The sequence below is a fragment of the Brevibacillus centrosporus genome, assembly GCF_046622605.1.
GTDB classification, from domain to species: Bacteria; Bacillota; Bacilli; order Brevibacillales; family Brevibacillaceae; genus Brevibacillus; species Brevibacillus centrosporus.
The window spans coordinates 2,449,485-2,507,155 of record NZ_CP176856.1 but is presented as its reverse complement, the minus strand read 5'-3'; the positions used below and the strand labels follow the sequence as shown (position 1 = coordinate 2,507,155).

General features: G+C 49.6%; 56 protein-coding genes and 1 pseudogene (2 of these 57 cut by a window edge). 9 read left to right on the top strand and 48 right to left on the bottom strand.

The genetic code is table 11. From position 1 onward, the window contains the following. From ACLIN2_RS12875 to ACLIN2_RS12865, 3 genes are all read left to right on the top strand, one after another. A protein-coding gene (locus tag ACLIN2_RS12875; protein ID WP_411504214.1) for a phosphotransferase family protein crosses the window boundary here: on the top strand, nt 1–215 show its 3' portion. The gene continues 697 nt to the left of window position 1, outside the view; the window shows 215 of its 912 coding nt (coding positions 698–912); its start codon lies beyond the left edge, outside the window; its stop codon occupies nt 213–215. Between the two features lie 93 nt (nt 216–308). After that, nucleotides 309–1,694, top strand: coding sequence for a CgeB family protein (locus ACLIN2_RS12870; protein WP_411504213.1), 1,386 nt, complete (start codon nt 309–311; stop codon nt 1,692–1,694). Continuing rightward, entirely contained in the window at nt 1,694–2,314 is a 621-nt protein-coding gene (locus ACLIN2_RS12865) for a polysaccharide deacetylase family protein (protein WP_400582057.1), read from the top strand. The genes ACLIN2_RS12870 and ACLIN2_RS12865 overlap by 1 nt, the downstream gene beginning before the upstream one ends. Nucleotides 2,315–2,405: 91 nt before the next feature. Here ACLIN2_RS12865 and sigF read toward each other — a convergent pair whose 3' ends face one another. From sigF to ACLIN2_RS12760, 21 genes are all read right to left on the bottom strand, one after another. Then, nucleotides 2,406–3,161 (bottom strand): RNA polymerase sporulation sigma factor SigF, encoded by a 756-nt coding sequence (gene sigF, locus ACLIN2_RS12860; RefSeq protein WP_092268185.1) that lies wholly within the window; start codon nt 3,159–3,161, stop codon nt 2,406–2,408. A gap of 12 nt (nt 3,162–3,173) precedes the next feature. Continuing rightward, complete coding sequence (gene spoIIAB, locus ACLIN2_RS12855) at nt 3,174–3,623, bottom strand: anti-sigma F factor (RefSeq protein WP_092268184.1); 450 nt, start codon at nt 3,621–3,623, stop codon at nt 3,174–3,176. Beyond that, nucleotides 3,624–3,974 (bottom strand): anti-sigma F factor antagonist, encoded by a 351-nt coding sequence (gene spoIIAA / locus ACLIN2_RS12850; RefSeq protein ID WP_122960884.1) that lies wholly within the window; start codon nt 3,972–3,974, stop codon nt 3,624–3,626. A 148-nt stretch (nt 3,975–4,122) separates the two neighbouring features. After that, nucleotides 4,123–5,310, bottom strand: coding sequence for a D-alanyl-D-alanine carboxypeptidase family protein (locus tag ACLIN2_RS12845; protein ID WP_092268182.1), 1,188 nt, complete (start codon nt 5,308–5,310; stop codon nt 4,123–4,125). A 154-nt stretch (nt 5,311–5,464) separates the two neighbouring features. Beyond that, complete coding sequence (locus ACLIN2_RS12840) at nt 5,465–7,555, bottom strand: methyl-accepting chemotaxis protein (RefSeq protein WP_400582059.1); 2,091 nt, start codon at nt 7,553–7,555, stop codon at nt 5,465–5,467. 173 nt (nt 7,556–7,728) lie between these two features. Then, nucleotides 7,729–8,688: an ABC transporter ATP-binding protein gene (locus ACLIN2_RS12835; RefSeq protein ID WP_122923120.1), complete on the bottom strand. Its 960-nt coding sequence runs from the start codon at nt 8,686–8,688 to the stop codon at nt 7,729–7,731. A 14-nt stretch (nt 8,689–8,702) separates the two neighbouring features. After that, nucleotides 8,703–9,698 carry an ABC transporter ATP-binding protein gene (locus ACLIN2_RS12830; RefSeq protein ID WP_411504212.1) on the bottom strand — a complete coding sequence of 332 codons (996 nt, stop codon included), beginning with the start codon at nt 9,696–9,698 and terminating at the stop codon, nt 8,703–8,705. A gap of 14 nt (nt 9,699–9,712) precedes the next feature. Continuing rightward, entirely contained in the window at nt 9,713–10,630 is a 918-nt protein-coding gene (locus ACLIN2_RS12825) for an ABC transporter permease (protein ID WP_092268178.1), read from the bottom strand. Between the two features lie 7 nt (nt 10,631–10,637). Beyond that, entirely contained in the window at nt 10,638–11,570 is a 933-nt protein-coding gene (locus ACLIN2_RS12820) for an ABC transporter permease (RefSeq protein ID WP_092268177.1), read from the bottom strand. Between the two features lie 277 nt (nt 11,571–11,847). Further along, nucleotides 11,848–13,506, bottom strand: coding sequence for a peptide ABC transporter substrate-binding protein (locus tag ACLIN2_RS12815; protein ID WP_400582060.1), 1,659 nt, complete (start codon nt 13,504–13,506; stop codon nt 11,848–11,850). 113 nt (nt 13,507–13,619) lie between these two features. Continuing rightward, entirely contained in the window at nt 13,620–14,090 is a 471-nt protein-coding gene (locus ACLIN2_RS12810) for an Lrp/AsnC family transcriptional regulator (protein WP_092268176.1), read from the bottom strand. A gap of 325 nt (nt 14,091–14,415) precedes the next feature. Beyond that, nucleotides 14,416–15,720, bottom strand: a complete 1,305-nt coding sequence (locus ACLIN2_RS12805) for a pyrimidine-nucleoside phosphorylase (RefSeq protein ID WP_411504211.1) — start codon at nt 15,718–15,720, stop codon at nt 14,416–14,418. A gap of 25 nt (nt 15,721–15,745) precedes the next feature. Then, complete coding sequence (locus ACLIN2_RS12800; protein ID WP_092268174.1) at nt 15,746–16,555, bottom strand: purine-nucleoside phosphorylase; 810 nt, start codon at nt 16,553–16,555, stop codon at nt 15,746–15,748. 57 nt (nt 16,556–16,612) lie between these two features. Further along, on the bottom strand, nt 16,613–17,785 hold the full coding sequence (gene deoB / locus ACLIN2_RS12795) for a phosphopentomutase (protein ID WP_411504210.1): 1,173 nt from the start codon (nt 17,783–17,785) through the stop codon (nt 16,613–16,615). A 147-nt stretch (nt 17,786–17,932) separates the two neighbouring features. Further along, nucleotides 17,933–18,820, bottom strand: coding sequence for a site-specific tyrosine recombinase XerD (gene xerD / locus ACLIN2_RS12790; protein ID WP_092268218.1), 888 nt, complete (start codon nt 18,818–18,820; stop codon nt 17,933–17,935). 107 nt (nt 18,821–18,927) lie between these two features. Then, nucleotides 18,928–19,167, bottom strand: a complete 240-nt coding sequence (locus ACLIN2_RS12785) for a YqzK family protein (protein WP_122923126.1) — start codon at nt 19,165–19,167, stop codon at nt 18,928–18,930. Nucleotides 19,168–19,227: 60 nt separating this feature from the next. Then, nucleotides 19,228–20,358 (bottom strand): alanine dehydrogenase, encoded by a 1,131-nt coding sequence (gene ald / locus ACLIN2_RS12780; RefSeq protein ID WP_411504209.1) that lies wholly within the window; start codon nt 20,356–20,358, stop codon nt 19,228–19,230. A 152-nt stretch (nt 20,359–20,510) separates the two neighbouring features. Beyond that, entirely contained in the window at nt 20,511–20,975 is a 465-nt protein-coding gene (locus tag ACLIN2_RS12775) for a Fur family transcriptional regulator (RefSeq protein ID WP_055743511.1), read from the bottom strand. A gap of 94 nt (nt 20,976–21,069) precedes the next feature. Further along, nucleotides 21,070–21,696: a stage II sporulation protein M gene (spoIIM, locus tag ACLIN2_RS12770; protein WP_411504208.1), complete on the bottom strand. Its 627-nt coding sequence runs from the start codon at nt 21,694–21,696 to the stop codon at nt 21,070–21,072. Between the two features lie 67 nt (nt 21,697–21,763). Continuing rightward, nucleotides 21,764–22,912, bottom strand: a complete 1,149-nt coding sequence (locus tag ACLIN2_RS12765; protein ID WP_411504542.1) for an endonuclease Q family protein — start codon at nt 22,910–22,912, stop codon at nt 21,764–21,766. A 28-nt stretch (nt 22,913–22,940) separates the two neighbouring features. Further along, on the bottom strand, nt 22,941–23,498 hold the full coding sequence (locus ACLIN2_RS12760; RefSeq protein WP_092268169.1) for an NUDIX domain-containing protein: 558 nt from the start codon (nt 23,496–23,498) through the stop codon (nt 22,941–22,943). A 105-nt stretch (nt 23,499–23,603) separates the two neighbouring features. On the opposite strand from ACLIN2_RS12760, the pseudogene ACLIN2_RS12755 reads away from it, so the two are divergent. Then, nucleotides 23,604–23,651, top strand: a pseudogene (locus tag ACLIN2_RS12755) (hypothetical protein); the annotation flags it as partial. Nucleotides 23,652–23,658: 7 nt separating this feature from the next. On the opposite strand, the gene ACLIN2_RS12750 reads toward ACLIN2_RS12755, so the two are convergent. The 3 genes from ACLIN2_RS12750 to mce form a co-directional block, all read right to left on the bottom strand. Next, nucleotides 23,659–24,852: a DUF3866 family protein gene (locus tag ACLIN2_RS12750; RefSeq protein WP_411504207.1), complete on the bottom strand. Its 1,194-nt coding sequence runs from the start codon at nt 24,850–24,852 to the stop codon at nt 23,659–23,661. 118 nt (nt 24,853–24,970) lie between these two features. Next, nucleotides 24,971–26,086 (bottom strand): M20/M25/M40 family metallo-hydrolase, encoded by a 1,116-nt coding sequence (locus tag ACLIN2_RS12745; RefSeq protein ID WP_411504206.1) that lies wholly within the window; start codon nt 26,084–26,086, stop codon nt 24,971–24,973. A 119-nt stretch (nt 26,087–26,205) separates the two neighbouring features. Then, nucleotides 26,206–26,628: a methylmalonyl-CoA epimerase gene (gene mce, locus ACLIN2_RS12740; RefSeq protein ID WP_092268165.1), complete on the bottom strand. Its 423-nt coding sequence runs from the start codon at nt 26,626–26,628 to the stop codon at nt 26,206–26,208. A gap of 420 nt (nt 26,629–27,048) precedes the next feature. Between mce and ACLIN2_RS12735 the strand changes: the two genes are divergently transcribed. Further along, nucleotides 27,049–27,366, top strand: coding sequence for a helix-turn-helix domain-containing protein (locus ACLIN2_RS12735; protein ID WP_122923884.1), 318 nt, complete (start codon nt 27,049–27,051; stop codon nt 27,364–27,366). Further along, on the top strand, nt 27,327–28,199 hold the full coding sequence (locus tag ACLIN2_RS12730) for an IS3 family transposase (protein ID WP_411501818.1): 873 nt from the start codon (nt 27,327–27,329) through the stop codon (nt 28,197–28,199). The genes ACLIN2_RS12735 and ACLIN2_RS12730 overlap by 40 nt, the downstream gene beginning before the upstream one ends. 77 nt (nt 28,200–28,276) lie before the next feature. On the opposite strand, the gene ACLIN2_RS12725 is transcribed toward ACLIN2_RS12730, so the two are convergent. The 7 genes from ACLIN2_RS12725 to ACLIN2_RS12695 form a co-directional block, all read right to left on the bottom strand. Further along, a complete protein-coding gene (locus tag ACLIN2_RS12725) occupies nt 28,277–30,448 on the bottom strand; it encodes a copper amine oxidase N-terminal domain-containing protein (protein WP_411504205.1) in 2,172 nt (723 codons plus the stop codon). A gap of 247 nt (nt 30,449–30,695) precedes the next feature. After that, nucleotides 30,696–32,015, bottom strand: coding sequence for a dihydrolipoamide acetyltransferase family protein (locus ACLIN2_RS12720; RefSeq protein WP_411504204.1), 1,320 nt, complete (start codon nt 32,013–32,015; stop codon nt 30,696–30,698). 20 nt (nt 32,016–32,035) lie between these two features. Then, nucleotides 32,036–33,019, bottom strand: coding sequence for an alpha-ketoacid dehydrogenase subunit beta (locus ACLIN2_RS12715; RefSeq protein ID WP_092268162.1), 984 nt, complete (start codon nt 33,017–33,019; stop codon nt 32,036–32,038). A 12-nt stretch (nt 33,020–33,031) separates the two neighbouring features. After that, a complete protein-coding gene (locus ACLIN2_RS12710) occupies nt 33,032–34,024 on the bottom strand; it encodes a thiamine pyrophosphate-dependent dehydrogenase E1 component subunit alpha (protein ID WP_092268161.1) in 993 nt (330 codons plus the stop codon). 18 nt (nt 34,025–34,042) lie between these two features. Next, nucleotides 34,043–35,464 carry a dihydrolipoyl dehydrogenase gene (gene lpdA / locus ACLIN2_RS12705; protein ID WP_092268160.1) on the bottom strand — a complete coding sequence of 474 codons (1,422 nt, stop codon included), beginning with the start codon at nt 35,462–35,464 and terminating at the stop codon, nt 34,043–34,045. A 178-nt stretch (nt 35,465–35,642) separates the two neighbouring features. Then, a complete protein-coding gene (locus ACLIN2_RS12700) occupies nt 35,643–36,734 on the bottom strand; it encodes a Glu/Leu/Phe/Val dehydrogenase dimerization domain-containing protein (protein ID WP_092268159.1) in 1,092 nt (363 codons plus the stop codon). 233 nt (nt 36,735–36,967) lie between these two features. After that, a complete protein-coding gene (locus tag ACLIN2_RS12695) occupies nt 36,968–39,043 on the bottom strand; it encodes a sigma 54-interacting transcriptional regulator (protein ID WP_411504203.1) in 2,076 nt (691 codons plus the stop codon). Between the two features lie 171 nt (nt 39,044–39,214). On the opposite strand from ACLIN2_RS12695, the gene ACLIN2_RS12690 reads away from it, so the two are divergent. Then, a complete protein-coding gene (locus ACLIN2_RS12690) occupies nt 39,215–39,475 on the top strand; it encodes a DUF2627 domain-containing protein (protein WP_092268157.1) in 261 nt (86 codons plus the stop codon). Between the two features lie 33 nt (nt 39,476–39,508). Here the strand turns inward: ACLIN2_RS12690 and ACLIN2_RS12685 are convergent, their stop codons facing one another. The 8 genes from ACLIN2_RS12685 to ACLIN2_RS12650 all read right to left on the bottom strand — a co-directional run bounded on the left by ACLIN2_RS12685 (nt 39,509) and on the right by ACLIN2_RS12650 (nt 45,186). Beyond that, nucleotides 39,509–40,393 carry a UDP-N-acetylmuramyl pentapeptide phosphotransferase gene (locus tag ACLIN2_RS12685; protein ID WP_411504202.1) on the bottom strand — a complete coding sequence of 295 codons (885 nt, stop codon included), beginning with the start codon at nt 40,391–40,393 and terminating at the stop codon, nt 39,509–39,511. Next, a complete protein-coding gene (locus ACLIN2_RS12680) occupies nt 40,375–41,067 on the bottom strand; it encodes a glycosyltransferase family 2 protein (protein ID WP_092268155.1) in 693 nt (230 codons plus the stop codon). Before ACLIN2_RS12680 ends, ACLIN2_RS12685 begins: the two co-directional genes overlap by 19 nt. Then, on the bottom strand, nt 41,054–41,611 hold the full coding sequence (locus tag ACLIN2_RS12675; protein WP_092268154.1) for a copper transporter: 558 nt from the start codon (nt 41,609–41,611) through the stop codon (nt 41,054–41,056). The genes ACLIN2_RS12680 and ACLIN2_RS12675 overlap by 14 nt, the downstream gene beginning before the upstream one ends. An 11-nt stretch (nt 41,612–41,622) precedes the next feature. After that, the gene (steA, locus tag ACLIN2_RS12670) at nt 41,623–42,789 is read right to left on the bottom strand and encodes a putative cytokinetic ring protein SteA (RefSeq protein ID WP_400582077.1); all 1,167 of its coding nucleotides are present in this window, start codon (nt 42,787–42,789) and stop codon (nt 41,623–41,625) included. A gap of 127 nt (nt 42,790–42,916) precedes the next feature. Next, complete coding sequence (locus ACLIN2_RS12665; protein ID WP_411504201.1) at nt 42,917–43,093, bottom strand: DUF2759 family protein; 177 nt, start codon at nt 43,091–43,093, stop codon at nt 42,917–42,919. A gap of 146 nt (nt 43,094–43,239) precedes the next feature. Beyond that, a complete protein-coding gene (locus tag ACLIN2_RS12660) occupies nt 43,240–44,016 on the bottom strand; it encodes a class I SAM-dependent methyltransferase (protein WP_411504200.1) in 777 nt (258 codons plus the stop codon). A gap of 1 nt (nt 44,017) precedes the next feature. After that, nucleotides 44,018–44,392, bottom strand: a complete 375-nt coding sequence (locus ACLIN2_RS12655) for a VOC family protein (RefSeq protein ID WP_411504199.1) — start codon at nt 44,390–44,392, stop codon at nt 44,018–44,020. A 2-nt stretch (nt 44,393–44,394) separates the two neighbouring features. Continuing rightward, a complete protein-coding gene (locus ACLIN2_RS12650; RefSeq protein WP_411504541.1) occupies nt 44,395–45,186 on the bottom strand; it encodes a class I SAM-dependent methyltransferase in 792 nt (263 codons plus the stop codon). 105 nt (nt 45,187–45,291) lie between these two features. On the opposite strand from ACLIN2_RS12650, the gene ACLIN2_RS12645 reads away from it, so the two are divergent. Then, nucleotides 45,292–46,158: a LysR family transcriptional regulator gene (locus tag ACLIN2_RS12645; RefSeq protein ID WP_411504198.1), complete on the top strand. Its 867-nt coding sequence runs from the start codon at nt 45,292–45,294 to the stop codon at nt 46,156–46,158. On the opposite strand, the gene ACLIN2_RS12640 is transcribed toward ACLIN2_RS12645, so the two are convergent. From ACLIN2_RS12640 to dxs, 9 genes are all read right to left on the bottom strand, one after another. Beyond that, entirely contained in the window at nt 46,155–47,018 is an 864-nt protein-coding gene (locus ACLIN2_RS12640) for a metallophosphoesterase (RefSeq protein ID WP_411504197.1), read from the bottom strand. The genes ACLIN2_RS12645 and ACLIN2_RS12640 overlap by 4 nt on opposite strands. A 3-nt stretch (nt 47,019–47,021) precedes the next feature. Continuing rightward, nucleotides 47,022–47,588 (bottom strand): beta-class carbonic anhydrase, encoded by a 567-nt coding sequence (locus tag ACLIN2_RS12635; RefSeq protein WP_411504196.1) that lies wholly within the window; start codon nt 47,586–47,588, stop codon nt 47,022–47,024. Nucleotides 47,589–47,966: 378 nt separating this feature from the next. After that, nucleotides 47,967–48,752 carry a sporulation transcription factor Spo0A gene (gene spo0A / locus ACLIN2_RS12630; RefSeq protein ID WP_411504195.1) on the bottom strand — a complete coding sequence of 262 codons (786 nt, stop codon included), beginning with the start codon at nt 48,750–48,752 and terminating at the stop codon, nt 47,967–47,969. A gap of 264 nt (nt 48,753–49,016) precedes the next feature. Continuing rightward, complete coding sequence (gene spoIVB, locus ACLIN2_RS12625; protein ID WP_122923148.1) at nt 49,017–50,357, bottom strand: SpoIVB peptidase; 1,341 nt, start codon at nt 50,355–50,357, stop codon at nt 49,017–49,019. Nucleotides 50,358–50,475: 118 nt separating this feature from the next. Then, nucleotides 50,476–52,200 carry a DNA repair protein RecN gene (gene recN, locus ACLIN2_RS12620; RefSeq protein ID WP_411504194.1) on the bottom strand — a complete coding sequence of 575 codons (1,725 nt, stop codon included), beginning with the start codon at nt 52,198–52,200 and terminating at the stop codon, nt 50,476–50,478. A gap of 14 nt (nt 52,201–52,214) precedes the next feature. Continuing rightward, nucleotides 52,215–52,664, bottom strand: coding sequence for a transcriptional regulator AhrC/ArgR (ahrC, locus tag ACLIN2_RS12615; protein WP_092268142.1), 450 nt, complete (start codon nt 52,662–52,664; stop codon nt 52,215–52,217). A gap of 4 nt (nt 52,665–52,668) precedes the next feature. Beyond that, entirely contained in the window at nt 52,669–53,526 is an 858-nt protein-coding gene (locus tag ACLIN2_RS12610) for an NAD(+)/NADH kinase (RefSeq protein WP_092268141.1), read from the bottom strand. A gap of 111 nt (nt 53,527–53,637) precedes the next feature. Next, nucleotides 53,638–54,456 (bottom strand): TlyA family RNA methyltransferase, encoded by an 819-nt coding sequence (locus tag ACLIN2_RS12605; protein ID WP_411504193.1) that lies wholly within the window; start codon nt 54,454–54,456, stop codon nt 53,638–53,640. Further along, nucleotides 54,453–56,339, bottom strand: a complete 1,887-nt coding sequence (gene dxs, locus ACLIN2_RS12600) for a 1-deoxy-D-xylulose-5-phosphate synthase (RefSeq protein WP_411504192.1) — start codon at nt 56,337–56,339, stop codon at nt 54,453–54,455. The genes ACLIN2_RS12605 and dxs overlap by 4 nt, the downstream gene beginning before the upstream one ends. 354 nt (nt 56,340–56,693) lie before the next feature. On the opposite strand from dxs, the gene ACLIN2_RS12595 reads away from it, so the two are divergent. Then, nucleotides 56,694–57,671 carry the 5' portion of a M3 family oligoendopeptidase gene (locus ACLIN2_RS12595; protein ID WP_411504191.1) on the top strand. The gene runs 717 nt beyond the window's last position, so only the first 978 of its 1,695 coding nucleotides appear in the window; the start codon lies at nt 56,694–56,696; its stop codon lies off the right edge, out of view.

Sequence of the window (57,671 nt, the reverse complement as noted above, 5' to 3'; positions counted from 1 at the left end):
GACTGCACTCAGCATATGGAAAGGAATTTGCGGCAGAGGTCATAAGGCACTACGGTGCACCCATTGATCACGCATTCTTCAAACGTATTAACGAGTTTTACTTAAAAGTGATGAGTTTTTGGAAGCTCCTTTATGGAATCGAAGCAAACGATCCAAGAATGATCCAGAGCGCCTTAGAAAAGCTCAGGTTTATAGCTAAGAAAGATAGGGCCTAAATTACGATAGCCCATCTAGTACAGTCGTCTCCAGTCCGCAAGTCAGTGCATATGGTATTGAGAAAAATGCACTCCATCATCTGAGGTGAAAACATGCGTGTTTTGTTTTTGGAAAGCCACCCGATGTGGATCCACGGATTACCAAACGGATTTCGTGATGCTGGACACCAAGTCAAGATCTCAGGTCCATTAACCGAAGAAAACATTCCGAAGATGATTGCTGAATTCCGGCCTCATTTGATCCTCATGATGGGTTGGGGACCGGAGCACACTTTTCAACGACAAAATTGGATCCAAAAATACGTTCATGCCACCGACATTCCACTTGTTTACTGGGCTACGGAAGACCCCACCTTTGCTGTGAGCTTTACTTTGCCATTGATTCGGATGGTCATGCCTCATTTTGTATTTACGATTTCTAAGGACTGGGTGAAGCATTACAACAGCTTAGGAATTAAGGCAGCCCACATGGATTTCGGGCATCATAGCAGTGTCCATTATCCCGTCGAGAGTCAGCCTCGCTATCGAAGTACTATTTCTGTAGTTGCAAATGCCTATCCCCATGTATTCGAAAAATATCCCGATCATTATCGACTTACTTCTCTCCATACACTGATTCGTCCACTGCTTCAGGAGCAGATACGAATCAATTTTTATGGTCGTGATTGGGATAAAATGAAGCCGTATCTGGGAGTTGATATCCCTCGAGAGTGGCAGTATGGGTATTTGCCTTATATAGAAGCGAATAAAGTCTACAGCTCTTCTGATATCATCATCGGCTTGCAGAATTATCAGAGCCAGGTTACTCAAAGAACCTACGAAATACTAGGGTCAGGTGGATTTCTCCTCACTCAAAACACGCCTGAAATTCGGCGTTTGTTCACTCCAGGTATTGACCTCGTGGCTTCTTCTTCACCTGAAGAAACATTACGATTCATACATCACTACTTGGATCACCCAGAAGAGTGTAAACCTATTCGTGAGCAAGGTAGAATTGCTGTAAGTAATGCCACCTATCGTCATCGAGCTGAGTATATGATTACCGTCTTGCTGGAGGATGGAATCTTGCAAAGGGAAGAGCGGATTGAGCTCTCCGGTAAAGAGAGAAATGCGAATATCGATGATAAAAAAGAGAAAATGGCAAAGCACCACGTAATAAAGGGAGATACGCTTTGGAAGATCGCCCAAAAATATGGAGTCACTGTCGAGCAAATTAAAAGCTGGAATAAACTTGCATCAGATATGATTTATGTCGATGATTGCCTATTCGTCAGTGAGAAAGCAGCAGAAGACCATGAACGCGGAAATGGTCGAAAGGTTCAAACTCATCTCGTAAAACGAGGAGACACTCTTTGGAATCTTTCCAAGAAGTACGGAATTTCAGTCGAACACATAAAAAGCTGGAATCATCTTACTTCTGATACCATCTATGAAAACCAGCTTCTCAAAATTGAGGATGATGGATCGGGGAGAACGTAATGGAACGTGGTGACCCAATCTTACGAAGGCCAAAAGAAGTGGCTCTTACCTTTGATGATGGTCCTGATCATATATGGACACCGCGCATTCTCGATGTTTTGGATAATTATCGAGTTCACGCAACATTCATGTGTGTTGGCAAAGCAGTGCAGAGAAATCCTCAGATTCTGAGGCGTATTAAGGATGAAGGGCATATCATCGGTAATCACACCTGGGATCATCCGTATTTGACACAATTGCCCGTGTCCGAAGTGCAGACTCAAGTTTTGCGTACGACTGAAGAAATCATTCGTGTGGCTGGTGTGAAAACTCGGTTATTTCGGCCACCATACGGCGATTTGAATGATGAAGTCGTCAGGAAAATTGCTTCGCTTGATCATGAAGTCCTCCTCTGGGATATCGATAGTTGGGACTGGAAAGGACTTACTGGTCCCCAGGTTGCGAAAAATATACTTGGTCATGTACGGGATGGATCCATCGTACTTCAGCATTGCTCCGGCCCCGCCGAGACGGTGCAAGGAACGTTAGAAGCACTCCCTTATATTATCGAAGTACTAAGGGAAAGAGGTTTTACTTTTTCCACCATTCCCCAATTACTCCACCTTCAAGCCTATGGTTAATATCTTCTAAAATAAGAAACGGCCGTTCCCGTAAGCGTACTGGGATCTGGCCGTTTCTTATGTTCATCATTTTTACGTGCTACTTCGCTGCCTAGTGTTCAATTTGGTCCTTGATTGTAAGTAGGATGCGCTTCTCCAAACGCGATACCTGAACTTGCGATATTCCAAGCCTCTCTGCCACTTCTGACTGCGTCTGATCTTTGTAATAGCGCAGATAGACAATGAGCTGCTCGCGCTCACTCAAGCGGCTGATCGCATCCTTTAGGGCAATTTTCTCAAACCACTTGTTTACGCCTTCATCCGCAATCTGATCGATCAAGGTGATCGGATCTCCGTCGTTTTCAAAGACAGTTTCGTGAATGGAAGACGGGGCTCTGCTCGCTTCCTGAGCAAAGACCACTTCCTCCGGCGTAATTCCCACAGCGTCCGCTACCTCGGCGATCGTGGGGGCACGGCCAAACTCTTTGTACAGCTCATCTTTTGCTCGTCTTACCTTGTTCGCTGTTTCCTTCAACGATCGACTCACCTTGACAGTTCCGTCATCGCGTAAAAACCGTTGGATCTCCCCAATGATCATGGGAACAGCATACGTCGAGAAACGCACGTCATAGGAAAGATCAAACTTGTCGACGGCTTTGAGCAAACCGATACAACCGATCTGAAACAGGTCATCTGCTTCATAGCCACGGTTTATAAAACGTTGGACGACGGACCAGACCAGCCGGATGTTACTGTTTACAAGAAGCTCACGTGCGTCAGCATCACCGTCTTGGCTCTTGGCGATTAACTCTTTCACTTGGTCATTGGTCAGAAATGGTTGACTCGCATTTTTGATATCAGCACCCATTTGGCACTACCCCTAATTTTGCAAGGCTTTGGCAAACGACAGGCGTTTGGTTAGGCGAACTGTCGTCCCTTTACCGACGGAAGTCGCCACTTCCAAAGAATCCATGAAATTCTCCATAATGGTGAAACCCATTCCAGAACGCTCCAGCTCCGGTTTGGTTGTATACAATGGCTGCATGGCTTGCTCCACGTCTTCGATCCCTTTTCCCTTGTCTTCCACGACGATGTCGATGGTTCCCTCGTCAATTTGCACGGAGATATGTACCACACCCTCTGGATTTTCGTCGTACCCGTGGATAATCGCATTGGTCACCGCCTCAGAAATCACCGTCTTGATTTCCTCCAGCTCGTCCATCGTAATGTCCAGCTGAGAAATGAACGAGGCGACCGCTACACGGGCAAACGCTTCATTTTGACTTAACGCTGCGAACGACACGGACATAAAATTTCGTTGTGCCATCATTTACGCCACCCCCAGGACGAGCAGAGCATCTGCTTCGTTTTCACGAAACTTAATCACTTTGAATAAGCCAGACATCTCAAAAATCCGGTAAATCGTAGGATTGATGGAGGTCACGTACATGTCCCCCGAGCGTGCGGATATTTGCTTGTATCTGCCTAAAATGACTCCGATGCCTGAACTGTCCATGAACGTTAATTCAGCCAAGCTCAATACAATATGGCGAATATGGGGGGTGCGCAAAATTTCATCCACCTTACCGCGCAGCTCTTCTGCCGTATGATGGTCCAGCTCTCCCTGCAAACGGATTACCAGCACATCCTGCTTGGTCTCCATCGCGATGCGCAAACTCATAGCTGACTCACTCCTTCATCCCGTAATGAAAGTCTCTTTCTTCTTCGTCTTAACCAATTCCTGCCAGTCGACAAAAGAACAAAAAAATCGAGCAGCCACAGTATTCCATTCGAGGCAACTCGATTCTTTTCGCGTTCATGGTGTCTGCCTAGTAGCTGATAAATACATTCTTGGTGGTCCGCTTAAGAATCTCCCACATACCTGCTTTTGCCACTGCTTGCTCGGGATACAGATCGATCCGGTTCACTTCTTTCCCATCCTTCGCTCGGATAAAGATATGACCAATGACCTGATCCTGCTTCACCGGTGCATTGACGCGTTGATCCAGAACGATTTCCTTCGTGTATTGGTCAGCCGATTCTCCTTTTTTCATCAGCATACTGACGGAATGTGGAGTAATCGCATTAATTTGTGGCTGCTGGCCTTTGTCCACCGTGATTGGCTGGACAGCTTCCCCTTTTTTGTACATCGGCATGACCTGGAAATGGGTAAACGCGTAATTAAACATCGTAGCCACTTCGTTATTGCGCGTTTTTACATCCGGTTCCCCCATGACGACAGCGATGACTCGCATATTATTGCGCTTAGCCGTTGCGGTCAAGCAATACTTGGCTTCCCCTGTGTAGCCTGTTTTCAAGCCGTCTACGCCTTCGTAAAAACGCACCAATCGGTTTGTATTTACTAGCCAGAACGGATTTGCACTATCCTTGCGCAGGTAGTCCTGATAGGTACCTGTAAACCGTGTAATTCCTTCGTGCTTCAATAGCTCTCTTGACATGATGGCAATGTCTTGTGCAGAGGAATAATGGTTTTCAGCAGGCAGCCCATTCGAGTTCACAAAATGGGTGTTTTTCATGCCTAGCTGCTTCGCACGTTCATTCATACGGTTGACAAAGCCTTCCTCTGTCCCTCCCAGATGTTCCGCCATCGCGACAGAGGCATCGTTCCCGGAGGCAATCGCAATGCCTTTAATCATATCCTCCACCGTCATTTCTTCACCCGGCTGGAGAAAAATTTGCGATCCGCCCATGGAAGCAGCCCGTTCGCTTGCTCTCACTTTATCCGTAAGTTTTAATTCTCCTCGTTCCACTGCCTCCATAATGAGGAGCATCGTCATCACTTTGGTGATACTGGCAGGCGGCATTTTTTCATTCGCATTCTTGTCGTACAGAACCGTGCCCGTATCCGCTTCGATCATGACAGCTGATCGCGCGTGCGGTGCAAAATTCATCTCTCCAGTCTGCGGTCCAGACTTCTCAGCAGCCCTTACAGCCATCGGAGAAAAGAAGGTGAAACACATGATGAAGCATAGAGCGAGATATCCATTCCGTTTCATAGCAGTCTCTTCCCTCCATTCATGGTTTTATTCTCACCAATGGCATAGGAAAATATTCACTTGAAAACGTGGATTTGCCAAGCTCTACTTCCAGCGAAATTTGGCTGGCAGCAAACAAAAAATCCCCCTGCCAAAAGCAGAAGGGATTCTTGTATTAGATAACGAAGCGGCGCACATTCTCGGTAAGCTCGTCCGCCATTTTTTTCAGCTGTTCTACATTCTCATTGATGCGAGCAATCGAATTCAGCTGTTCGTCTACCGTTTCGACTACACCGGTAATGGAGTCGCTGATCTCATCCGACATCACCGCAAGTCGCTGCATCGAGTTGGTCACAACCTGGTTGCCTGCTGCCATTTCCTCGGATGTGGCCGTCATCGATTCACTTTGCTCCGCGGCCGATTGAATATCCGCTACGATATTTTGGAAAGCGGTGCCAACTGACTCAACTGATTTCAAGCCGCCGCTGACCATCGTCACGATTTCGTCCATATGCTGCGTCATATCCATGGCTTCATCGTTGATGGAGTGGGCGATGGAAGCGATCCGTTCGGAGAAAGAGCTGCTCTCCTCAGCCAGCTTGCGAACTTCACTCGCAACAACCGAGAAGCCTCTACCGGCATCTCCTGCACGGGCTGCTTCAATCGCAGCGTTTAGCGCCAACAGGTTCGTCTGCGATGCGATGCCACTGATCATTTCTACGATGCTCGTAATCTGACGAGCTCTCTCACGAAGGCTGTGCATTTGTACTGCCGTACGCTCGACCTCTGTGGTGGCCTGACGTACGGTACTGATAACATCCTCTACCAGCTGCAAGCCGCCCTGTGCGCGCTCAAAGGTACGTGTCGTCGCAACGGAAGTGGACTCTGCCGAAACAGCCACCTGTTCCACGCCCTGCGATATCTCAGAAACAGTATGGGCAGTCGCTTGTACTTCATTCGTTTGTGTAGAAACGCGGTCGGCAATGGACGAGATGTTATTCGTAATAACCTGAATAGCTCCCTTGTTTTCCTCTGCAAACAAGGTCAGCTCGTCCGTTGCGATGTTCAGCTGATTGGCTTGACCTTGCACCAAGGCAATCAGGTTACGCAGCTCTGCAGCCATTTCGTTCATTTTGCGCCCTACCATGGCCAGCTCGTCGTTGCCTTTTACGTCAACATGGACGTCGAACTGTCCTGCGCCGATCCGGTCCATATCCTTGGCAATTGCGTACAGAGACGAACGGATGCGCTTGGCAAACCACCAGATCAGCCATACAGATATCCCGATGACAGGAATGCTGATGAGTGCAAAGTACCAACCCATGCTGTTAACCTCACCATACACCTCATCGACCCCCGTCGAAAGAACGACATGCCAGTGCAAAATGGGAATCGGTGCAAATGCGGCAAAGCTAGCCACTCCATGGTCTTTGTACTGCAGGCTGTTGCTTGCGTCATTTTTCAGCATTTCCAGCATATCGCTATACTCGCTTTTTCCAGCCAGTGTAAGCTTGTTGTTTTGCTCCGCATCTTTATGCGCGACAACCAAACCATCCGGTCGAACCACAAAGGCATAGCCATTTTGCATGAACGGAATCTCTTGTGTTTTCTCCACGATTTGGTCAATTGTGAATCCCACAACAAATACGCGCGACGCATCTTTGTTTTGCTCGCCAACAGGTGTCGAAATATAAAGAAAACTCTTGTTAATTCCTTCGACAATTTCTTCATCCGAAACAACTGTCGCCTTTGAGCTGATTACATCATTAAAGTATTTCTTTTCTTTGAAATTGATCTCGTTTTTCCCGGTAAGGGAGTAAATGGATTTCCCGGTCGCACTGTCGATCAGGTAGATCTTGGAGATCTCTTTGTGGCTTTGCCGCAGCAAACTGAACTGTTCCATAATAAGCGGTTCTAGCTCTGTCGTCATCACTCGCTTGGAAGCGGCGGTCTCTGTAGAATCAACAATTCCTTGTAGCCAGTCATTCATGCTGGTAGCATGCTGCTCGGCTAACATTTTAGCTTGATTGGAAGTAATGTTAATTAAAGTTGACTTTGAAAAGGAAAGCGCTATGTATTGCAAGGAACCGATAATGATAAGTACGAGTATAAGACCGAATACAATCATCTTTGTCGCGAGGGAGCCCTGGAGCTGTCCTGTTGATTTTTCTGTTAGGGATTGGATTTTCTGAAACAGCTTCGAGGAGTTTCCGATTCCAGAACCCGATCCCTTCGTCTTCCTACGAGGAAGTGAGAATTTTTTCATTAATACTTACCCCCTTTTACTAAATACTCTACATTTTACCAGATCAAATGCAGAAAAAAATACCTCTGATAAGTATGCTCCTGGGTATCATACCCGTTTTTATCAGAGGTAAAACCACTTTCTGAAAAGGAAGCGAGTTCCCTGCCGGATGGCTTGAGAACCCGCTAAAAGTCTTAGTTATACAAATGGCAAGCAGCAAAGTGGCCTGGCTCGATTTCTTTCCATTGTGGCACGGAAGCAGCGCACTCTGGCATTGCTTTCGGGCATCTGGTGCGGAAATGGCAGCCGCTTGGCGGATTCATCGGGCTCGGTACGTCCCCTTGGAGTACAATGCGCTCCCGGTTACGCTCGATTTCCGGATCCGGAATCGGAATCGCAGACAGCAATGCTTGCGTGTATGGGTGAAGTGGCTTTTCATACAAGGCATCACTTTCAGCCAGCTCCACCATCTTGCCCAAGTACATAACAGCTACGCGGTCGGAGATATATTTCACCATGGACAGGTCATGGGCAATGAACATGTACGTCAGACCCATTTTTTCCTGCAACTGTTCGAGCAGGTTGACTACCTGCGCTTGTACGGAAACGTCCAGCGCAGAGATCGGCTCGTCACAAACAATGAACTTCGGTTCTACTGCCAGTGCACGAGCGATCCCGATCCGTTGACGCTGACCACCGGAGAATTCATGCGGGAAGCGGTTCATATGCTCTGGGTTCAAGCTCACCAAGGACAGCAGCTCTTGGATGCGCTCTTTTCGTTTTTGACCGGAAGCCAGATTATGAATATCCAGCGCCTCACCGATGATATCCCCTACTGTCATACGCGGGTTCAACGAAGCGTATGGGTCTTGGAAGATCATTTGCATGTTGCGGCGCATCGCCTTCATCTCTTGATTGTTCAGGTTCATGATGCTCTTGCCTTCAAACAGTACATCGCCTTCAGTCGCATCGTACAGACGGAGCAGGGTACGGCCAGCTGTGGACTTCCCACAGCCAGATTCCCCTACGACACCAAGCGTTTCACCGCGTTTAATTTCAAAAGAGATATCATTAACAGCTTTCAGTGTATTATCACCAATGGTAAAAAACTTCTTCAAATTGCGGACTTCAATCAGCGTATCACGGTTATCCACTGTTTACCCTCCTCCTACGATCCTGCGCGGTTCTGAGCAAGCGGATGCTGGAGCCAGCAAGCTGCTCGTTGGGACGTGCTGACTTCTGTTAAGTCAGGATCGATTTCTTGGCACACACGCATCGCAGACTCACAACGTGCTGTAAAGCCACAGCCAACTGGTGGACGCAACAGGTCCGGCGGCGTTCCGAAGATCGGTGTCAATGGCTCGTCGCGATTCAGGTCAAGACGCGGAACAGAACGCAGCAAACCTTTTGTGTATGGGTGTTGTGGGTTGTAGAAAATATCATCTACGGTTCCCGTTTCAATCACTTTCCCTGCGTACATCACGATGACGCGATCGCACATTTCCGCTACAACGCCCAGGTCATGCGTAATCAGGATAATGGAAGTACCTGTTTTCTTTTGCAGGTCTTTCATCAGATCGAGAATTTGCGCTTGAATGGTAACGTCGAGTGCTGTTGTTGGCTCGTCGGCGATCAGAAGCTTTGGAGAGCATGCCAGTGCGATGGCGATCATCGCACGTTGACGCATCCCGCCGGAAAATTCATGCGGATATTGCTCAATGCGTTTTTCCGGTTGTGGGATTCCTACCATCGTCAGAAGCTCGATAGCACGATCACGAGCAGCTGTGCGACTCATATTTTGGTGTTTGACCAAGCCCTCTGTAATTTGGCTCCCAATCGTCATGGTTGGGTTCAGAGAGGTCATTGGATCCTGGAAGATCATTCCGATTTCTTTACCGCGAATGCCTTCCATTTCTTTATTCGACTTTTTGACGATGTCCTCGCCATTAAAGAGGATTTCTCCCTTTTTAATATCACCAGGAGGCATTGGAATCAGTTTCATCAGAGTTTGAGCGGTTACGGACTTCCCACAGCCGGACTCCCCTACGATAGCAACTGCTTCCCCGCGGTTCACGTGGAAATTTACACCGCGCACTGCCTTTACTTCCCCTGCATACGTATGGAAGGAGACATGCAGGTCTTTTACATCAAGAATGCGTTCCATAACGATGATCCCTCCTATTTCCGCAGGCGTGGGTCTACTGCGTCGCGCAGACCGTCACCGAACAAGTTAAATGCCAAGATGGTCACGGAGATAAACAATGCCGGGAACATCAAACGCCATGGATAGTACTTCATGGCCGGCAGACCTTCGGACGACATCGTGCCCCAAGATGCAACTGGTGCTGCTACCCCAAGTCCGATAAAGGACAGGAAAGACTCTGCAAAGATAGCAGATGGTACAGTCAAGCTCAGCGTTACGATGATTGGACCCAGAGCGTTTGGAATCAAGTGCTTGAAGATCAGACGATTTGCGTCAGCACCCAAAGAACGCGCTGCAAGTACAAACTCCTGAGATTTCAGCTGGAGCATCTGACCACGTACAATTCGGGCCATCCCGATCCATCCAGTTATCGTTAAGGCGATAATGATTGTCCCTACTCCTGGTTCTAACACAACCATGAGCAAAATAACAACGAGAAGATATGGAATTGCAAACAATATATCGGCAATACGCATCATGATCTCATCCACTTTGCCACCGTAGAAACCTGCGAGACCGCCCCAGATTACGCCGATGACCAAGTCGATAAACGCTGCTGCAAGACCTACTTCAAGCGAGATACGTGCGCCGTACCAAATACGAACGAACATGTCGCGTCCAAGATCGTCTGTACCAAACCAGTGTTCAACAGATGGTTTTTTGTTCTTTCCTGCCAGATCAGTCGTAAAATAGTCATTATTGGTTACAAAAGGAATGACAATCGCGGCAACGATCAGCACTACGATAAAGATCAGGGATGCCATTGCCACTTTATTCATTTTCAAACGGCGCCACACGTCAGCCCAGAATGACAGGCTGGGACGTTTGATAGCTTCCGATTGGCGAAGGTCAACAGAAATTGGCTCAAAATGCTCTTTCGTCAATTGTTGCATCTTATCATTACTCCCTTCCTGCATCTGCCAGCTTAATCCGCGGGTCAACCAATGTGTACGCTACGTCAACGATCAGGATCATTACGACCAGGATGATGGAGTAGAATACAGTTGTACCCATAATTACGGTATAGTCACGGTTTGTAATAGAAAGAACAAACTCACGACCAAGACCAGGAACACCAAAGATACGCTCGATAACGAATGCCCCTGTCAAAATGTTGGCAATCAATGGACCCAGGTAAGTAATGACTGGCAGCAATGCATTACGGATTGCGTGTTTGATCGTGATGGTCATGGTGTGCAACCCTTTTGCTCTCGCTGTCTTGATGTAATCTTGACCCAATACCTCAATCATGTTGGAACGAGTCAGACGAGCGATAAACGCCATTGGAGAAGCAGCAAGTGCCAGGGATGGAAGAATGGTATATTCAAAACCTTCCCACTTCGCAATTGGCAGCAAGCCCCATTTAATGGAGAAGAAGTACTGATAGAAGGATGCCAGGATGAACCCCGGTACCGATAGTCCCAAAACCGCTATGACCATCGCTGAGTAGTCCTGCCACTTGTTATGCTTTAGCGCTGCAATGACACCCAGTATAATACCTCCGAAAATAGCCAGTAAAAGCGCTTGCGCACCCAAGTGTGCAGAGACAGGGAAACCGCGACTGATCATTTCATTGACCGTCGAAGATTTTTCCGTGAAGGAAGGACCCAAATCCCAAGTCACAACACCTTTCAAGTAGTTGAAGTACTGCTCATGCATCGGCAAGTTGAGTTTGTATTTGGCCTCCAGAGCCGCTTTGATCTCATCCGGAACATTTTTCTCTGACGTGAACGGTCCACCAGGGACTGCCTTCATGATGAAGAAGGTCGCCGTTACGATCAAGAAGAGTGAGATGAGCATGAAGATGATGCGCTTACCAAGATAACGGATCAACTAACTTACCCCCTTGACAAAAATTATGAATGAATGCTTTCACTGCCCATCTTTACACTGCGTAAAGCAAGCCGACACACAGTGCAAAAATCGGCTGTGTAAATAACCCAAAAATTATGATCTCTTGCAATCATATATTTTCTCTACTGGCTTTTCGCCATCTAATTTATATGGGAAGGGTCGGAATACGAGAGGGTATATGGTCCACCATACACCCTCTCGCTACCAAGCCCGATTCCTTCAAGCAGAATCTTTATACGTGGTATAGAAAACGGTACTACTCGATGTAAGCGCCTTTCCAATCTACGTCGCCCAAACCTGTCATTTGAACGCCTTTTACGCTTGGATTTTGTACCCAAGATTGTGTATAGAAGTAGATTGGCATGATTGGCATATCATCCATCAGTACTTGTTCAGCATCAGCCAGGATCTGTTTACGTTTGTCCAGATCAGATTCCAATGCGGATTGGTTCAAGAGCTCTTTGTACTTCGGATTTTCCCAACGAGTATCGTTGTTTCCACCCATCTTGTCTTTGTACAGCTCCAGGAAGTTGATTGGGTCATTGAAGTCGCCCAGCCAGCCCATACGTCCGACTTGGAAGTTACCATTGTGTAGATCTTCGAGGTATACTTTCCACTCTTTGTTTTCGAGTTTTACATCGACGCCAAGGTTTTTCTTCCATTGGTCTTGGATTGCTTCTGCAATCTTTTTGTGAGCTTCAGAAGTATTATACGACAGTGTGATGGCAGGCAGTTTGGAAATCCCTAGCTCTTTCATACCTTCTTCCAGCATCTTCTTCGCTGCTTCCAGGTCGTTGTCCTTGAAGTATCCATTTGGATTCAACACCATGGACGGTGGTACTGCACCTGTTGCAGGGATCTGACCCGTTTGCAGAATGTTGTCGATCAGGCCTTGACGGTCAACTGCAAATGCAAATGCTTTACGGATCTTCACGTTGTTAAATGGTGGCTTTTCTGTGTTGAACTTGTACCAGTAAGTACCGGCGATTGGCTTGGTAGTGATTTTGTTCTGCTCTTTCAAAGCAGGGATTGCATCGGTAGGCAATGCGCTCATTGGTGCGCCGGCCCAGTCGAGCTCACCATTTTCAAACATGGACAATTCAGTATTTTCATCCTCTACCATGGAGAACTCGATTTTGTCGAGCTTCACATTGTCCTTGTCCCAATAGTTGTCGTTTTTCACGAGCACCATTTTGCTCTTATGTTCCCAGGACTCCATTTTGAACGGTCCGTTACCTACGTGTGTTGCAGCTTCGCCTGCCCATTTCTCATTTCCTTCAACCACTTTTTGATTGACTGGGAAGTAAGTACGGAATGCGAGCAGTTCCAGGAAGAATGGAGTAGGATTCTCCAATTTCACTTCCAGCGTTTTGTCGTCGAGTGCCTTCACTCCCACATCGTCCAGCTTTGCTTCGCCTTTGTTCGCTTTTTCCCCGTTTTTCACGTAATACAGTTGATATGCGTAGTTGGAAGCTGTTTTTGGATCGAGAGCACGCTTCCAAGCATATTCAAAGTCCTTCGCTGTTACTGGATCTCCATTGCTCCATTTGTGATCACGGATTTTGAAGGTATAGGTCAGCTGGTCGTCAGAAACCGTATAGCTTTCCGCTGCTGCTTCATGCGGCTTTTCATCTCCGCCAATCCGTGTCAAACCGTCAAAGGTAGCCAGAATTACTGCACCGGAAGTGGTGTCTTCCGCAATTCCAGGGTCCGCTGTTGGCGGCTCGGAGTGCAGATTCATTCTCAGGACTTGTGGTTTTTTCTCTGCAGCAGGTGCAGCAGCAGGTGCTTGGGTTTGTGTGTTGCCAGCTGGCTGTTCTGCAGGTTTAGCAGCTTCTTGGCCGCCACCGCAACCAGCCAAAGCCGTTCCGAGTACTGCTACTGAACTCACCAATGCAAAAATATTCTTTTTCAACGCAATTACCCCCAGTACGTTTTCTGTTTTGTCTTTTTTCAGAAAATAAAGGACGAAAAAAAAGGAACATCAAGCGAAGCAAAGCGACTTCGGCTGGAAGGCATCAACCCCTTTCACTGCAAGGTCACCTCGTCATCCTGAACGAAAGAGAAGGAATCTTTGTACTGCTTCAGTTCCAGAGAAACATCCGCTGCAGCAATCCCTTCAATTTGAGAGAGTCGTTCGTTGACAAAGGTGATCAGTTCGTCATTGCTATGGAAACACGCTTGGATGATCAAGTCGTGCTTACCGCTAAACGCACCCACAAAACGCACGGCAGATATTCTGCTCAATTCTTCGGCGACATTTTTCTGCATACCGAGCCTTGTGGTAAGTCCAATAATGGCCTGTACATGTAACCCTAGCTTTTCAGGGTCAGGATGAATCACGAATTGGAAGACCCCATCCTGTAACAGTCGTGTGATTCGAGAACGAATCGTACCTTCACTTACACCAAGTTGATGCGCGATTTCTGTATACGGTGTTCGTCCGTCTTCCTGTAAAATTTGCAGGATCTGCTTGTCAACCTGGTCTAGCTTTTTCATAAATACGATTTTTCGGGAACCTCCATCCTTTTTTTACGAAATTCGAAAAAATCTTTAACAATATCTTTGATACATTAAAAGTAATCTGAATTGATAGCGGTGTCAACGAAATTTGACAAGTAGAAATATAAAACATTATAAAGAGCATATGAACAATCAAATATTTTTTAACTGATCAAAAAAACTATCGGTAATACATATTGAATAGGAAAACGTGAATAATATCAACCATAATAACTCTGAAAACTGTATATTTACACATAAAAAGAGGGGAATGCAGACTGCATAGTGCACCCCCATCTTCTTTGTCAATCACATAACGGTCTTATCCAATAATTTTATAAATTAACGGTTGATCGACAGGAGGCTTTGTCGAAAGCACGATTGCCCCCTCCAGCTCCTGGAGGGCACTGGCCAAAAGCTCCTCTTTATTGGCATGAATTGTCATGAGGATGTCGCCAGCTTTTACCTGATCTCCCCGTTTTTTGTGCAGCACCATGCCAACGGCCAAATCGATGGCCATTTCTTTCGTCAATCTGCCCGCACCCAAAACAACGGATGCATGTCCCACTGCCTCCGCATCAATCTGCGCAACGTATCCATCCTCGGAAGCCACCAGCTCATGGATGATCGCGGCTTTCGGAAGACGAGATGTCTCGTAAACATCACTCTTGTCTCCACCCTGCGCTTCTACCATTTGCGCCAGCTTCTCTACCGCTTTTCCGGATGCCATGATCTCTTCCAGCTTGGCTCTGCCTGATTGCTCATCCTCGACGAGACCACCTAAAACAAGCATGCGTGAACCAATTGCCAGCGCAAGCTCCGTCAAGTCACGCGGACCTTTTCCTGCCAGCGTGTCGATCGCTTCCTTTACTTCCAACGCATTGCCCACAGCAAAACCAAGCGGCTGGTTCATGTCGCTGATGACTGCCACTGTCTTTCTTCCTACCTGTGTTCCGATATCTACCATCGCTTTTGCCAGCACTTCTGCTTCCTCGATGCTTTTCATAAACGCACCCTTGCCCACTTTTACATCCAGCAGAATTGCATCAGCACCGGCGGCGATTTTTTTGGACATGATGGAGCTTGCAATCAGCGGTACCGCTTCTACGGTCGCTGTCACATCACGCAGGGCGTACAGCTTTTTGTCCGCTGGTGTGAGGTTCCCTGATTGTCCGATGACGGATACGCCAATATCGCGGACCTGCTGCAGGAATTGCTCTCGCGAACGTTCCACCGCAAATCCGGCAAACGACTCCAGCTTGTCAATCGTACCGCCCGAATAGCCCAGACCACGCCCGGACATTTTTGCTACAGGAATGCCTGCTGCCGCAACGAGTGGAGCCACGACGAGTGTCGTTTTATCGCCTACTCCTCCTGTGCTGTGCTTATCCACCTTGATTCCGTACAGCGAAGACAGGTCCAGCTGCTCGCCAGACCCTGCCATTGCCATCGTCAAATCGCCTGTTTCGCGAGGTGTCATCCCACGGAAAAAGACAGCCATTGCCCAGGCAGACATTTGGTAATCGGGAATGGTCCCATCGGTGTATCCCGTCACCAAAAACTGAATTTCCTCTGTTGTCAGCTCGCCGCCATCTCTTTTCTTGGCGATAATATCGACCATGCGCATTCCAGGTCCCTCCTTAGGTTACCGCTTACAGTTTGGCGACGATCCCGTTCACCAATGCCAAAAATTGCGTTTTTACTTTTTCAGTTGTCTCCATGACTTCATCATGGGACAGAGGCTGCTCCAAAATGCCCGCTGCCATATTGCTGATGCAAGAAATTCCCAGTACTTTCACGCCCATATGACGCGCTACAATCACTTCCGGTACTGTCGACATTCCTACTGCGTCTCCACCGAGGATGCGCAGCATGCGGATTTCTGCCGGTGTCTCATAGCTTGGACCCAGCAGTCCTACATATATCCCTTCCCGCAGCTCGATGCCTTGCTCGCTTGCTACCTGTTTTGCAATCTGACGAAGCTCTTTTGAGTAAGCCTCGGACATGTCTGGGAAGCGCGCGCCCATCTCATCATCGTTTGGTCCAATCAATGGATTGCGGAATGTCATGTTGATATGGTCGGAAATGAGCATCAGGTTGCCCGGATCGTAATTCTCGTTAATACCCCCTGCTGCATTTGTGACGATAATGGTTTCGACACCGAGCAGCTTCATGACGCGGATCGGGAAGACTACCGCATCAAGACCGTGTCCTTCGTAGAAGTGAAAACGGCCTTGCATCGCTACAACTTGCTTACCTTGCAGCTTTCCGATAACAAGCTGTCCTTTGTGTCCAACGACAGTCGATACCGTAAATCCTGGAATTTCGTTGTATGGAATGATAACAGGGTTCTCAATCTCATCTGCAAGAACGCCGAGGCCAGATCCAAGCACCAAGCCGATCGTAGGTTTTTCTTCCAGTTTTGGTTGAATATAGGCTACTGCTTCATGAAAATTTGCCATGTAAAACACTCCTTTTTTTCTGTTTCTTCTATATAAATGTTTATAAATGCTTTATCTTTATAAATGACTTAGGAAGCTTTTTCCTATGACAGGTGCTTCCACTCCGAAGTTGTCCGCGATCGTTGCTCCTAAATCCGCAAAGGTTTCCCGAATTCCCAGATCCGAACCAACTGTCAATCCTTTGTGGTAGGCAAGCAGAGGGACATACTCACGCGTGTGATCCGTGCCATGATGAACAGGGTCGTTACCATGATCAGCTGTAATCAGGAGCAGATCTCCTTCCTGCAGGGCGGACAGCAGCTCTGGAATACGTGCGTCGAACTCCATGAGCGCTTCTCCGTAGCCTTGCGGGTCACGGCGATGCCCGAATTTCGCGTCAAAATCGACGAGGTTGACAAAGCTTATTCCGGTAAAGGATTCCGTCATCGTTTTCAGCAGTTGATCCACGCCATCCATGTTGTCCTTGGTACGAATAGATTGTGTGATTCCCTCTTCTGCGTAAATATCACTAATTTTTCCGATTGCAATCGAAGTCAATCCCGCATCCTGCAAACGGTTCATAACAGTGGGTGCGAATGGTTTGACCGAATAGTCGTGACGATTGGAAGTTCTGGAAAAGCTTCCAGGCTGTCCTAAGAACGGTCTCGCAATGACACGCGTCACCGCAAATTCGTCGCGCAAAGTCAGTTCACGAGCGATTTCACAAATGCGGTACAGCTCCTCCAAAGGAATAACTTCTTCGTGAGCAGCCACCTGGAACACGCTATCTGCAGACGTGTAAACGATGACATTTCCCGTCTTCATGTGTTCCTCGCCCAGCTCATCCAAAATGTCTGTTCCCGACGCTACCTTGTTCCCCAGTACCTTGCGCCCAATCCGCTCCTCAAATTCACGGATCAAGCTATCTGGAAAGCCATCCGGGTACGTATTAAACGGTGTTGACACTTGGAGACCCATAATCTCCCAGTGACCCGTAGTGGTATCCTTCCCCATGGAAATCTCCTGCATTTTTCCATAGTGGGCGTGAGGTACTGCTGCAGGTGGTACATTTTCCAGGGGCGCAATGTTTCCCAAACCAAGCTGTGCCAGATTTGGCACGCTGAAGCCTTCTACTCGCTGCGCAATATGGCCAAGTGTATGAGCACCTTCGTCATTAAATTTCGGAGCGTCAGGAAGTTCACCGATCCCTACACTGTCCATCACAATCAAAAAAACTCGCGAAAAACGCAATGCAAACGCCTCCAGTTCCACGAAAATTAGATTTTGCGATCAAGTCGTCAGACGTCTGACCTGATGCAAAAAGCATTCTCCGTCTTAAAACGCGACGGAGTGTTTTTCCCTAAGGTATCTCTCTCTTTCCTTCCTCATACGTGCAAATTACGCGCGCGGATGAGTTTTGGCATAAATATCTTTGATTCGGGTACGTGTCACATGCGTGTAGATCTGCGTTGTGGAAATGTCTGCATGACCGAGCATTTCCTGAACAGAGCGCAGGTCAGCACCATTCTCCAGCAGATGAGTGGCGAACGAGTGGCGCAAGGTATGCGGCGTAATCTCGGCTCGGATATTGGCTTTTTGCGCATAGCGCTTGATGATCTTCCAAAATCCTTGTCTCGTGATCTGTTTTCCCAAGTGATTCAGAAACAAGGCTGTATCTCCTGTACCTTTTACCAGCTTGGGCCTGCCTGCAGACAAGTAATGCCGAACCATCTGGACAGCGACAGAGCCTAATGGAATAATCCGTTCCTTCGAGCCTTTCCCCATGCACTTCACAAATCCCATATCGAGATTTACATCAGCTGCATCAAGGTTAACCAGCTCAGAGACCCGAATCCCTGTAGCATACAAAAGCTCAAGCATGGCCTTGTCGCGCAACCCGGCCGGATGATGCACAGGAGGACTTTCCAGCAACCGCTCCACTTCTTCAATCGATAGCACCTTCGGCAGCCGCTTCTCAATCTTCGGGGTTTCCAAATGGATAGAAGGGTCCTTGTCTATGTATTTGTCCCGAACGAGAAACTGATAAAAGGCACGTATGGAAGCCATGTTCCTCGAGAGTGTCGCTGTCGCTCTGCCCTTTTCCCGCAGCACCAGCAGGTAGCCAATGATTTGCGTTCTCGTGGAATCTTCAATGCGCGTGATACCTTGGTCCTGCAAATACGTAGTATAGGCTACCATATCCCGCTGGTACGATTCCAGGGTGTTGCGCGATAGCCCTTTTTCTACAGCCAGGAAATGGATAAATTGATCAATCAGACTGTCCATGAAGCTGTCCCCTTCAGGTGATAAGTATCCTGTATTGCTTTCCACACCAATGAAGAATCTCCTGCTTTTTTCACAAAAAAATGCGCAGGTACACTTCTTCTTCTAAGTTACTCGCCCGTCTCATAAAAAAGCTGCAATCGTGAAAAATATCCTTCCAAGTCCTGTGTCTCTGGAGAGTTCAATAGCTTTACCACTTTTACCGCATTGCCATGTGGTTCCTCATACGGATTGGCCGGCATCAGCTTGTCGGTCAAAATCGTGATAATTCCGTAAGACAATAAGGTACACGTAACGAAGAGCAGCAAAAAACGCAGCGCTTCCATCACGCGTCGATACGGAATCCGCATGCTCTCTCCCTCCTATGCTTTTTCACCATTATATGCACTTGTCCACACCTGCATGCGCTGCTATAGCGGCATGTCAGACAAGACATCATCCATCGGTGTGTATGGCAGCTGCAAGGATTTGGCGACAGCCTCATACACGATGTGGCCGTTAATGACGTTCACTCCGCGAGCTAATGCACGATGCTGGGAGATAGCAGCCCGATAGCCTTTGTTGGCAAGCAACAGACCGTATGGCAGTGTCACATTGGACAGCGCAATCGTCGAGGTGCGAGGTACTGCTCCTGGCATATTGGCTACCGAATAGTGAACCACGCCGTGCTTGACATAGGTCGGATCGCTATGGGTCGAGATGCGGTCGACCGTCTCGATTGAGCCCCCTTGATCAATGGCTACATCTACAATCACCGAACCTGGCGACATCGACTTGACCATCTCTTCCGTCACCAGTCTCGGCGCACGCGCTCCTGGTATTAAAACCGCGCCAATCAAGAGGTCGGCATGCTTGACAGCTTCCGCCAGATTGTAGTGGTTGGACATCAGTGTATGGAGCCTGCCTTGGAACGTGTCGTCCAGCTCCCTGAGCCGATTGGCATTGATATCCAGAATGGTTACGTCTGCACCCAACCCGATCGCCATTTTCGCTGCGTTGGTACCGACGATCCCGCCACCCACAATAACCACTTTCCCTGGAGGTACTCCGGGTACTCCACCGAGTAAGATTCCTTTCCCCCCATGCGGCTTCTCCAAAAATTGCGCGCCGATCTGGACTGACATCCTGCCTGCAACTTCGCTCATTGGCATGAGTAGAGGAAGCGCACGATCGTCCGTTTGAATCGTCTCGTAAGCGATGGCCACTACTTTTTTGTCCATGAGCTGTTTGGTCAGCTCTTTTTCCGGCGCCAGATGCAAGTACGTAAACAGAATCTGATTTTCCCGAAAGTAAGGATATTCGTCTGGCAATGGCTCTTTTACCTTGCAGATCATGTCTGCATAACTCCACACATCTGCTGCTTTCTCAAATATTTCGGCGCCCGCTGCCAGATAGTCCTCATCCCCAAAGCCCGAGCCCATGCCGGCATGCATTTCCACGAGGACACGATGCCCTGCCTGTTTATACGAGCTCACCCCAGCCGGAGTCAGGCCTACACGATTCTCATTGTTTTTTATTTCTTTGGGTACCCCAATAATCATCGGCATATCGCCTCCAGTCTCTCTTATTACCTTTGTATGATGCCACGCGAGAACGATGACCATTACATGCAAGAGAAATCGGCGAGATTAGAAAAATTATCCTGTACGCAAAAGAAAAGAAAAAAACTTCTCCGTTCCCAGAGAAGTTTTCTTTATTTGAAGTCTTCCACATTTACTTTATCAATGCAGCGACTGCAGATACCGTAAAAGGTCAAGCGGTGATCGGTAATGTAAAAGTTGTAAACATTCTTGACTTTTTCCTCTGCTGTGACAAGCAAGTCTTCAAATATTTCATCGACAGAGCCGCAGTTCAGGCATATCAAGTGGTGGTGGTGATAGGCTGCGTTGTCATCACGCAGGTCGTACCGAGCTACGCCGTCGCCGAAGTTCATTTTGTGCAGGATCTTCAGCTCACTCAATAGCTCCAAGGTCCGATAGACGGTTGCAAGTCCGATTTCCGGCGCTTTATCCTTCACCAACAGGTAGACATCCTCCGCGCTCAGATGGTCTTCTTCATTTTCCAACAGGACGCGAACAGTGGCTTCACGCTGTGGTGTCAACTTGTAGTTTTGTGAATGCAATTGCTGCTTAATTTTCTCTAACTTTTCTTCCAACATTAATGCCCCTCCCCGCTCGCATGAAACCTGTTCCTATTATAGTAGAGGGTACTTGAATAAGTCAAATGCAGAAGTTCTTACATGATAATTATTCTTAATTAAGGACAATCTGCATGAGCCTCGGTGATACGAACGTCTCAAACAGAGCTGCCATCGTCAACACGGCCAGCATGCAAATCACAAGCACGGTATAGCCGACAAAATGAGGCATGATGACATCTCGCTTGCTGACCAACCTCGTTTTGATCAAACGGAGTGAAAAAGAAATTCCGCTCACACCTACGATAAAAAGGGCAGGAACAACCAGCAAATTTTGCGGCAGCACACCTAGCAAAGCAAACGTGACCCCGTGCCATTGCAGCTGGTTGACCAGAAAGCCGACTGTGAAACCGACGACAACTCCTTTTAAGAAGAGCATGAGGAGAATCATCGGAAGTCCAATAATCGAAAGTCCCAGCACCCACATGATCCCGATGGTTTTCGCATAGTGTCCAAACGCTTCTTGAAAATGAGTCGTCGTCTCCGGAATTCCTTGGGTGGATAAGCTGTTGAAGAAATATTGAAGGAACCCGTTCAGCTCCTGCTTTTGCGATAGCGGCAAGGAATTGACCAGCACGGCTCCAAAAATAATGCCCATGGTAAACAAGACAATCGTGAACCAATAGAGCGACTGATGATCTCTCGCATACGCCTGGATAGTTTGTCCGACTCGTGAACGCACATTGCGTCGCCTCCCGCTTCACTGATTACTGTAAAGCTTATGCGGACAAACTTGATGCTATGCCTGCTCAGTCTTCAACAATCCGTCCGTAGGTTCCTGCCCCACCCGCTTGAACCGACAGCCTTCCGCCTCTTGCCTTGTCAATCCAATCCGCAATTTTTTCGCCTGCGACCACCGCTAGCTCATTCCGACTTACGCGATGGAGGACATTCATTTGCGTTCCAAAGGCGTCGTATAGCTTTTGTAAAAGCTTCGGCCCGACTCCCGGGATGAATTCAAGCGGAACCTGTTCTACGTAAGGTGGACGATGGGCCGGATGAGTGCCCAGCGGAACATCAGCCAGCTCTTCAATCCGTGCTGCTACTCCACGAACAATCTGTTTGTGACCGCACTCCGGGCATCTACCCAAAGCATCTGCCGGCAACAGAGATTGGCAGCTGTGGCAGGCTGTCTGATGATACTTTCCTAGCTGCGGCTGCAAGCCGTAATTGACGCTTACTCCTCTGCCGTTTTCCCGTCGAATGGCTTTTTCCCATTCCCTATAGGAGCGCTCCTTCATACGGATCGACTGGTACTCTCGCCCAATTTTCCCGAGTGAATGGGCATCTGAATTGGTGAGAAACGTCTTGTTTGCCAGCTCCGACAGCTGATCAGCCATTTGCGTGTTGGCACTAAGACCCAGCTCAACTGCCCATATTTTCGCGGAATCCAGCACTTCTGCCATGGAATCGGTGCAGTTGCCATAGAGTCCTTTATGCGGTGTGAAAATATGAGCAGGTATAACGAGGCCGCCTGCCTGCTCCACATAGGACTGCAGCTCGTTCAAGCTGGTTCGTATCCGCTGGGAGCTCAGGGTGACATTTTTGCATCTGCCCGAGAGCCATGTAGTGAACGACTGCATTTCTCGCAAATAGGGCATGTACACGAGGAAATGGGCTTCGCCGCGCGCTTCTTCCTTGATCTCAACCTCGCAGCCGAGGATAAGCATCGTTTCCTTGTAAAGAATCCCTCCATCGCGATGCTCCAGCGCCATCCCACTTTTGATCAGATCGATCAATTCCTCTTGCACCTCAGGAGAATGGGCATCGATGATTCCTATGACATCCATACCTTTTCGCTCAGATGCCTCCTCCAATATGCTGGTCAGCGTCATCTGGCGCGATGCCGTAATCTTGACCGGCTTCCCACTCCTCGTGCCCCCGATATGAATGTGCATGTCACAGAAGTATTCAGTCAGGTCGTTATTAACCACGGGAACGCAGCACCCTGTTTTCCCATGCAAATATTGCTACCACCGTCTTTGCGTCACGGATTTCTCCCGTACGGTGCAGCTCGTGCGCTTCTTCCAGCGACAGCTCAAGAGCATCGACAAACTCGTCTTCATCCGGTCTGCTCTCCCCTTTTGTCAAACCGGTCGCGATGTACACATGCAAGAGCTCATCTGCAAAACCTGGCGAGGTATAAAACGAGCTAAGCAGCTCCATTTTTTCTGCCTTATAGCCTGTTTCTTCTTCCAATTCCCGGATTGCGCAGGTGAGCGGTTCTTCGCCTGGCTCCAGCTTCCCTGCCGGAATTTCCACGATTGTTTGTTCCAAAGGCTTGCGAAACTGCCGAACAGCTACCATTTTCCCGTCATCTGTCAATGGCAGCACTGCCACAGCCCCCTGATGGTTCACAATTTCCCGTTTGGCTGTCTTGCCGTTTGGAAGCTGAACCTCATCGACCTTTACTTTGATGATTCGTCCATCGTAAATGGGCTGACTGGAAATCGTTTTTTCGTAGAGATGCTCATACTTGTTCAAGAGAAATCCTCCCTTTGTCTTTTTCTTCGTTCTAAACGCTCGAGATCCACCATAAGTTGGGAACATAAAGCTTGTCCACATTCATTGTAGCGGAGGAGATCAGTGATGAAAACCTATGTGAGTGAAAAGCAGTTGCGCCTGGTAGGAAAAGCTTGGGAAATCAAGGCTGCGCTTCGGTCCTGGTCGAAAAAAGATCTAACGCTGCAAGCGTATCTGGAGCGCCGAAGCAATGCGGGTCGTCGCTAAATGCTTTCGCCAACCCCTCACGCCAGCTGCACAATAATTCAATGGCTAGAACGGCAGTCTGAAAAGGTACAGGGTCTTCCACCCAGGTTCTGCCCATCGTCGTAAAGGACAAGCCGTACGCTTGCTCCAGCGACGAAAGCCTATGCTCACCCGGTACCTTTCCCCATACTAGGAGGTGCTTATCCAGCTTCTTCAGCGTAGCTGCTTGCTGTTCGAGTAGGCAATCGCGATGATCGCCTATTATCGGCATGGTCAGCACGACTGGACGCAGGGCATAACGCTGCAAAATAGTTTGTGTATGATGGCTGATGCCATAATGACGCTGACGAGAATCTGCAAAGCTGATGCGCGGGATCATCAACGGAAATCCACCAAGGATGGAAACCGCATGAATCACTTCCGCCAATTGAATACCCGAAAAGGCATAGGATGTACCCGTTCCTGCCACGCCAGGACCAAGTGTACAAATGATGAGATCTGCTTTTTCCACATGCCGTGCAGCCAAAAGCCCGCTGTGGATGGTGACCGCCTCGTGATCGCCCCCCCAAGCGTGTCCGGTCGTAATCGTCGCAGCCAGAAATCCCTGTCTCTTTAATTGATGGACGTGCCGGCTGAGCGCCATAGGTAAAGAAGCGCCATCTGGCATGACGTAGACAATTTTCGATTCCGGATTTTTATGTTTCCACGCTACCACCGAAGCAGGGAGCAGGCTATGCAGCTCTGCAATCAGCACCGGTGTTCCTTCTAAAGACAGATCTTCCCGGAGAAACAGGTCATGATGAGGGCTTGCTTGCTCTTCTACGGTATCGACTGCCAGCTGCCAAGGCGAGTAGCGCATTTTCATAATATGACCCCATTGCGAGGGTGATAGATCACGTTCGTTCATGCGGTCTGCTTTGCCCACAACCACATGATAGCCCCCAGTCCCCAGCTTTAAATGGATGGCCGTCGTATTGACAATGACTTTGTCTCCTGGCACGTACTCTTCCTGGGCAAAGGACATGGCTTCCTCATGCAGCCCCGTTTCTGCCATCCAAAGCCCGATCAACTGAAAACCTGGCCGCTCCTCGATCACGCGCACAACTGTCCCCAAAGCCAGACGAAGCACGACATCCCCTCCCTTCCCGCTCTCTCCCCTATTGTATGATGAGTTGGGCTTGACCCAATCATTTATCGAAAAAAAGCCGGGACACCCAAAGGGAATCCCGACTTCTCTTCTACCGATCTTATTCTTGTACCGCTTCGATGACAGCGAGCACGAGCTCTGCAGCCTTATTCAGCTCAGCAATTGGCATCCGTTCGCTTTTCGTATGAATTTCTTCATACCCAATCGCAAAGTTCACGCTAGGGATATTGTAGCCATTGAATACGTTACCGTCGCTGCCCCCGCCACTTGCTACCAGCTCAGGGTTGCGGTCCACACGTTTTACGGCGTTAATCGCTTTTTGAACGACAGGCGTATCTTCATTGAATTTGTAGCCGTGGTACATGAAGATGACATCGTTCTCAACAGTTGCACCCATTTCGGCAGCCGCTTCTTCAAAAGCAGTCGTCATTTTCTTCACTTGCGCTTCCAGCTTGTCCATTACCAAGCTGCGAGCTTCCGACCAAACTTCTACATAATCCGTAACGATATTGTATGCTTTTCCGCCTTCAAAACGGCCGATATTTGCTGTTGTATCCGCATCAATACGTCCAAGCGGCATACGGGAGATCGCTTTGCTTGCGACAGAGATTGCACTGATTCCATCCTCTGGGTTCACGCCTGCATGCGCTGCTTTCCCATGAATTTTAGTCACGATGCGGTACTGTCCAGCACCCGCAACCGTAATTTTACCTACAGGACCTTCTGAGTCGAGGATGAAGCCCATTTCCGCCTTCAGCAGGCTGGAATCCATGGCACGGGAGCCCACCAGCCCGGATTCTTCGCCGACAGTCAGGACGACCTGAATCGTAGGATGAGACAGATTTTGCTCTTTCAAGGTGCGAATGCCTTCGAAGATCGCCGCGATTCCGGCTTTATCGTCAGCACCGAGGATTGTGGTGCCATCCGAGTAAACATAACCATCGCGGATTTGCGGCTTGATACCGTTTCCAGGAACAACCGTATCCATATGGCTGCTGAACAAGATTGCCGGACCGTTTCCAGTACCTTCCAGAGTAGCAATCAGGTTGTTTCCACCGTGGCCGGTTTTCGCAGCTGCATCATCCTCTTGAACAGTAAAGCCCATGTCGATCAGTTTTTCTTTCAGCACCTTGTTCACTTGTGCTTCATTTTTTGTTTCACTGTCGATTTGTACGAGCTCCAAAAACTCGTTTAGCAAACGCTCTTGGTTGATCACTGTTGTAACCTCCTACATCACTGTCCGATTTTGGTACATATTCTCAAGTTCCAGTATACCGCAAAAAAATTTTTTCTACCATGAAAACGTCGCAATCTTTCAAGTACGAGGCTGTCTCTTTAATGCGCAGCATCCTTCGGGTATTGGCAAAGCTCATACAAGACGCCCTGTGCCGCTTTCGGGTGCAAAAATCCAATTTGCGCCTGGTGAGCCCCTTCTTTAGGTTTCTCGTGGATCAAAGGTACACCATTTTCTTTTAAAGTCACAAGACGCATCTCGACGTCGTCAACATCCAGGGCGATATGATGGATCCCTTCTCCCCGTTTTTCAATGAATTTCGCAATGGGGCTCTCCTCTGAAAGCGGTTCCAAAAGCTCGATACGACTTTCCCCAATTTCCAAGAAGGCGACTCGTACCTGCTCGCTCGCCACCTCTTCTTTCCCGAGCAGCTTCAAACCCAACTGCTCCGTATAAAAGGGAAGAACATGATCCAGACTTTTCACAGCAATTCCGATATGGGCAATCTTGTTCGGTGCTTTCACTGCACTCATCCTTTTCTATGGAATCAGGTTTCCCAATCAGTCCGGTGCTCATCACGATGTCCTTCTTGTGGACAACGGTTGTTGCTACACCTTGTTTGATTCGGTAAAATGAAAGGAGCTTGTACTGTTTTCCTCATCATTTTAGCACACCTTTTCGGGCCTAGAGCCGTCATTTTCCCCAAATACCGTATTTTTCCCTGATAGAAAGGAGGATCACCGAGATGAAGCAATCCTTGATCGCCAAAATTTTGATTGGCATTCTTGTTCTCTCCCTGATTGTTCCGACGTTTTTCTATTTTCAATAACCAGCAAATAGGAACACATAATCAACCCCCCCTTCCGACTTGAAGTGCACCCCTTAGAATAGACATTGGAAAAACCCCTAGGGAAATCCGATGTAATTCTAGGGGGTGTATTTTTATGGCAATGAAAGGTCAGAAGTATAAGTCGTATCCTGAATCCATGAAAATGGAGGCGATTCGTTTACATCTCGAGGAAAAGTGGACTTATCGGCAGATCACCGAGCACTTTGGTATTCAAGATAAAGACCGCGTAAAGAAATGGATGAAAAAGTATAAACAACTTGGAGAGTTTGGCTTTCTCGATCAGCGAGGTCGACGCCAGGCGTATATCGACCAGGATCGATATGTTCAACAATTGAGGCGGGAGAATCACATGCTAAAAAAGTGTTGGGAAATTTGGATGCGGGAGGTGCAGCACAGAAGTACTCCATCATAAAAGCAGCAGTTGGCGAGTACAGCGTCACGGAACTTTGCAAGCTGTTTGGCGTTTCAAGAAGTGGATACTATGCGTATGTAAAGCGACAGAATGTTGATCGAGACAGACCGGTGAGAGATCTCATCCAGAGTGTGTATACGAAGTATGATGGGAAATATGGATATCGACAAATCCAATTGTTTTTGCTGCACGATCATGGAGTGTGGATCAATCATAAGAAGGTTCTGCGTTTGATGCAAGAAATGGGACTCCGTTCTCGAATTCGTCGCAAGCATCGTAATCATTATGCTTCATCTGAAGGAGGACGAGTTGCTGAGAATGTACTGCAGCGTGATTTCAGAGCACAGGCTCCCAATCAAAAGTGGGTAACCGATATCACGCAGTACCGTGTGAAAGATACTTGGCTGTACGTATCGGCCATTAAAGATTTATTCAATAACGAGATCGTGGCTTATCACATGGACGTTAAAAATGACAGACAACTCGTCCTTCAAACCTTTACGAAAGCCTTTGAAAAGACGAAAGACGTGACTGGACTGATCGTTCATAGCGACCAAGGATGCCAGTACACGTCCTACGATTACCACGACATGCTGCCTACGGTTGGCGCCCAAATCAGCATGTCGAGGAGAGGCAATTGTTACGATAATGCCTCTATGGAGAGCTTCTTCTCGCATCTCAAAACGGAAGGACTCTACCCTTATGATATCCGAAATCTGGATGAGGCACAAAGACGAATTGAAGAATATATCCAATTTTATAACGAAAGTCGGCCGCAACGAAAACTGAAAAAGCTGACGCCGGTAGAGTACCGACGCCAGCATACTGCCTAGGGCTTTTTTCAATGTCCACTAAATGGGGTCTTGACCAACTTGGCAAGGGGGGTTTGATTTAGACAAGCTGCCTGTTCTTAACGGTAAACGTATACGCTGGATGTTTTCGCATCCCAGCCTACTTTGTAGCCGAGATTATCCGTTACAAAACGAACTGGGATCATCGGCATGCCGTCCTTCAGTACAACTGGAGTTGGCAGCGTCACTTCTGTATTGCCTACGCGCGCTTTGTTGGAACCAACGGAGAATTTCAACACCTTCGTACCGCTGATAATCGCAACGGTTTGGTTGTTCCACTGCGTAGTCAAAGCCAGAGCTTCTTTAAAGAACTGCGCTGGAACCATTGTCGTATTTCCTCCAGCCAAATATGGCGCTTGAGAAAGAGGATACGATTTACCATGCAGCGTAAATGTTTTTGCATTTACTTTAAACAGCGCTGCATTGGAAGGAACCGTTACAGATGGCTGCGCTGGAGTCGGTGTTGTTGGAGCTGGTGTCGTTGGTTTTGGAGCAGTAGGCTGTGCAGGCTGTACCGGTGCTGGCATTCCTACTCCAACAGCGCGAGCAAATTGCAGACCTTTTTCTTCGGAAGTAAACACGCTGATGCTGTACGCGTTTTTCACAGCTGGGTTCACAATGTTCGCTGCAGCTGTGATCGATACAGTGGCAGCTGTTGCAGCCGGGATATCCTGGGACGGATACACCAGAACGTTTTGACCGCGTACGGCTACATAGTTCGCTGCAACGCCGTTTACCGTGATGTTCGCCGGAGCGATGTAAGCCGGTACTTTGTAGCCTGCCGGGAAGACAAGCTCGATAAAGTCGCGTTGTTTTGCCAGACCGACGCCGAGTCCCTTGATCGCCACATTCACACCTGTTGCCTGATTCAGAGCAGTCGTCGTCAGCGTGATGGTCGCTGTGCTGTTATTGACAGGAGTCGTCGGGGCTGTCGGTGTCGTTGGTGTAGTAGGGTTTGTTGGCGTTGTCGGATTTACGGTAGAACCGCCAATCGTGAACGCTTTGGAAGTAATCGTTTTTCCAGCGGCTGTCGCTTTCAGTGTATAGGAGCCAGCTGTTTTCGGATTGGTAATCCAAGCTGTATACGAAACAACTACCTTGACATTACTGTCCGCGCTGAAGCTGGTTGGAGTCGTGATGTATACTTTGTTGCCGATTGCCCCTACTTTTTTCGGTTCTTTCCCATTCACACTGAAATCGGAGGTGCTCAAAATCATCGGCACCATATCAGCGGAAGGGAATTCGATGATCAGGTCAGAATCTGCCTTCAGGTCTTTACCAAAGTCAGCTTCGAAAATATAGCTGGAGCGAGCGCCTGCAGCTGGATCAGACAGATTTACCGTGTAGTTGCCGGAAACTGCGCTGCTAGAACCCGATTTGGTGATGTCAACGGATTCGGACTCGTATGTAGTTCCATCATACTTGACTGTAAAAGTGTAATCATCAGCTGTATCCGGGTTTGTGATACCTGCCGCTTTCAAGAATTCTAGGTTGATGTAGTCATCGCCGTCTGCACCACTCGGTACGTCAATCGAGACTTCATCGCCATCAACATCTACCGCTTTTGCCGCATATCCATTCACCTTTACATCGCTTTTGGAAATGCTGCTCGGAAGCATGTCTTCATCTGGGAAAATGACCGTGATGGTTTCGCCGGTCTCCAGCTCATCCTTGCCGTCGAGGTCAAAATCCCCGAGCTCCAGCGATACTTTTTCGCCAGCTACTGTACTGCTGAGGTCTACATTGAACTCATCGTCGGAGCTGCTGCTGCTGCCGCCGTCTTCGATGTCAATTTCATCGTACTTATAGGTGGTTTCATTCGTCGTTTTCACGCCGATCTTATAGGTATCTTCATCGTCTGGATTGACGACATCCGAAATCGTGAAGGAGAGATCTTCATCATCTTCGATATCTTCATCGACAGTGATCTCAACGACATTGCCGCTGGTTACTTTTACACCATCAATATCAAAATCGGCGTCGATGGAATCTTCATCAACGTCATCCAAGTCAAAATCTTTATCAAATTTGACGTAAATTTTATCACCAGAATCAATAAAATCTCCAGTGGTAAATTCGATATCGTAGTCAGTCGTTTCACCAGCTTCTTCATCATCAGCTGTAATCGACACACTTGTTAATGCATGTGCCTGCTGCGGCACTGCAACCAAAGGGGTAGCTGCCAGTGCAGATGCGAGTACGATCGGCAGTGCTTTTTTACTCTTCTCCATGTTTTTCCTCCCATATTTGCCCAAAATCAGGAAATGTTTCTCTAGCAGTTCGCTATCAGTTTACCATAAATGCTTAATCGAGGAAATCAATTCTCCGGAAAATGATAGACTTCTTGCTTACATTTGCTAAGACGCAAGGGTTCGGCAAAAAGTTACATCCGTTTGCGGCTGCAGGCCAACTTTATTTTTCTGCCTGAAAAAGCTGGGCAGAGAAAAACCAGACCTGTGAAAGCGTCTGGCCTATTCCTTAGTACAGTTTTGTATCCGGTCCGATGCTTTCGAGCTTTTGCTTGACGCTTTGCAGGAAGCGGCCGCAAATCAGGCCGTCCAGCACCCGGTGGTCCAGTGACATGCACAGATTGACCATCGAGCGGATAGCAATCATGTCGTTGATGACAACCGGACGTTTCACGATAGACTCCACACTGAGAATAGCGGCTTGCGGCGAGTTGATGATCGGCTGAGACTGAATGGAGCCGAATGAGCCGGTGTTGTTTACCGTGAAGGTGCCACCTGTCATATCGTCCATGGTAAGCTTGCCTGCGCGAGTCCTTGCTGCCAGGTCATCGACTGCTTTCGCGATTCCCAAAATGGACTTCTGGTCCGCATCCTTGATGACCGGAACGTACAGCGCGTCATCTGTTGATACGGCGATGGAAATGTTGATGTTTTTCTTCACGATGATCTTATCCCCTGCCCAGGTAGAGTTGATCATCGGATATTCTTTCAGCGCTTCAACGACTGCCTTGATAAAGAACGGCAGGAACGTGAGGTTGATACCTTCTTTGCGAGTGAACTCCCCTTTTGCTTGATTGCGGAAGTTTACGAGGTTGGTAACGTCCACTTCAACCATCGTCCAGGCATGTGGTGCCTCGTGCTTGCTTTGCACCATGCGGTTCGCAATCGTACGACGGATCGAGGAAACTGGAATGACCTGATCCCCACTCGCTACCGGAATTTCAGCCGGTGCCGAAGTATGTGCGACAGGTGCACTAGCTGCTGCAGGGGCTGCTGTTGGCGCAGGAGTTGATGGCGTTTGTGCAACCACCGGCTCTTGTGCGACTTCTGCCGGCTTTTGACCACCTGCATCGATAATAGCCTGCACGTCTTTTCTCGTCACCCGTCCACCTGCACCCGTGCCCACTACGCGGGAGAGATCGATTCCATGCTCTTGCGACAATACCATGACTGCAGGAGAGTAGCGCTGCTTGCCGCCTTCTGGAGCCGTTGTCAGTCTTGGAGCAGCTTGCTGCGTGACAGCCACTGCTGCAACTGGAACGGCAGGAGCTGCGGAGGCTGCAGGAGCTGCTTGAGTCTCTCCCGCTTCCCCGCTTTCTTCTATATAAAGAATAAGTGTGCCGATCGCCACGGTTTCCCCTTCTGGTACCACAATTTCTGTTACGCGACCAGACACCGTGGATGGGACTTCCGCATTTACTTTATCTGTAGTGACTTCTGCCAGAGAATCGTACTTCTTCACCGTGTCGCCCACTTTGACGAGCCATTTGCTGATGGTGCCCTCGGTCACGCTCTCTCCGAGCTGGGGCATAAGTACTTTCGTTGCCATGATCCTAGGTCCTCCTCGTCTTAATAGTTGGCCAGCTCCCGCATCGCTTCCAATACTTTATCCGGGTTGAGCATAAAGAATTTTTCCATCGGCGGGCTGTACGGCATAGCCGGTACATCAGGACCACACAGACGTTTAATCGGAGCATCGAGATCAAACAGGCACTGCTCGGCAATGATAGCTGCTACTTCGCCGCCAACGCCGCCTTCTTTGTTGTCCTCATGTACGATCAGAACTTTCCCCGTTTTCGACGCCGCCTCTGCAATCGCCTCTTTATCCAGCGGGTAGAGCGTCCGCAAATCGAGCACATGGGCACTGATGCCTTCCTGCGCGAGCTTTTCAGCTGCCTGCAGGCAGAAATGCAAGGCCAGACCGTAGGAGATAACGGTAATGTCGCTTCCCTCTCGCTTGACATCTGCCTTGCCGATCGGCAGAACGTAATCGTGATCGGGCACTTCGCCCTTGATCAAGCGATAGCAGCGCTTGTGCTCAAAGAACAATACTGGATCTTCGTCGCGGATCGCTGCCTTGAGCAAGCCTTTTGCATCATACGGCGTAGAAGGCGCTACTACCTTCAGACCTGGAATATTCGTAAACATCGCTTCTACCGATTGCGAATGGTAGAGGGCACCGTGTACGCCTCCACCAAATGGAGCTCGAATCGTGATCGGGCAATTCCAGTCGTTATTGGAGCGGTAACGCATTTTCGCCGCTTCACTGACGATCTGGTTGACAGCCGGCATGATAAAATCAGCAAACTGAATTTCAGCAATTGGGCGCATGCCATAAGCTGCCGCACCGATCCCCACACCGACGATGGCAGACTCCGCCAGAGGTGTGTCAATCACGCGCTCTTCGCCAAACTCTTCAATCAATCCAACGGTTGCACGAAAAACACCGCCGCGGACGCCGACGTCTTCCCCGAGGACAAATACATTGGGATCGCGACGCATTTCTTCACGCATCGCCATCGTAATCGCATCAATAAATGAGATGACCGCCATCTGGATTCCCCCTTATTCCCCGTATACGTGTGTCAGAGTCGATTCTGGTGTAGGATACGGCGCGTTTTCCGCATATTCCGTCGCCTCATCCACTTCCAGCTGTACGCGAGCGAGCATATCTGCTTCCGTATTTTCATCCAGCAAGCCAATCTCTCTCAGATACGCAGCAAAGACAATCAACGGATCCTTTTTCTTCGCTTCCTCTACTTCTTCACGCGTACGGTATACACGGTCGTCGTCATCGCTGGAGTGCGGAACCAGACGATACATGACCGCTTCGATCAATGTTGGCCCTTCGCCGCGACGCGCACGTTCTACCGCTTCTTTCGTTACGCGGTAGACTTCGATCGGGTCATTTCCATCTACACTGATCCCAGGGAAGCCGTAACCGATTGCGCGGTCTGCTACACTTTCACATGCCAGCTGCTTTTTCAGCGGAACAGAGATCGCGTATTTGTTATTTTCACAGAAAAAGATCACCGGCAGCTTGTGAACGCCTGCGAAGTTCGCCCCTTCGTGGAAATCCCCCTGGTTGCTGGAGCCTTCTCCGAACGACGCGTACACGACGAAGTCTTTTTGCTGCATTCTACCTGCCAGCGCCATGCCTACTGCATGAGGTACCTGTGTCGTAACAGGGCTGGAGCCAGACAGGATGTTGTATTTTTTCCCGCCAAAATGTCCAGGCATTTGGCGACCGCCGCTGTTCGGATCCTCTACTTTCGCGAATGCAGACAGCATGCAATCGCGAGCTGTTTGCCCGAATACCAGGACCAATCCCAGGTCACGATAATACGGGCACAAGTAATCCTTGCCGGTTTCCATGGCAAAAGCCGCACCGACCTGTGCAGCCTCCTGACCTTGGCATGAAATGACAAACGGTACTTTTCCCGCTCGATTCAACAGCCATTGGCGCTCGTCAATTTTACGAGCCAACAGCATGTAATAGTACATGTCAAGGACTTGTGCGTCCGTCAAACCTACTTGTTCATGTCGCTTCGTAGTCATCGCCTTTTGCCCTCCTCGCTAATTGTGAATTGCTTTTCCTTCTACTGCCAAAGCAGCTTCCATAAAGGCTTCAGACAGCGTCGGGTGCGGATGGATGGTCGTGCCGATTTCCCACGGGGTCGCATCCAGTACGCGAGCGAGACCCGCTTCCGAAATCATGTCCGTCACATGCGGACCGATCATGTGCACACCAAGCAGATCATTTGTTTTGGCATCCACGACAACCTTGACAAAGCCATCGTTTTCTCCATAAATGATTGCTTTCCCCAGCGGCTTGAAGCTGAATTTGCCCACTTTTACCTCAAAGCCTTTTTCCTTCGCTTCTTTTTCCGTCAAGCCGACGTTTGCCACTTCCGGGCGGCTGTAAGTGCATTTCGGTACTTTTGTATAGTCCATGGGATGAGGATTTTGACCAGCCATATGCTCAACTGCCAAAATGCCTTCATGGGATGCTACGTGAGCCAGTTGGAGCCCGCCGATCACGTCGCCAATGGCATAAATATGCGATTCCGCTGTTTGAAAATGCTCGTTGACAACGACAGCGCCACGCTCGACCTTGATCTCTGTCGCTTCCAGTCCCAAATTTTCTACATTTGCCTGGCGACCCACGGAAACGAGGATTTTTTGTGCTTCAAAGGATTGCACGCCTCCAGCCGTTTCCGCTTGGATCATGACGCGCCCTTCTCCCTTTTCCAGAGATTCAGGCAAAACCTTGGCAGAGGTCACGATGTTTACTTTGCGCTTTTTCAGCAGACGTGCCATTTCCTTGCTGACTTCCTCATCTTCCAGAGGCAGAATGCGATCGGCATACTCAACCACGGTGACCGCTACTCCGAAATCGTTCAGCATAGATGCCCACTCGATCCCGATCACTCCACCGCCTACGATAACAACGGATTCTGGCAGCTGCTCCCACTGCAGGGCTTCATCACTTGTTACTACATAGGACCCGTCGATAACCAGTCCTGGCAACGTACGAGGACGTGAGCCTGTCGCAAGCAGCAAGAAGCGAGGAACGATCATCTCCTGATCCCCATTCTCCTTTTCGATCCGAACAGCACCCGCTTGAGGGGAAAAGATCGACGGTCCCATTACCCGTCCAAAGCCTTCAAAAATAGTGATGCTGCCTTTTTTCATCAAATATTGAATGCCTTTGTGCAGCTGCTCGATGATTCCTTGCTTACGATCCTGAATCTTAGAAAAATCGTAGCCGACTTCACCGGCAATTACCCCGAATTTATCGCTTTCTTTGAGGGTGGCGTATACTTCTGCACTGCGCAAAAGCGCTTTGGAGGGGATACACCCACGGTGCAGGCAGGTTCCGCCGAGCTTTTCCTTTTCGACGATCGCTACTTTCATCCCGAGCTGGGAGGCGCGAATCGCTGCCACGTACCCTCCCGTTCCACCGCCCAAAACAACCAGATCAAACTCCTGAGACATAATCTGAACTCTCCTTTCGTAGGGAAAAACCGCTATCGAAAAAGCCGCCTCTGGCTCCTTACATTACCAGTGGGGTCACCCACGTTTTCGGCGTTTATGAATATTCAAAGAACAAAGCATATGTACCCCCTGACCGCATGATGGGCAACGATCAGGGGAAAGGGGATCATCGTGTTACTTAGCGATGATAAACAGTCTTGCCGTTTTGCAGAAAAGTATTACGGGATTTTGCTACGCTGGCGATTCGTTCTTCGGCCATACGGTCAGCAGCCTGGTAAGAAGCCATGCCATCGCGCTCAGCGATTTCGAATACTTTCAGGATGTTGTCGTAGATGGTCTCTACTTTTTTCAGGGCGCGCTCGCGGTTGTAGCCTTGCAGCTCATCCGCCACGTTGATTACGCCACCTGCGTTAATCACGTAGTCTGGTGCATAGAAGAGGCCCATTTCGTGGATCTGGTCACCGTGGCGTTCTTCCTTCAGCTGGTTGTTAGCCGCGCCTGCAATTACTTTTGCTTTCAAGAGAGGAATCGTATCGTCATTGATGATCGCTCCCAGTGCGCAAGGAGAGAAGATGTCGCATTCAACACCAAAGATTTCGTTCACGCCCACAGCTTTGGCTCCAAAATCGTTTACGGCACGATTTACGTTTTCTTCGTTGATATCCGTTACGATCAGGTGCGCGCCTTCTTCGTGCAGGTGACGGCAAAGGTTGTACGCTACGTTTCCTACCCCTTGAACCGCTACTACGCGTCCGGACAAATCGTCTGTTCCATAAGCCAGCTTAGCCGCTGCCTTCATACCTCGATACACACCGTAAGCTGTCACCGGAGATGGATTACCGCTGGAACCAAACGCCGGAGATACCCCTGTGACGTAATCTGTTTCCAAATGGATCATGTCCATGTCGGCAACCGTGGTTCCTACATCCTCGGCTGTAATATAACGTCCGTTCAAGCCTTGAATGTAACGGCCAAACGCACGGAAAAGTTCTTCGCTTTTGTGCTGGCGAGGATCGCCGATGATGACAGCCTTACCGCCACCGATGTTAAGACCGGCTGCAGCGTTTTTGTATGTCATACCGCGTCCCAGGCGCAACACGTCAATGATGGCCTCTTCTTCCGTTTTGTACGGCCACATCCGTGTACCGCCTAGTGCCGGACCCAATGTCGTATCATGAATGCAAATAATGGCTTTCAAACCGGAATTTTCGTCCTGACAGAATACCAATTGCTCGTAGTCGTACTTTTGCATGTAGTCAAAGATGTTCAATGAAGAAACCTCCCTAGTATCGATCGTTGTCATCATAGTAGCTCTTGGCTGAAATACATGGGATCCGTTTGGATTACTTCCCGTCGAGATGTTAATGCAAAAGTCGTGCCAACTCATTCCACGTTTTGAAAGCGCTTTATTTGCCTGTGTAGGCGTAGGCTTCCGGCTTGCCTAGTGTGCAGTTTCTTGCACGATCATGCAGTTTTTTGCATGCATTTTCTTGCACGGACGTCTCACTTACTTTGATCGATCATTCCCATACTCTCTAGCTTCTCCAACTTGTAGTAAAGACTGCGAATGGAAATGTCCAAACGTTTTGCTGTCAGCGTCCTGTTTCCGCCGGCCGCTTTCAGCTCACGCAAAATATGCTCGCTCTCTGCTTCTTCCATCGCTTCCTTCAGCGTTTTTCCAGTCGCCTGCAAGCTTGGTCTTGGTTCCTCTCTGTGAGAGACAGCCCTTCTCTCTAAAGGGGGCAAATGCTCTGGCAGGATCACACGCTCATTGATTCGCATATGGATCATCGCTCGTCCCAGCACATTTTCCAGCTCGCGCACGTTTCCTGGCCAATGATAGGTAAGCAGCAGCTGCAAGGCTCGCTCGTCGATTTCTTCTACATTGCGACCGTACTCCAGGTTGTACTTGCGTAAAAGGTGCATGGCTAACGGCTTGATGTCCTCCAGTCGCTGCCGCAGTGGCGGTATCTGAATCGGAACGACGTGAAGTCGGTAGTACAGGTCCTCGCGAAACTTTCCGACCGAAATCGCGGACTCGAGATTGACGTGGGTAGCGGTAATGACCCGCACATCGATCGGGACCGGCTTCGTCCCCCCGACACGTACGACTTCCCGTTCCTGCAAGACGCGCAAAAGCATGACTTGCATGTTCATGGACAGCTCGCCGATTTCATCCAGAAAAATAGTCCCGCCGCTCGCTTCTTCAAAAAGTCCACGCTTTCCGCCTCTGCGCGCACCTGTAAAGGCACCTTCTTCATAGCCAAACAGCTCGCTTTCCAGGAGACTCTCGGAAATAGCAGCGCAATTGACACGAATGAACTGTTTATACTTGCGTTCACTTCCGTTATGAATGGCATGGGCAAAAAGCTCTTTCCCCGTACCCGATTCTCCTCGAAGCAAGACCGTGGCAGGTGTAAGAGCAGCTTTCTGTGCTTGCTCGATGGCCAATCGCATGGTCTCGCTGTACCCGATAATGTCTGCAAAGCTATATTTTGCTTCCAACGTACGAATAATGCGGCGTGCTTTTTCCAGTTCTTCCGTCAGACGCTTGAACTCAGACACGTCGTGAACGACACCGACACTGCCTTTCAGCTCTCCATCTACCATCACGGGAGCCACATTCACCACGACATCCTTGCGCTTTGGACCAATTTTCATCGGTACACCGCGTACTGCCTTTTTCGTTTTCAGGACCTGCATATGCATGCTTTCCCCTTCGGAAATATCGACAGTGGCCGGCTTTCCGATGATGTCATCCTGTGTCAAACCCGTAAGTCTGGTGTAAGCCGGGTTGATCAGTAGACCGTTCCCGTTTTTATCCACGACGGAGATGGCCTCATCCGATGAGTCGATGATTGCCTGAAGCATGCTTTGCAGCTCTTTCAAATCTGTTACTTCCTCCGCAAGAGCCATGATCTCCGTAATGTCGCGAAAGATCGCTACGGCTCCGACTACTTCTCCCCGTTCATTCCGGACTGGCACGCGATTGGTAATGATTCGCGTCTGATTGGGCAATATCTGTTCCTGATTCAATTCGGGTGAGCCCGTCTCTAATACGATATGTAACCGGGTGTTCGGTATACGCTCAGTCACCCCGGTGCCCAGCACTTTGCTGGCTTCAATCCCCATCAGTCTTTCGGCTGCCTTGTTGAACAAGGTAATGACACCCTGTCGATTTACACCAATAATCGCATCGTGCGTGGAGTCGAGCATCGTTTCCCGCTCACGCTCATTCTGCATCATGGCGTTAATCAGCTTGTCTCTCTCCCGGATGAGCTTCATCACGATTCGGGTAAACGTGCCGGGGATCAGTACGGTCTTTTCCTGCTTGAGATGACGCAAGTGCTTATATTCGCCCAGATCGCCTGTCGCTTCCAGGATCACGTCCAGATCAGCATCCAAATACGGACGGTAGTCAATATCGGTCGGAATGCCAAAAGAACGCGCCAGCGCGAGACCCGGGGCGTCTGGTCGATGGTCGACAACAGCTACGATTTCAATGCGATCCATTTGATTCAGCATGCGCAAAAGTGCGCTTCCACCCCGTCCGGCACCAACGATGAGCAGCTTGTGCATGTGTGCCCCCTCACTTTTCGCAATCGTACTCGTTACCATTGTACTCCAATGGTTCGGTGAAGGACAGGCGTAGTTGTCTAGCGTGCGCTCGTTCACTGCACGCCGCTTATGGACAAGCAAGACCTCATTCGATATGATGAGTGGGAAGAGAAGGAAAGGTGTGAAACACCCTTGGTCGTACAGAAGATGATCGCACTTCTGATCATGGTGATTCCTGCTGCCATAGCGATGTACGGAATCAAGCTGATTCGGGATGCGTTTTTTTACTCCATCTCCCCCGAGGTAAGCTTCTTGTGGGGAAAGCTGATTGCAGGTATTTTATGCTTTGTCATCCCCGTTTTGTTTATCGCAGGCTTTATCCTGCACCACGAGCGCAAGAAAAATCGTGTGCAGCCGCGCTTCATGATACCGGAGCCAGACGAAGACGAGTAGACCAGGCTATGGACAGCCTGGTTCTTCTGTTTTTTAAGGCTCTGCTGATCTCCCCCATCGATCAATCCGTGTGAGCCAGCTGCTGCTCTCGATGAGCTTCGATATCGAAAAGAACTCAGCCACTATATGTACGCCGACAAACAGCAGGAAAATCATAAGCTGAACGATCAGTGGAGTCCCAGCGGCGAACGCAAACCCGACAACAAAGCCGAGCGTATTGGAACCGGTGTCGCCGAGCATAACGCGTGCCCCTGCATCGTGACGGAAAAGCATGCAAGTCGCAGCCAGCATGGGCAGCTGCCAAATGCCATGCTTGAAAAAGCTTGACAGGTCACTCGTACAGTAACAGATTGTGATCGCCACCGCCTCCAGCAACCAAAAGACTTTGATTGCCCTGACCGGCCGCAAGTCAAACAGATTGAGGACATTGGCAGCGCTGGCTAGCAAGCAGGCGGTTAGCAGGCCCGACCACAAGTTTGCGGGTCCAAGGGCCAAGGCCAAAACAATGGCGGTACTCCCTGCACCCCATACTTTCCACAAACCGCTCGTCATACGTCTCTCGCGCCAAAGCGTACCGAAGTGGCCCCGAAATCCTTTTGCCTGCTTGTCCACGGAGCAGTCATCCTGCCAGCCCCAGAAAGCAATGGCCAGCATTCCCGCTCCCATTAACGCCCCTTCTTTCCAGACCCACGACTCCTTCGAGCCGATCCCGATTACCACCAGCATTCCGAGCAGGGCAGCAGCCGTGGAGATGACGAGCATGACACCCCCAGCAGTCACCACTTCCACTCCCTGGTAGTTCACCCGGTGCATGCCCCGCTTACGAAATCTTTTACGTACGGTTACGAGAAGCCGTCGGTGGATTCCAACAGGGAGAAGCAACCCGATTGCCGCTGCTATCAGCCATTCCGTGCCCATGCATGTCCCTCCCACCATTTTCGACAAAGGGTCCGGCTGATCGCGATAAACTCTTTTCCACGATGACAAAAGCCAGCCATGTCATTGCCGGTCTCCCGATGGGAAAACCGTACGGGCACTTCCATCACCCGATAGCCCGCCCGCAGAGCATCCACTGTCAAACCAACCTCTACGCCAAATCCTTTGTCCAGTTTTCCTAGCTGATCCAAAACTTCTTTGCGCACGGCTCTTTGTCCTGATAAAGGGGCTAGCGTCTCGAAACCAGTAAGCATGCGAATGCCGTGATGAGCCAATCCTTTCGCCAGGCCCATTCCCCCCTTTGTTTTTGGTGGCGGGAGAACAGCTACAGCCATGTCACAAGCATCTTCTTGGACCGGTAAAAGCAAGTGCGCGGCTTCAGCGGCACTTTCGCGCAGGTCCCCATCCAGAAATAGGACAACCTCTCCTTTTGCATGCTGCCAGCCCGTCTGCAAGGCGGCGCCCTTTCCACGATTTCCGGGAAGCTGGATGACCAGATCAGCCCATTTTTTTGCCAGCTCTCCGGTCCCGTCCTTGCTGCCATCATCAACGACGATCAGCTCATCGCAAAAAAAGCGCTCGCGAATGGCACGAAGCGTGGCTCCGATCGCGTCCGCTTCGTTGTATGCGGGAATGACGACACTAACTTTTTTCACGTTCCACCCTCATCTCCGTCAGCAATTTTTGGACTTTCTCCAGCAATGCCCACTGCTTGGCAGGAGAATCAGGTACTTGCTCGAGCTGCAGCCAATGCCGGGGTCCTGGCAAGCTTTCCAGCCACGAGGGTTCCTCATGAGCAAACACCAGGAGCAGGCCATCAGAGAGAGCACGACCTTCCGCATATGGCAGAACATCCACACCAACTGTTCGCAGCAGCCGTTTGATCGGCTCCAGCTTCAGCTCAGGCTCGTGCCAAACGAATACCTTGCTCCCGGAAAGATCAGACGAATACCGCATCGCCATCAAATGAATGACTTCCTCATTGCTTCGCTCGACCTCACTGAGCAGTTGGTTCATTTGCTGCTTCAGCTCATTGTTGCTTTTGAGCGCCCGATCGTATTTGGCCTCCATTTTCGCCAGCACTTCTTGTTCCCCCACCGCGAACCAGGCATGACCAGCCGTTCCTCCTAAAAGGATTCCTACCCCCAGCGCAAAAAAAACGGCCGTGAGAGATAGCAAATGATATCGAAAGTGTATCAATGAATTGCCTCCTAAAAAGCCCAAGTCCGCCATTGCGTCCACAGCATTTGCGCAACGTGCCTAGCAACTGGATTGATCATAAGCGCGGCGGTAATGGGTGTCAGCATCGCAGCGATACACCATCCCCACAGCTTCCACGACCAGCGTGGCTGATAGAGCTGATTGACACCCTTGGCATCGATCAGCTTCGTTCCAATTTTCGTGCGTACGAGCAAGGTGCTAGCCATCCCCTTGCGCCCTTTCTCGAGAAAATCGATCATGTTGGTATGCGTACCGATCGTTACGATCAGCTCTGCGTTATTTTCATAAGCCAATAGCATGGCGACGTCTTCACTCGTGCCAGGTGCAGGCAACAAGTGATAGTCCAGTCCAAGGTCGCTGACCCTCCACCTACCCGGTGCCCTTCCGTCTGAGAAGGCATGAACCACGATCTCGGCGCCGCACATCAGCGCTTTGTCAGAGATGCTGTCCATATCTCCTACAATCAGATCAGGGATGTATCCGGCCTGGATTAATGCGTCTGCGCCGCCGTCCACTCCGATTAGAATCGGTCGGTATTCTCGGATGTACGCGTGAAGTGTTTGCAGATCTTCACGGTAGTGCTTGCCGCGAACTACCACCACTACATGCCGATTCTCCATTCGGGTACGTAAATCCAGCTGGCACAAAGGTTTGAGGAACAGGTCCTTTTCCCGACTGGCATATTGGAGTGTATTGTCAATAAATAAGGAAAGCGTTTCATCCAGTGTGACGTTTGCCTCCGTCCACTTCGCTTGGATATGCTCGGCGGTGACCATTTGGAGCGGAATGATCGTCTCCACGCCTTGTGTCGTAAAGAAGTGCAGCTGGCTGTTCGTCAGGGAAGCCTGGCAGCCATTCAGTTGATCAATCATTGCGGGGTTATCGTAATTGGCGGGGATTTCATAGAGCCGTACACCTGCTGCCAGTAGCCGGCGAGCACCCTCTGCCGGGTATTGCCCTGTCATATAAGGAGACAAATTGATAACTGTCTGCACTCCGGTGTCCAATAAAGAACCGGCCGCCATCTCATCTACGTCTGCATGATCAATGAGTGCAATATGTTCGGAGCCCAGTCGTTTGCACAGCTGCTTTGTCTTGCGATCTGCCAGGACGACTGCCTCGCTCGAAAAGGTACCAGGCTTTTTTCGCTTGATCACCTGCTCCACCTCCGAACCTAGTATGCTAAAAATTCCCTCTGCTCATGCGTGAACGCTTGATATTTATAGGCACGAAAAAGAGGCTGCGCAAGGGTGCACAGCCTCTCCTCAATCATGTTTGAAGTTATTACGCGCCTTTAGTTGCGTAATAAATAATCAGACCGTCGGCAAAAAGGAAGACGAGCAAAGAAACAACCCCGAAGCCGATCGCAAACTTGTTTTTCGCTTTGAGAGAGCTAACACAGCCCCAAGCGATGAAAATCGTGAAGATAAACATGAGTAAATCAAACAAAACCACTTTCATAAGTACGACAACTCCTTTACCAAGATGACGCGAACCGGAATACAATGGCAATTTCATTATAAAGCTTCATCAATAATGAGACAAGCATATCCAAATTTGTGACAAACGATTTCACAATTAGAGAATGATTTCTTGTCTATTATGCCTTATTTCTTTATGCCTATCCATATCGTCCAGTGGTCTTGCTCCTCTATGCTGGTCTCATGCGCTACTTTTTCTCCGATATAGTTGACTAGTATTTGCAGCTCTTCATCTGAGAGCTCATGCAGGATCGAGCGCCCCGTCCGCGCAAGCAGATCCTGTTCCAGCTCCTCCCATCGCTCATACCTTCTTCTGACTTCCCAAAGAGAAGTGGCCGCAACCTGCTCAAAACCGTTTTTTTGCAGCGCTTCACGCACTGCCTGATCTTCCGGTCGCCGTATGGCCTCTTTTGCCAGCAGCTGCGGAAACTTTTCTAGGAAATAGCCACGAAAATGGGTAGGAGATGCTGGCATGAGAACATCCGTCATGGTCCTGTCCTGGATGATACACAGGCCTCCCGGCGCGAGCAAGCGATACGCTTCCTCCATAAAGGGATCGAGCTCAGGTAGATGGTGAATCAACGCCCGGGCAAAGACGATATCCATACTTCCGCTATCCAGCCCTGTCGCGTGAGCTGCCCTACGAATCAATTTTATGTGGGGGTCCTGATGACAATTCTCCCACGCTGCTTTCAACATCACCTCGGAGAAGTCGGCACCAATCACTAAAGCAGCTCCCATCTCCACCCACGCTTTGCTGTAGATCCCTCCTCCGCAGCCGATATCGATTACACGCTTGCCCTCCGGTTGAACAATCGCTTTCATCGCCTGTCTCCAGGATTCATCGGCGGTCCGACCTATGTATGAGCTTTGATTTTCTTCCGCATGAAAATCCATCCCCATCTCATTTCCCCTCCATAAACTCCAATCGGTTTCCGAACGGATCTTCCGTAAAGAATCGGATCACCCCTGGAATTTCGTCATCGACTCGTAGCGGAATGCCGCTTTCTTGCAAATGCGCCATCAAACGTTCGATATTCCCGACCAAAAATGCAGGATGGGCTTTTTTTGCCGGTTGAAAGGCTGCTTCTACTCCAATGTGAATCATCTGAGGACCACACTGAAACCATACCCCGCCGCGAACTTTCAGCTTCTCGGGTTTGGGCACCTCTGTCATTCCCAGCAGGTCCCCAAAGAAACGGCGAGCTTCCTCTTCACAGCCAACCGGTGCCGCTAATTGAACGTGATCAAAACCCATCCATGTAAACTCGTTTCCCATCTCTACAAATCTCCTCTCTCTTTGCGGCAGAGAACCATCCACTCTTCGATCTGATGCGTTCGTACGCGGCCATCCTCCACCAGCATTTCCAAATAGGCTTTTTGTTTATCGCTCGCCTGAAGCAGCGCATTCTCTACAGCTTCTTCCTGTTCTTTGGATTCCGCAGTCCTGGTTACCCACTGCTTGAAATCTTTTCTCTTGACCCGATGCCTTTGCATTTTTCCGACCAATCCATACTGGGTGAACAAATCGATCCACTCTTTCACAGCCAAGCACCGTACATGACTCGGGTCACGCAGTTTTTCGATATGATTGAAAAACGCTGCGAGGTCAGGATCATCCGAAACGACGTTGTCGATCAAAAGGAAGCTTCCCCCTGGACGCAATACTCGGCTTACCTCGCGGACAAACGCTTCCGGGTCCGGGAAGTGATGCGCAGCGATCCGGCAAGTGACTGCATCAAAGGACTCATCCAAAAACGGAAGGGCTTCCGCATCTGCCTGCACGTATTGAATGGGGCCAGCACCTGCTTCGATATTGGCCCGTCTCGCCGCTTCCAGCATCATTCTCGTCAAATCAGTTGCCACAACAAGCTCCGTATGGACAGACAGCTTTCTCGCCACATGACCGCCACCCGTTGCAATATCGAGAACGATCCAGTCCGTTTTCGGCTGCAGCCAGTCTACCAAGAGGTCTAGATCGTCACCTTTTGCATGGCTTTCGCTTTGAACATATTTTTCGGCGTTTCTTCCAAATTGAGCTTGAACGGCCTTTTTCACATCATCCTTATTGATCATGAAGAACACCTCCTGCCACTATCTTATTCCAAAAAACTCCTACTTTGTTATAGAATATTGATAACTAGATATCGAAAAATTCGCTAAGGAGTGAAAGACGAGATGGACAAGGAGAGTTTAGAGATATTTTTGACCATCGCCCGGCATGGGTCGATCAATCGTGCAGCACAAGCCCTGTTCCTCGCCCAATCGACGGTCACCCATCGGCTCAAGCAGTTGGAACGCCAAATTTCTACTGCGCTATTCGTGCGGACTGCTTCCGGCGTATCCCTGACAGCAGAAGGGCGTCGTTTGCTGCCCATCGCCGCCAGTATTGTGGAGCAAATGAGAGCCTTTACCGAGCAAAAAGAACAGCGCCAATCTATGACGATCGTCGCAGGCAAAGCTTTTGTGGCCTACGAGCTCCCCCGTCTCATCGGGCAGTATCGAGCGGCAAATCCCCAATTTACCTGTTACGTGCGCTCCACTTTATACGAGGAATCGCTCAATGCCTTGCTGACCGGAACAGCCGATATCGCGTTTCTTGGGAGCGAGATGTATCACCCACATATTTACCAGGAGTTCTTGCCAAGTGACCGAATTTTGCTCGTCACTTCGCCTACCCACCCTTGGGCAAAAGGGTTTCCCGGCTTTCCTGAATGGGGAACCGAAGAAATGATCCTCTTTGGCAATCATACAGCCCCTTACCGTCAAAGAATCGACCGGTTTCTTGCTCAGCACGGTGTTTTCCCGAATGCGATAATGGAGCTGGACAGCTTCAGTGCCGTCAAAAAAATGGTGGAGCAGTCTCTAGGCATCACGATGCTGCCAGAAAGAACGATCCAAGAAGAGCTCTGCTCAGGATCGCTGGCCGCGCATGATATCGCGGAGGGTGAGCTCGTACGCCCTACCCTCATCGCCTATTTACACCCAAAAAAAGAGGACGAAGCTTTTCAGCAATTCGTCCAGTGGATGAAAGACAATTATTAACGTAGTGTGATGACGGTCACTTCCGGTCTGCAAAATAAGCGAATGGGCAATATCGTCGTTCCGAGCCCTCTTGAGGTATAGACCTGCAGCGAAGTGTCTTTTACCTTGTACAGGCCTTGTACGTATTTTTGGGAAAGCTTGGGGGTCAATATGGCCCCAATTAACGGGAGCCTAACTTGTCCCCCGTGGCTGTGCCCCGATAGCTGCAATCCGACCGGATAAGCTGCCGTCTCATCCGCAAAATCCGGCTCATGCGCCAGCAGGATCACGGCCTCGTCTGTGGGAATATCCCCAAGCGCTCTCGCCAAATCAGGTACCCCAAACAGGACATCGTCCACGCCTGCCATATGCAGAGAGCTGCCTTGCCTATCCACGCGTACGTGGCGGTTGTCCAAGACCTCAAAGCCTGCACTGCTTAGCATATCGCGAATGACCTGCTGCTGTCTGGCACGGTAGTCATGATTGCCTAGCACCGCATACTTACCCAGCGTGGCCTCCAGCTGTCCGAGAATCGGCAGCACAGCGGAAAGATACCGTGTGCTCTCGTCCACCAGATCACCTGTAAAGCAGATCATGTCAGGTTTTTTGCTCATGATGAGGTCCACGACATGCTGGACGTCTTTTGGCTCACTGAAGTGCCCCAAGTGCAGGTCACTGAAATGCACGAGCTTCGTCCCGCGAAACGCATCTGGCAGCTTCGGCAGCGTGATCGTTACCTCTGTTGTTTCAATCCAATGCCGCTCCCAGCCATAGCTGTACACCCCTGCCGCCACACCTAGACCGACCAGTCGGCCTGCCCAATGCATGAGCTTTTGCAGAAAGGTTTTGCGCGTGATCGCAGAAATCTTGGGATCACTCATCACCTAAATCTTGTCGTACCCGTTCACGACGACATCAAGTCTTCCTGTTACCGGATCGATCAGGAGACCGTGTACCGCAACGCTCTCTGGCAACAGTGGATGGTTCTTGATCGTTTCCACGCTGTTCTTCACGCTCTCGTTCACATTATCAAATCCACGCAGCCATTGCTTGAGGTTGATTCCCGCGTGCTGCAATGTCGAGAAGGTCTGAGCCGATACGCCTTTATCCATCATTTTTTCCATGGTGCGGCTACTGTCAATCACGCTCATCCCGCAGTCGTAGTGGCCGACAACCATGACTTCCGCAGCATTCAGCTCATAAATCGCAACCAAAATACTGCGCATGATACTTCCAAAAGGGTGAGAGACAATCGCCCCCGCACTTTTGACGTGCTTGATGTCTCCATTTCGCATGTTCATGGCTTTCGGAAGCAGCTCTTCCAGACGTGTGTCCATGCAAGACAAGACAACCAATCGCTTGTCCGGAAATTTGGTGGTTTGATATTTTTCATATTCTTTGTTTTCTACAAATTGACGGTTGAATTCGAGGATCTCATCTAGGTTACGCATTACTTGTACACCCGCCTCATTCAGTATAGTTTCTATTCTATTTTACATGGTTATCCAGATGGTTCAACTGTTTGCTCACATTTGGGGACTGGTCTAAACTCATGCATGCCAGGAAAAAGGATTCGGGAATACCTCCAAAAGGGTAAAATGAAGGGCTAGGACCTTACTGGTTAAAGCACTAGTTTCTGCAATCTCTGACACTTTTATGTCCCTTCTTTTCCGGCGTTTGCCCATGTAACATGGTCCCGTCCTATATGCCTGCGCCGCTAGTCTGTTGCCCCATCCATGAAAGTTCAACAAAAACACCCCGTTCATGGTAGGTTGAACCTGTGAACAGGGATGTCTTTGGGTCAATACGAGATCTCTTTTAACAGAGCCTTAGCTAATCTTGGCCTCAATCCGCAGCTTGTCTGCCACCATCGCGATAAATTCGCTATTGGTTGGCTTCGCCTTGGTGTTGGAAATGGTATAGCCAAACAAGCTGGAGATGGAATCCAGATTACCGCGGGACCAGGCGACCTCGATCGCGTGGCGGATTGCACGCTCTACGCGGCTTGCTGTAGTGTTGAACTTTTTCGCGATATCCGGGTACAGGACTTTCGTGATGGATCCTAGCAGCTCGACATCGTTGTACACCATGGTGATGGCTTCACGCAAATACAAATAGCCCTTGATATGAGCCGGAACCCCGATCTCATGAATAATGCTGGTGATGCTGGCGTCCAGATTCCGTCCTCTCACCTGCAAGGTAGACTGCGGCTTTACCGAGGTGACAAAGGATGATGGCTTTGACGAAATCATTTGGCGAATTCGCTGGGCCAGAACCTCCATGTCAAATGGTTTGAGGATGTAGTAGGCAGCTCCGAGCTCAACCGCTTTTTTCGTGATTTCTTCCTGTCCGAATGCAGTCAACATGATGATTTTCGGCTGTGGAGACAAACGCATGGCCTGAATTTGTTCCAATACAGCCAGACCATCTAAATGAGGCATGATAATATCCAAAATTAAAACATCGGGCACACGTTCTTGGAGCAGTCTAACTACCTCATTACCGTTGTACGCTACGCCAACGACTTCCATATCATACTGACTACTAATGTACTCTTCCAACAGATTGACGAATTCGCGGTTATCATCTGCCAACAACACTTCAATCTTGCTCAAAGTCGTTCCTCCTAACAATGGACGGTCTTTTGGAAAGAAGGTGGCATCTTAGAAGTTGGTGATTTATAAGAATAAGTCCAAGCCATCTTTTCACTACTAAAGGAATTCGACAAACCGATATTCATTCCTGCCAATGACGAAAGATTGAACGATTTAACTGATATTTCGACAAAGAATACGCTCATTTGCCATAGACCGAACCTTCTCGACGGAAAGAGAAAAAAGCCGTCTCGCTTTTTCGCGTGACGGCCCGTCTCCCTGTCTTCATGCTGCTTTGCCGATCGGGGATTGCTGCTCCGACTCAGGTGCGTTGCGCACATTGACCCCGGCGTCGCGCAGCATCCATTCGATGTAACAACCATAGCCCGAGGTTGGATCGTTGACAAAAACATGTGTCACTGCTCCCACAATTTTTCCTTTTTGAATAATGGGGCTGCCGCTCATTCCCTGAACAATGCCACCCGTTTTTTCCAGGAGACGTTTGTCCGTCACTTTAATTATCATGCCTTTTGTAGCAGGAAAATGCTGCTTGATCACATTTGCGATCTCAATATCGAACTCTTCTACCTTTTGCCCGTTTACGACGGTCAAAATTTTGGCAGGGCCTTCTTCTACCTGCTCTGCCAGAGCAACAGGGAGTGGCTCATCGTAAAAGCTTCTTTTCGGTTCGTCCTTCATTTTTCCAAAAATGCCGAAAGGGGTATTTTTGGTGATGTTACCTAGCACTTCACTCTCGTTGTAAAAACGAGCAAACTTTTCACCGGGATTGCCGCTCTGTCCTTTTTCTATGGATGTCACACTGGCTTGCACGATCTGCCCGTCCCCAACGACAATGGCCTGCCCAGTATCCACGTCGGATATGACATGTCCCAACGCACCATATGCCTTTGATTGGGGATCATAAAAAGTAAGCGTTCCTACTCCTGCTGCCGAATCGCGAATGTACAGACCCATTCGGTACTCGTTATCCTTTTTGTCTTTGGCTGGCTGCAGAGTGAGGTTGAGCTTTTCTTTTCCACGCACGACTAAGAGCTGCACCGGATGATTCTTCTTTCCGGCCTCGTTGATCATCTTTTTGACATCGCTCATGTCGTTGATGTACAGATCATTCATTTTGACAATCATGTCTCCTACGTGTATGCCAGACTGCTCTCCAGGTGAGAATTTGGATTTGCCATCATCCACCAAATGATGGCCCACGACGAGAACACCCGCTGTTTGAAGCTTGACGCCAATCGACTGCCCGCCCGGATACAAACGCAAATCAGGCAGGACGTTCACTTTGACGGCTGTCAGGGGGATATTCCGCCACTTCACCTGCAATTGGGCTTCACCTGCCCGACGAGGCTCGACGGACATCGGCTTGCTCAAATCAACGGACACTTCACGCGCCTGCGTCCCATTGACGTGCAAAATGTCGGGGTTGCTGTTGACAAGAGTGCCCATTACTGGCACGGAGACGCGCAACTGTTCGAGGGATCCTTCCATCACTCGCAATTCGTGAGGAAAGGACGACAGATCGCGGAACGGGGTGGAACTCACGACGAGGGCCGTGATGAGGAGAAGGAAACTTCCCATCCATTTTCTTTTGTTCTGTCGGATCACCAGCAATCACTCCTACCGTTCCCTACCTACACCTATGTGACACCTCCACCTTGTGTACCTTTAATGTTGCCTCCGAGGAAGCGGATTATGTCAGGAAAAAAAGACTGCTACCCTTCTGTCAGGTAGCAGTCTTTCTTTCGCGTCCAAGCTCGATCATTTCACGAGCATGCTCTTCTGTTTTCGTCGTAACTTCCGCACCGCTCAGCATGCGAGCAAGCTCAATCACGCGCTCGTCATCTGACAGCCTTGTTACCAACGTCATCGTTTCGTGGTTACTCATTTCCTTTCGAATGAGAAAATGAGCGTCTGCCATGGAAGCAACCTGAGGCAGGTGCGTAATGCAGAGGACCTGCCGCTGACCGGCAACACGGGCCAGCTTCTCTGCAATCGCTTGGGCCGCTCTCCCGCTGACTCCCGTATCCACTTCATCAAAGATCAAGGTCTCGACCTGATCTGTCCCTGCGAGAATGGCCTTGATCGCCAGCATCACACGGGAAAGCTCGCCACCGGATGCGATTTTGGCCAGCGGACGCAGGGGCTCGCCGGGGTTGGGAGAGATGAGAAACTCGATCTGATCCATCCCGTTAGCGTCAACCTGCCGCTTGATGCCCTCAATCTCGACACCATCCTCATCCGGTGTTTGTCGGACATCAATCGCGAAACGAGCTCGTTCCATGTGCAGCTCTTTTAGCTGCTGCTCGATTTCGACAGCCAGCTTTTGCGCACACTCCTGGCGGATGACTGACAGCTCCATAGCTTCTACAGCCAAGTCCGCTGCAAGCTCTGTCAGCCGCTCCTGAACCTGCTGGAGACGATCTTCATAGTGGTGCATGTCATCCAGCTCGTCCTGAATCGTCGCGGCATACTCCAAAATATCATCTACACTTTTGCCATACTTTCGTTTTAGCGATTGAATTTGATCCAGCCGACTTTCGACCTCTGCCAGTTGAGCTGGTTCGAAGTCCATCTGATACGACAAATGTCGCAGCTGATGTACCACGTCTTCAATCTGGTAGTACGCGCTCTGGACGGATTCCAAAATGGGTCCAAGCTGTTCTTCGTAGCCAACCACGCGTTCTAGCTCGCCCATGGCGTGACCAAGCCAGTCCATCCCTTTTTGATCTCCATACAGGGAACGATACGCGTCCTGCATGGATGAATAAACCTTCTCAATGTTCATCCATTTTTTTCGCTGCTGCTGCAGCTTGTCATCTTCTCCAGGGGAAAGCTGGGCCGACTCAATCTCGTTGAGCTGATATTCCAGCAGATCGATACGTTGAACAAGCTCTCGTTCATTTCTGGCCATCCGTTCCAAGTCCTGTTTGGTTTTGCGAAAAGCCGTGTACAGCTTTGTATACTCTGCCTTCGCAGCTCCCAGCGCCGACTCCCCGTATGCATCCAGCCAGTTGATATGCTTGTCCGACTGCATCAGCATATGCGTATCGTGCTGTCCGTGTACGGTAACCAGCCACGGTCCCAGCTCGCGCAGCATGGCAAGGGTGACCAACTGTCCATTCAGGCGAATGATGCTTTTGCCCTGATTGGATATATCCCTTCTCACGACCAGCATGCCATCCTGCTCGACTTGGACACCAACACTCTCGCACACGGCTAAAGCCGGATGAAGCGCTGGCAGCTCAAACAATCCTTCGACCTCTGCCCGTGTTTCTCCATAACGGACAAAGTCGGCTGATGCCCTTCCTCCCAGCAAGAGACCCAGCGCATCGATGATGATGGATTTCCCTGCTCCTGTTTCACCGGTTAAGATATTCAGCCCTTTTTGAAAAGACACCGTTACCGATTTGATAATGGCAAAATTACGAATGGAGAGTTCCACTAACATGGTATGTGACCCCTTTACAGCATTTCCATTAAGCGCTTCGTCACTTCATCGGTATTTTCCTTGGAACGGCAAATGATCAAAATCGTGTTATCGCCGCTGATCGTTCCCATGATTTCTTCCCAGGGCAGGTTGTCAATCAGTTCAGCGACCGCATTTGCATGTCCGGACAAAGTTTTCAGAACAATAAAGTGATCGGCTTTGTCGATGCTCATGAATGAATCGACGAGCATGCGTTTTAGCTTCTGCAGTGGATTGAACTTTTGCTCGGTTGGCACAGAATACTTGTACCTTCCATCTGGCAGCGGCACCTTTACCAGATGCAACTCCTTTATATCACGGGACACAGTTGCTTGCGTCACATTGAAGCCAGCCGCGCGCAGACGTTCCACCAGCTCATCCTGGGTCTCCACCTCAGTGTTGCTGATGATATCCCGGATTCGGATATGTCGTTGCCCTTTATTCATATGATTACTCCCATTCCCCTTGTAATTTCGTACGAATTGCTTCGAAAAAGCCGCCTGTCTTCCATTTGATCAACGGTGTGACATACGGGGACTTTTTAATAAAAATTTGATCGCCGCCCTCCAGCCTGTAGCCGAATTGACCATCAATGGACAGTCCCATTTCCTGATGAACGGCATCCACCTCTATGCGGATGACTTCGTTTCCAGAGAGCACCATCGGTCTTGCGGTCAATGAATGAGGAGCGACTGGCGTCAATAATAGCATGTCCACATTCGGGGCAACGATCGGCCCTCCTGCAGACAACGAGTACGCCGTCGAGCCAGTCGGCGTCGAGACGATTACACCGTCGCCACTAAAAGTCGCCACATAAGCGTTGTCCAAATAGACCGCGCATTGAATGATTCGGCAAAAAGAGCCTTTTGCGATCCCGATGTCATTCATCGCGGTATACGTGCCCAAGCTGACCTCTTTGCGGACAAGGGTTGCTTCCAGCATGGTGCGTTCTTCTATATCATACTTTCCCAAAAGGAGATTATCGACAGCATGCTGCAGGTTCTCCGGCTCTGCTTCTGACAAAAAGCCCAATGTCCCGAGGTTGATCCCCAGTACCGGCAAAGAACGCCCAGCCAGCTGACGGGCGATACCCAGGAGCGTGCCGTCTCCCCCCAGTACGCATACGAGGTCGGCTTGTTTCCCGATCCCTTCTACAGTCGTTCCCAGCTCGGCACGTCCCAGGTCAGATGCGATGTGTTCATCCAGAAAAACCTCAGCACCACGGTCCTCTAACAGATAAAGCAGCTCGCGTGCAACGATTCGCGCCTCTGGTTTTCCTTTATTCGCTATAATTCCAATTTTCTTCACATGGTCCACCCCAAACCGGTTGGTTGGAAATCCTTATACAAGTATACAACTTCTCATGCATAAATAAAAAGCCTCGTTTCGGACAAAACTCCCGAGGCTTTGTGCACTTCCTTATTTTAACACGGCATGAGCTGAAGTGACTACCTCTGTTACCAGTTTTAGCCACTCCTCCGAATCCAGCCCGTCTCCACCTTTTGCAGCATGCATGACAAACTCGATGTTGCCCTCTCCCCCTGTGATCGGAGAGAAATCCAAACCTTTCAAGGAGAAGCCAAGCCCACGGGCATATTCTCCAATGTCAGTCAAAACGGCTTCATGGGTTTCTGGATCCCGTACAATACCGTTCTTTCCTACTTTTTCTTTGCCAGCTTCAAACTGTGGCTTTACAAGCGCGACCACTTCGCCGCCGTCTTTGAGAAAACGGTGCAAAACCGGCAAGATCAATCGCAAAGAAATGAACGATACGTCGATGGACGCAGAATCCGGCATTTCATGATCAAAGGTCTCAGGATCCAGATGGCGGAAGTTCGTTCTTTCCATGACTACGACACGTTCGTCCTGACGGAGGCTCCATGCCAGCTGGCCATAGCCCACGTCAATTGCATAGACGAGCCTTGCGCCATGCTGCAGGGCACAATCCGTAAACCCGCCCGTAGAAGCTCCGATATCCATCATCACGCGTCCAGTCATGTCGATCCCAAAGACACGCAATGCCTTTTCCAGCTTCAGCCCACCACGTCCTACGTACGGATGGACCTCCCCTTTGACCGTAATTGCGACATCCTCCGGGAATTTGGTTCCCGGTTTGTCGCACCGCTCGCCCGCTACTTGAACGAGTCCAGCCATGACAGCTGCTTTTGCTTTTTCTCTCGTTTCATATATGCCCCGCTCCACGAGCAGGACGTCTACACGCTCTTTTCGAATACTCATGCTTCCACTACGCCCTTCGTTACAGGCATCAACGCACGCACACGGGACGCAATATTTTCTGCCGTGAGACCTACTTCGAGCCGTTGTTCTTTCACACTGCCATGCTCGACGAAATAGTCAGGAACTGCAATCATCTGCACGTTTACATCGTGAAAACCTGCACGATTGTAGCATTCCAGTACAGCACTGCCGAACCCGCCCATTTCCGCGCCTTCTTCTACGGTAATGATGTGGTAGCCTTCTTTGGCAAGGCGCAGTAAAAGCTCCTCATCCAGCGGTTTGCAGAAGCGGGCATTGACGAGCATCGGCTCGAACCCCTCGCTCTTCAGCTGGTTCACTGCTTGCTCCGCTACCTCGAAAACATGCCCGAATGATACGATCGCCACATGCTTGCCTTCGCGTACGATTTCCGCCTTTCCGATTGGCAGTACCTTGAGTTCCTCGTCCATTTCAACTCCGCGCACAGGCAGACGTGGGTAACGGTAGGAAATCGGCCCTTCTTCGTAAACCGATGCCGTTTTCATCATATGACGCAGCTCGTTTTCGTCTTTCGGCGCCATGATGACCATATTGGGAATGATCCGCATAAAGGCGGTATCGTACATTCCCTGATGCGTTTCGCCGTCTGCACCAACCAAACCGGCGCGGTCCACGGCAAATACCACATTGAGCTTTTGACGAGCCACATCGTGGATCAGTTGATCGTACGCCCTTTGCAAGAACGTCGAGTAGATAGCCAAAACCGGCTTCAAGCCTTGGGTCGCCAATCCTGCAGCAAACGTACAAGCATGCTGCTCTGCGATCCCGACGTCAAACAGGCGTTCCGGAAACTTCTGTCCAAACGGGATCAGCCCTGAGCCAGCTGGCATGGCAGGTGTCACGGCGACGATATTTTTATCCTCGCTCGCGAGCTGCATCATGGTTTCAGCAAAGATCGACGTATAGGTCGGCGCTGACTTGGGCGTATCACCAGACTCAATCTTGTAGGTGCCGATTCCGTGCCACTTGACCGAATCCGCTTCCGCTGGGGCATAGCCCTTTCCTTTTTTCGTGATCGCGTGAATCAGGACAGGTCCTTTTGTCTGTTTGGCTGTCTTCATGGTATCCAGAAGCAGACCAAGGTCATGCCCGTCGATTGGGCCGATGTAAGTAAACCCGAGCTCCTCGAATAGAACCCCGGAAACCAGCAAATACTTCATGCTGTCCTTGAAACGCTCTGCCAGATTTGCCAGCTTTCCGCCTACAGCAGGGATGGATTTGAGGAGGCCTTCCACCTCATCCTTTGCCCACTGGTAGTTCTCCGTGGAACGCAATTTGCCTAAATAATTGTGCAGGGCGCCAACGTTCGGAGCGATTGACATTTCGTTATCGTTCAGCACCACGATCACGTTTTTTCGCTCATGCCCGATGTGGTTCAGTGCCTCCAGCGCCATCCCGCCGGTTAAGGCTCCATCCCCGATCACAGCAACCACATGATTTTTTTCCTTTTTCAAATCGCGGGCTGTCGCCATCCCCATCGCTGCAGACAAGGACGTACTGCTGTGCCCGGTTTCCCACACGTCATGTGGGCTTTCAATCATTTTCGGAAACCCGCACAGCCCCTTGTATTGACGAAGGGTAGGGAACATGTCGCGGCGTCCCGTCAGCATTTTATGTACATAGGCCTGGTGCCCTACGTCCCAGATCAACTTGTCCCGAGGGCTTTCGAATGCATAGTGCAAAGCCAGCGTCAGCTCGACTACGCCAAGGTTTGGAGCCAAATGACCGCCCGTTTTGGACAGGTTCTCCACAAGAAACTGCCGGATTTCGGAGGCCAATGTATATAGCTGCGGCTGAGTGCACTTTTTTAAGTCTTGAGGATCATTTATAGTAGTTAGCAGCATGGGTATTCCTCACTTTCCACTGTTCGTTCTCCGGCGATTGTGCGTGCTGCAATCCAATCCAACCCAAGGAAAACACGGCTCCCCCTTTGGGCAGAGCCTTCAATTACGCTTCATTTACGCTCGCTTCATTATAACGGTTTCTATACAAAAACACCACTTTTCATCAATATCAGCGAATACGAGTGAAAGATGTCCAGCTTCTAGCAAGAGAACTTTTACCCATCTCAGCCCTCCATCCGTCATTCAACGCGGCAAAAAAGGATGTGCAACCGATTTCATAAGTCATTGCGCTTGTATTTTTCTACACGTTAAAATAAAGTGGATCGAACAAAATCGAAGAGAGGTGGTACTTCCATGAAATTTACCCAAATTGCTTATGAACGGGTCAATATGGAGCAGGTAGAACAGCAATTTGACCAGTTACTGCAGGCGTTTGCACAAGCTTCAAGCTTTGAAGAGCAGGACCGGGTAATGGGGCAGCTCATCTCGCTGCGCCAGGAAGTCGAATCCGCCCGTGAAGTCGCCCAGATTCGCCATACCATAAACACCGAGGATACTTTTTACAAGGATGAGCAGGACTATTGGGATGAAGTCGGCCCCGTGTATCAAGGACTTGTTTCCCGTTACTACGATGCGATCGTCCATTCCACCTTCCGTGCCGATCTCGAGCAGAAATGGGGGGCGCAGCTATTCCGGATCGCCGAAACTACGCTCCGTACCTTTTCCCCTGAAGTCGTGACTGATCTGCAGGAGGAAAACAGGCTGACCAGCCGCTATGTCGCGCTCATCGCCTCCGCAAAAATTCAGTTTGAAGGGGAAGAGCGTACGATCCCGCAGCTGATTCCCTATCAGACCTCGACCGATCGAGCTACACGCAAAAAAGCAAATGAAGCGAAGTACGCTTTCTTCCAAAAGCATGCGGAAGAGCTCGATCAAATCTACGATGATCTGGTCCAGGTACGCTCGAGAATCGCGAAAAAGCTCGGTTTTTCCAGCTTTGTCGAGCTTGCTTACGCCCGTCTGAACCGCACCGATTACAACGCCGAGCAGGTCGCCAACTTCCGCAAGCAGGTTCTTGCGCATATCGTTCCTGTCGCTACCAAGCTGGCGGAGCGCCAACGGGAGCGCATCGGCGTAGATGTCATGAAGTATTACGATCTAAGCTTTGATTTTGCTACAGGAAATCCTACGCCAAAAGGTTCTCCTGAGTGGATCGTGGAAAACGGCAAGAAAATGTATGCCGAGCTTTCCCCGGAAACCGATGTGTTTTTCCAATTCATGCTCGAGAATGACTGCCTGGACTTGCTCAGCAAAAAGGGAAAAGCAACCGGA

What these genes read in the sequence shown, in the direction of transcription:
- ACLIN2_RS12870 (WP_411504213.1), top strand. Translation starts at nt 309, where the DNA reads ATGCGTGTTTTGTTTTTGGAAAGCCACCCGATGTGGATCCACGGATTA.
- ACLIN2_RS12865 (WP_400582057.1), top strand. Translation starts at nt 1,694, where the DNA reads ATGGAACGTGGTGACCCAATCTTACGAAGGCCAAAAGAAGTGGCTCTT.
- sigF (WP_092268185.1), bottom strand. Translation starts at nt 3,161, where the DNA reads ATGGGTGCTGATATCAAAAATGCGAGTCAACCATTTCTGACCAATGAC.
- spoIIAB (WP_092268184.1), bottom strand. Translation starts at nt 3,623, where the DNA reads ATGATGGCACAACGAAATTTTATGTCCGTGTCGTTCGCAGCGTTAAGT.
- spoIIAA (WP_122960884.1), bottom strand. Translation starts at nt 3,974, where the DNA reads ATGAGTTTGCGCATCGCGATGGAGACCAAGCAGGATGTGCTGGTAATC.
- ACLIN2_RS12845 (WP_092268182.1), bottom strand. Translation starts at nt 5,310, where the DNA reads ATGAAACGGAATGGATATCTCGCTCTATGCTTCATCATGTGTTTCACC.
- ACLIN2_RS12840 (WP_400582059.1), bottom strand. Translation starts at nt 7,555, where the DNA reads ATGAAAAAATTCTCACTTCCTCGTAGGAAGACGAAGGGATCGGGTTCT.
- ACLIN2_RS12830 (WP_411504212.1), bottom strand. Translation starts at nt 9,698, where the DNA reads ATGGAACGCATTCTTGATGTAAAAGACCTGCATGTCTCCTTCCATACG.
- ACLIN2_RS12825 (WP_092268178.1), bottom strand. Translation starts at nt 10,630, where the DNA reads ATGCAACAATTGACGAAAGAGCATTTTGAGCCAATTTCTGTTGACCTT.
- ACLIN2_RS12810 (WP_092268176.1), bottom strand. Translation starts at nt 14,090, where the DNA reads ATGAAAAAGCTAGACCAGGTTGACAAGCAGATCCTGCAAATTTTACAG.
- ACLIN2_RS12805 (WP_411504211.1), bottom strand. Translation starts at nt 15,720, where the DNA reads ATGCGCATGGTCGATATTATCGCCAAGAAAAGAGATGGCGGCGAGCTG.
- ACLIN2_RS12800 (WP_092268174.1), bottom strand. Translation starts at nt 16,555, where the DNA reads ATGGCAAATTTTCATGAAGCAGTAGCCTATATTCAACCAAAACTGGAA.
- xerD (WP_092268218.1), bottom strand. Translation starts at nt 18,820, where the DNA reads ATGGACAGTCTGATTGATCAATTTATCCATTTCCTGGCTGTAGAAAAA.
- ACLIN2_RS12785 (WP_122923126.1), bottom strand. Translation starts at nt 19,167, where the DNA reads ATGCGGATTCCGTATCGACGCGTGATGGAAGCGCTGCGTTTTTTGCTG.
- ald (WP_411504209.1), bottom strand. Translation starts at nt 20,358, where the DNA reads ATGATTATTGGGGTACCCAAAGAAATAAAAAACAATGAGAATCGTGTA.
- ACLIN2_RS12775 (WP_055743511.1), bottom strand. Translation starts at nt 20,975, where the DNA reads ATGTTGGAAGAAAAGTTAGAGAAAATTAAGCAGCAATTGCATTCACAA.
- ACLIN2_RS12765 (WP_411504542.1), bottom strand. Translation starts at nt 22,912, where the DNA reads ATGCACATTCATATCGGGGGCACGAGGAGTGGGAAGCCGGTCAAGATT.
- ACLIN2_RS12735 (WP_122923884.1), top strand. Translation starts at nt 27,049, where the DNA reads ATGGCAATGAAAGGTCAGAAGTATAAGTCGTATCCTGAATCCATGAAA.
- ACLIN2_RS12725 (WP_411504205.1), bottom strand. Translation starts at nt 30,448, where the DNA reads ATGGAGAAGAGTAAAAAAGCACTGCCGATCGTACTCGCATCTGCACTG.
- ACLIN2_RS12720 (WP_411504204.1), bottom strand. Translation starts at nt 32,015, where the DNA reads ATGGCAACGAAAGTACTTATGCCCCAGCTCGGAGAGAGCGTGACCGAG.
- ACLIN2_RS12715 (WP_092268162.1), bottom strand. Translation starts at nt 33,019, where the DNA reads ATGGCGGTCATCTCATTTATTGATGCGATTACGATGGCGATGCGTGAA.
- ACLIN2_RS12710 (WP_092268161.1), bottom strand. Translation starts at nt 34,024, where the DNA reads ATGACTACGAAGCGACATGAACAAGTAGGTTTGACGGACGCACAAGTC.
- lpdA (WP_092268160.1), bottom strand. Translation starts at nt 35,464, where the DNA reads ATGTCTCAGGAGTTTGATCTGGTTGTTTTGGGCGGTGGAACGGGAGGG.
- ACLIN2_RS12695 (WP_411504203.1), bottom strand. Translation starts at nt 39,043, where the DNA reads ATGCACAAGCTGCTCATCGTTGGTGCCGGACGGGGTGGAAGCGCACTT.
- ACLIN2_RS12685 (WP_411504202.1), bottom strand. Translation starts at nt 40,393, where the DNA reads ATGGGCACGGAATGGCTGATAGCAGCGGCAATCGGGTTGCTTCTCCCT.
- ACLIN2_RS12665 (WP_411504201.1), bottom strand. Translation starts at nt 43,093, where the DNA reads ATGAAAGTGGTTTTGTTTGATTTACTCATGTTTATCTTCACGATTTTC.
- ACLIN2_RS12660 (WP_411504200.1), bottom strand. Translation starts at nt 44,016, where the DNA reads ATGGGGATGGATTTTCATGCGGAAGAAAATCAAAGCTCATACATAGGT.
- ACLIN2_RS12655 (WP_411504199.1), bottom strand. Translation starts at nt 44,392, where the DNA reads ATGGGAAACGAGTTTACATGGATGGGTTTTGATCACGTTCAATTAGCG.
- ACLIN2_RS12645 (WP_411504198.1), top strand. Translation starts at nt 45,292, where the DNA reads ATGGACAAGGAGAGTTTAGAGATATTTTTGACCATCGCCCGGCATGGG.
- ACLIN2_RS12640 (WP_411504197.1), bottom strand. Translation starts at nt 47,018, where the DNA reads ATGAGTGATCCCAAGATTTCTGCGATCACGCGCAAAACCTTTCTGCAA.
- ACLIN2_RS12635 (WP_411504196.1), bottom strand. Translation starts at nt 47,588, where the DNA reads ATGCGTAACCTAGATGAGATCCTCGAATTCAACCGTCAATTTGTAGAA.
- recN (WP_411504194.1), bottom strand. Translation starts at nt 52,200, where the DNA reads ATGTTAGTGGAACTCTCCATTCGTAATTTTGCCATTATCAAATCGGTA.
- ahrC (WP_092268142.1), bottom strand. Translation starts at nt 52,664, where the DNA reads ATGAATAAAGGGCAACGACATATCCGAATCCGGGATATCATCAGCAAC.
- ACLIN2_RS12605 (WP_411504193.1), bottom strand. Translation starts at nt 54,456, where the DNA reads ATGAGTATTCGAAAAGAGCGTGTAGACGTCCTGCTCGTGGAGCGGGGC.
- dxs (WP_411504192.1), bottom strand. Translation starts at nt 56,339, where the DNA reads ATGCTGCTAACTACTATAAATGATCCTCAAGACTTAAAAAAGTGCACT.